This is a genomic window from Streptomyces sp. NPDC055099 (genome assembly GCF_053607685.1).
Map to the genome: position 1 here is coordinate 213290 of NZ_JBSGUA010000001.1, position 55768 is coordinate 269057.

A 55768-nucleotide genomic window follows, 5' to 3' on the forward strand; every position below is an offset into this window, starting at 1 on the left:
GGCGGGGGGGGGGGACCCCGGGGGGGCGGGGGGGGACGTGCACCCCCCCCCCCCGTTGGGGGGGGCTCTGCGGGCGGGCGCCGGCGTGGGGGCCGCCCCCGCCGCGCAGGTCCTTGATCTGCTTCCAGACCTGCGGGGTCTGCCTGCGGGCGAGCAGGACGTAGCGCGTCTTGGGGGTCTTCAGCTGTTCGGTGAGCCGGTCGACGTCCTTGTCGAGGATCGGCGCGAGGAGGGCCGCGGCCTGCTCGGGCGCGTCCTTGATGCCCATCTCCTTGGCGGTGAACATCGTGGGGTCGGCCGTGATGTCGTACGCGTCCACGCTGGCGGCCAGTTCGACGCCGCGGCGGTCGGTGATGCCACCGCGCTCGGCGGTCAGGACATGGCTGAAGTAGCGGTTCTTCTCGGCCTTGGCGGTGTAGACGCTCGCGTCGACCGCCTGCACCTGCAGGAGGCGTACGACGAAGGCCAGCATCACCAGGGTCAGTCCGAGGCTCACCATGCGAAGGCGGGGCCGCGGGCTGCCGAGGCGGATGGTGCGGGGCGGCTGCCTGGGGGCGGCGGGGCGCGGGCGGCGGGCGGCGGGGCGGGGCCCCGATCCCTGGCGGCGCTGTTCGCCGGGGCGGGCGGGGCGCGAGGGCCGCGCGGGTCCCGGGACCCTGCGTCGCGGGGGTTGGCGGTCCGTCACTTACGTCACCTGCCGGAGGTCGTGGGGCCGGGCGTCGCGGAGAGCTGGGGCGTGGGCGAGGCGTCCGGGGCCGGGGCGGAGGGCGCCGGGGACGCCGGGAGCGGTGCGGGCGACGGCGCCACCGGGACCGAGACCGAGGGCGCCGGGGACGCCACCTCCTGCGGGCGCGGATCCGGGCCCAGCGCGGAGGACTGCTCGGCGGCACCGGGAACACCGCGCACGGTGCCGTCCGGGTTCAGGAAGGCCGGGTCGCCGCCCGGCACCATGCCGAGCTCACGGGCGCGGCGCTGGAGGGCCTCAGGGGCGGCGTAGGCGTCCACGTCCCGCTGGAGCTCCTGCTCCTGGTCGGTCAGCTCCGTCGTCTCCTTCTTGAGCTCGCTCAGCTGGAACGAACCTTCGTTGAGCGAGGAGTTCAGGATCAGCAGCGTGATCAGGCCGCCGCCGAGCAGCAGCACGACGAGCAGCACGAACGGCGTGCGCGCGGCCTGGCTCGGCCCTGCCGGCAGCAGCCGCGCGAGGCGGGCGGCCCTCCCCCGCAGCTCGGGCTTCTTGCTCATGGGGCCTCCTCAGGGACGCCGTTCACGGGACCTCCCGGCGGGCGCGCTTCACGGGGCCTCCTCGCGGATGCGCTGCGCACCCCGCAGCCGTGCCGGGGCCGCCCGGCGGTTCTCGGCGACCTCTTCCTCGGTGGGGAGTTCGGCGCCGCGCGTGAGCAGCTTGAGCCGGGGCTGGTAGCGCTCGGGGACGACGGGCAGGCCGGGCGGCGCGGTGGTCGCGGCGCCGGCCGCGAACACCTGCTTGACCAGCCGGTCCTCCAGCGAGTGGTACGACAGGACGGCGATGCGGCCGCCGACGGCGAGCGCCTTCACGGCCGCCGGGATGGCCGCCTCCAGGACGCTCAGCTCGCCGTTGACCTCGATGCGCAGGGCCTGGAAGGTGCGCTTGGCGGGGTTGCCGCCGGTGCGCTTGGCGGCCTGCGGCAGGGAGTCTCGGATCAGCTCGACGAGCCGCGCGCTGTTGCTGAACGGCTCCTTCTCGCGCTCGCGGACGACCGCGCTCACGATCCGCTTGGCCTGCTTCTCCTCGCCGTACTGGCGCAGAATCCGCACTAGTTCGCCCGGTGCGTACGTGTTGAGGACCTCGGCGGCGCTCATGCCGGTCGTCTGGTCCATGCGCATGTCCAGGGGCGCGTCCTGCGCGTAGGCGAAGCCGCGGTCGGCCTCGTCGAGTTGCATCGAGGAGACGCCAAGGTCGAACAGGACGCCCTGCACCTTGGCGATGCCGAGCCGGTCGAGCACCTCGGGCAGTTCGTCGTAGACCGCGTGCACGAGTTCGGCCCGGTCACCGAAGGGGGCGAGCCGCTCCCCGGATAGCCGCAGCGCTTCCTTGTCCCGGTCGAGGCCGATGAGGCGGGCCGACGGGAAGGTGGAAAGCAGCGCCTCGCTGTGGCCGCCGAGGCCGAGGGTGCAGTCGACGACGACCGCGCCCGGCTCGGCGAGCGCGGGGGCCAACAGGTCCAGGCATCGCTGGAGCATCACCGGGACGTGTCGGGTCTGGCTCAAAGGGCCCTCTCAGGTCCGGCGCGAAGCGCGGTGCGCACGGCCGGGTCCCCGCCCGCTCCAGAAGGGGAATGGCCTGCTGGCGCCGGGGAAGTGGCGTCAGCCGACCGGGAGCGGGAGGAGGCCGAGCCGTACGTACGCGCGGCGCACGTGGGGGGATTCAGGGAATCTCCGGGTGAACAGTCCAGCTGGGAGCAGGGTCACGGCTCCCACTTCGCGTCACTTTAGTCCACCGTGTCGCCCGGTCAATCAACTGGCCTGCGCGTCGCGGACGGGTCGCCGACGAGCCGCCGACGGTCCGCGAAAACCGCCTCGTCACCTGTTCGGGTCAAGGCGCCGCACCCCTGTGGGTTAGCTCACAACAAGACTCATTGACGTTCTTTGTCCCTTCTCACAGCGCGCCCCGGCGATCAGTGACGACTACCGTCGTAGCCATGTCGACTTCCGCATCGCCCACGGGCTTCCCCACAGAGCCGACCGGCGGCATAACCGCCGGTGACACCGTCACGGACCGCCTCGTCGAGGCGAACAAGCGGTACTCATCCGACTTCACGGACCCCGGCATGGACGCACGACCCGTCCTCGGTGTGGCCGTCGTCTCCTGCATGGACGCCCGCATCGACCTGCACGCCGCGCTCGGCCTCGATCTGGGCGACTGCCACACCATCCGCAACGCGGGCGGTGTGGTCACCGACGACGTCATGCGCTCCCTGACGATCAGCCAGCGCGCGCTCGGCACGCGCAGCGTCGTGCTGATCCACCACACGAGCTGCGGCCTGGAGAGCCTCACCGAGGAGTTCCGGCACGAGCTGGAGCTCGAGGTCGGCCAGCGGCCCGCCTGGGCGGTGGAGTCCTTCCGTGACGTCGATCAGGACGTGCGCCAGTCGATGCAGCGGGTGCGGACCTCGCCGTTCCTCCTGCACACCGACGATGTGCGGGGATTCGTCTTCGATGTGACCACCGGTCTGCTGCGGGAGATCGACCCTGCGTGACCGGGTCCGGAGCGGATCTTTCCGGAACACCTCGGCAGGCAAAAGGCCGTAAGAGCTGACATATCGCCGCCAGTTATCCGCGGGCGAGTGACACAACCCGGTATGCCCAACAAGAATGCGGGGTGGGCACCACGCTGAACGATTCGTGCGTGGTGTCCGTGATTCGGGGTGGGCCGGGCCGCACACACATGCGTCGGCCCGGGAGAACGTGTCCGAGGAGGGCCGGGTGACGACCTATGACGATCGAGCGAGCCTCACAGATCTGACCGCCACAGCGGAGCGTGTCCGCGGGTCGGTCGAGGGTGTGATCGAGGGCAAGCCAGAGGTCGTACGGCTTTCGCTGACCGTGCTCCTCGCCGAGGGGCATCTGCTGATCGAGGATGTGCCGGGCGTGGGCAAGACCATGCTCGCCAAGGCGCTGGCGCGGTCCATCGACTGCTCCGTGCGGCGCATCCAGTTCACGCCCGACCTGCTGCCGTCGGACATCACCGGTGTGTCGATCTTCGACCAGCAGCGCCGGGACTTCGAGTTCAAGCCCGGCGCGATCTTCGCGCAGATCGTGATCGGCGACGAGATCAACCGCGCGTCCCCCAAGACGCAGTCGGCGCTCCTGGAGTCCATGGAGGAGCGCCAGGTCACCATCGACGGGCAGACCTACGAACTGCCGAGCCCCTTCATGGTGGTGGCGACGCAGAACCCCGTCGAGATGGAGGGGACCTATCCCCTCCCCGAGGCGCAGCGCGACCGCTTCATGGCGCGCGTCTCGATCGGCTATCCGAACGCGGAGGCCGAGCTGCAGATGCTGGACGTGCACGGCGGTGTCTCGCCGCTGGACGACCTCCAGCCGGTGGCGCACGCGCACGACATCGTGAAGCTCATCGACGCGGTCCGCACGGTCCACGTCGCCGAGGCCGTACGGCGGTACGCCGTGGATCTGGTGGCGGCCACCCGCAACCACCCGGACCTGAGACTCGGTGCGTCGCCGCGCGCGACGCTGCACCTGCTGCGGGCGGCCAAGGCCTCCGCGGCGCTCAGCGGCCGCGACTTCGCGCTGCCGGACGACGTCCAGGCACTCGCCGTGGCGGTGCTCGCGCACCGGCTACTGCCCACGGCCCAGGCCCAGTTGAACCGGCGTACGGCCGAGTCGGTCGTCCTGGAGATCCTCCAGCGCACGCCCGTACCCGCCGCCGTCCAGCCGAACAGCGGCTACTTCAACCAGCAGCCGCCCGGCGCCCGGAGGCTGTGATGGCGGCCGGGGGGCCGCAGCCGGCGCAGGACGAGGAGGGCAAGGGCGGACTGCGGACCGCGCTCGCGGGGCTGACCACGCGCGGGCGTTCGTTCCTCGCCGCCGGGGTCGCCGCGGCCATCTGCGCCTACGTCCTGGGGCAGAGCGATCTGCTCCGGGTCGGGCTGCTGCTCGCCGTGCTCCCGCTGGTGTGCGCGACGGTGCTCTACCGCACCCGCTATCGCGTCGCGGGCAGCCGCAGGCTCTCCCCCGCGCGCGTGCCCGCCAGTTCGGAGGCGCGGGTCCACCTGCGGATGGACAACGTCTCGCGGCTGCCCACGGGGCTGCTCATGCTCCAGGACCGGGTGCCCTACGTCCTGGGGCCGCGGCCCCGGTTCGTGCTCGACCGGGTGGAGGCGGGTGGCCGCCGTGAGGTGTCCTACCGCGTCCGCTCGGACCTGCGGGGGCGCTATCCGCTGGGGCCGCTGCAATTGCGTCTCACGGACCCGTTCGGGATGTGTGAACTGACCCGCTCCTTCTCCACGTACGACACCTTGACGGTCATCCCGCGGGTGGAGGCCCTGCCTCCGGTGCGGCTCACCGGCGAGGCCAAGGGGTACGGCGACGGGCGCAACCGCTCGCTGGCCCTCGCGGGCGAGGACGACGTGATCCCGCGGGGCTACCGCCACGGCGACGACCTGCGCCGCGTCCACTGGCGCTCCACGGCTCGCTATGGAGAGCTCATGGTGCGCCGCGAGGAGCAGCCGCAGCGGGCCCGCTGCACGGTGCTGCTCGATACCCGGGCCCGCGCCTTCCGGGGTGCCGGGCCCGACTCGGCCTTCGAGTGGGCGGTCTCGGGCACGGCGTCCGCCCTGGTCCACATGCTCGAACGGGGCTTCTCCGTACGGCTCCTGACGGACACCGGGAATTCCGTGCCCGGCGAGGGCTCGGACGGTTTCGCGGGCGCGAGCCAGGAGTCCGCCGACGCGGCGGGGCTGATGATGGACACCCTCGCGGTGATCGACCACTCGGACGGCACGGGGCTCTCACCGGCGTACGACGTGCTGCGCGGGGGCAACGAAGGCCTGCTGATCGCCTTCTTCGGCGACCTCGACGAGGAACAGGCGACGGTGGCCGCCAAGATGCGCCAGCGCAGCGGCGCCGCGGTCGCCTTCGTCCTGGACGCCACGGTCTGGGCGCAGGGCTCCGGCGGCGCCCCCGAAGGCCCCGGCGACGAGCGGGTCCGGATGCTGCGCGAGGCGGGCTGGACGGCCGTGGCGGTGCCTCCCGGGGCCGCCCTGGTGGACCTGTGGCGCCAGGCGGACCATCTGCGGGCGGGCGCGGGCCCGGCTCCCGCGGCGGGCACGACGACCGGGGGCTGGGGATGAGGCGGGGGCCGGGGACCGACGGCGGCCCGGCGGACGGGGCCAACGGCACGACAACAGGGGGACGTTCATGAGTGGGCGCGCGCGACTGGCGCTCTGTGCCACGGCGGCCACGCTGATGGCCTCGGGGGCGCTGCTGCCGCTCGTCGATCCGGCGACGTGGTTCGTCCAGGCGGCGATCCTGCTCGCGCTGCAGAGCGGCGCGGGGGCGCTCACCCGGCGGGTCCCGCTGGCCCGCCCCGTCACGGTCGCGGTGCAGGCCCTGGTGACGCTGCTGATGCTGACGCTGGTGTTCGCCCGCGAGCAGGCGATCGGCGGGGTGATCCCGGGCCCCGACGTGTTCCGGGAGTTCGGGCTGCTCCTGGAGGCGGGCGGCAACGACGTCGGGCAGTACGCGATCCCGGCGCCGCTCAGTGACGGCATCCGGCTGATGCTGGTCGGCGGCGTCCTGGTGATCGGCCTCGCGGTGGACGCCCTCGCGGTGACGTTCCGTACGGCGGCGCCCGCGGGTCTCCCGCTGCTCGCGCTGTACTCGGTGGCGGCGGGGCTCTCCGGGGACGGGGCCGGGTGGCCGTGGTTCCTGCTCGCGGCCGCCGGGTATCTGCTGCTGCTCCTGGCGGAGGGCCGCGACCGGCTCTCCCAGTGGGGGCGGGTCTTCGGGGGCGCGGCGCGCGCGCCCGGACGGATCTCCGGGGGCCTGGAGACCGACAGCGGCGCGATCGCTCCGGTCCGCACGGGCCGGCGCATCGGCGCGGTGGCCCTGGGCATCGCCCTGGTGGTGCCGCTCGCGCTGCCCGCCCTGGACGGCGGGCTCCTGGACGGTTCCGGCGGCGCCGGAGGTTCGGGTTCCGGTGGTGGCGGCACGATCTCCGCGGTGAATCCGCTGGTCGCGCTCCAGGACAGCCTGAACGAACCGGACGACCGCGAGGTCATCTCGTACAAGACGAACGCCAAGGAGACGGAGAACCTCTACCTGCGGATCGTCTCCCTCGACCAGTTCGACGGCACGACCTGGAAGACCACCGTCCGCAGCATCGAGGACGTGCCCCCGCGCCTGGAGGACCCGCCGGGGCTCTACCCCGACGTCCGCAGGAGCGAGATCCAGACGAACATCTCGGCCGCCGACAGCTACGCGCAGAACTGGCTGCCGATGCCCTACCCGGCGAGCGAGGTGAAGATCAACGGCCGCTGGCGGTACGAGCCGGTGGGGCGCGCCCTGGTGGGTGACCGCGGGCAGACGACGCGCGGCGCGCAGTACGAGGTCAAGAGCCTCATCGTGGAGCCCACGGCCGAGCAGCTGGCCAACGCCGCGGAGCCGCCGCGGGAGATCGCGCGGGAGTTCACCAAGGTGCCCGACACCTTGCCGTCCGTGGTGGCGTCCGAGGCCCGCAAGATCACCAAGGGCTCGTCGAACGACTACGAGAAGGCGGTCAAGCTCCAGGACTACTTCGCCTCGGAGGGCGGCTTCACTTACAACACGCAGGTGCGCGCGGGCAGTGGCCCGGCGGCGATCGCCCGCTTCCTTGAACAGAAGGAGGGCTTCTGCGTCCACTTCTCGTTCGCGATGGCCTCGATGGCGCGGACGCTGGGCATCCCCGCGCGCGTGGCGGTGGGCTTCACGCCCGGCGCCGCGCAGGGGGACGGCTCCATGTCGGTCGGTCTGCGGGACGCGCACGCCTGGCCCGAGCTGTATTTCGAGGGCGTGGGCTGGACCCGCTTCGAGCCCACCCCGAACCGCGGCACGGTGCCGGACTACACGCGCCCGGACACCCCGTCCGACAGCGCGAGCGACCCGGCGGCGCCCGAGGAGTCCTCGTCGTCGGCGCCGTCCGACGAGCCCTCCGCCTCCGCGAGCTGCCCGCCCGACCAGCAGCGGCAGGGCGGCTGCGCGAGCTCGGCCCCGGCCATCTCGGGCGGTTCGGGCGACGACGGACCGCCGATCGACACCATCGTGTGGGTGACCCTGGGGGCGCTGGTGGTCCTCGGCGTGCCCTTGCTGCCGATGCTGTGGCGCCGGCGCATCCGTGCGGTGCGCCTGGGCTCGACGGGCCGTACGGAGGCGGACGCGGCCGCGCGGACCCTGGCCGCCTGGCTGGAGGTGACCGACACGGCCTGGGACCACGGGATCACGCCGGACGAGTCGCAGACCCCGCGCAAGGCGGCGGCCCGGATCGTACGGATCGGTCAGCTCACCGCGGCACCCGCGGATTCCGTCCACCGACTGGCCGCGGCGGTCGAACAGGTGCTCTACGCGCCTCGGCCGCAGCTGACGACGGGCCTGGCCGATGACGTGCACCGCGTGTCGGACGGTCTGCGGGCCACGTCGAACCGCTCGGCACGGCTGCGGGCGACACTCGCCCCGCGTTCGGCCGCACGGGTGGTGTGGGCGGCCTCGGACCGCTGGACGTCGGTCAAGGCACGGTGGTCCGAGCGGATCGCCGGGCGGTGGACGGCACTGCGGCGGCCTTCGCGGCAGGAGAGCTAGAGAGCTGGAGAGCATGCGTAAGGGGTGACCGCCCGGGCGGTCACCCCTTACGCACTGCTGAAAAGCTAAGAACTCATTGGCCCTGTTCGTCGCGGCGGCGCTGCCAACGCTGCTCGATCCGGTCCATCATCGACCGGCGCTGCCTGGTCTGCCGACGGGCCGGGGTGCTGCCCGGGGCCGTGGGCGTGCCGGCGGCCGGCTGTTCACCTGGCTTGGGCGCCTTGCGCCATCCGGTGACGGCGAGCACCGCACAACCCAGCATGACGAGGAAACCGACCACGCTCACCCAGATCTGCTGGGCGACCATTCCCGCCATGAGAAGGGCAATACCCACAAGGAAGCCCGCGACCGCTTGGTAGACCCGTCGCCGGGTGTACGTACGCAGCCCGCTTCCCTCGAGCGCTGTCGCGAACTTGGGATCTTCGGCGTACAGCGCTCGCTCCATCTGCTCGAGCATGCGCTGCTCGTGCTCCGAGAGCGGCACGGAGTCCTCCTCATCGTGCAGTCGCCGGGGCGACCGGGGGTCCCCTTCAGGATAGGCAGGGAATCGCCCCCGTGAAACCCGCCCCTCTGCGCCAACTTCGCCAAACCGGACCACCCTGCCGCTCCGGCTCGCTGAAGCGTTCATTCCCCAGCGGCCGATCCGGCATGCCGGACGGTCTGCCTCGATCATACGGCGCCCGTAGCCCGTTCGGGGGGTGTGTGCCGTACTCCATGTGCGGCTGCGCCGCTGATCAGCGGGGCAGCCGTGCCGGACATCAGGCCTCGTCGGCATCCCGGGTCTCACCGAGCACATGCAACTGGGTGGCCACGGAGTGGAACGCGGCGAGCTCGGCGGCGGCCGCCTCCAGCTTGAGCAGGGCCTCCAGGGCGCCGGGTTCGGTGTCCACGAGGACGCCGGGAACCAGGTCGGCGAAGACCCGCACGCCGTGCACGGCATCCACCCTGACGCCCGCGCCCTCGACCAGGCCGGTGAGCTGTTCGGCGGTGAAGCGGCGCGGCACGGGGTCACCCTCGCCCCAGCGGCCCGCCGGGTCGTCCAGCGCCTGCCTGGCCTCGGTGAAGTGCCCGGCGAGCGCCCTGGCGAGCACGGCTCCGCCGAGACCGGCGGCGAGCAGGCTCAGGGTGCCGGAGGGCCGCAGCGCGCTGACCGCGTTGCGCACGCCCTCGGCGGGGTCGTCCACGTACTCCAGGACGCCGTGGCACAGGACGGCGTCGAACCCGGCCCGCTCCACGACGTCGAAGAGGCCGTGGATGTCGCCCTGGACGCCGCGCACGCGGTCGGCGACGCCCGCCTCGGCGGCCCGGCGCTCGAGCGCGAAGAGGGCGTTCGGGCTGGGGTCGACGACGGTGACGCGGTGGCCGAGGCGGGCGACGGGCACGGCGAAGTTTCCGCTGCCGCCTCCGGTGTCGAGCACGTCGAGGGAGTGTGACTCCCGGCCCGTGGTCTTGACCCGGCGGTCGAGGGCGTCCTTGAGGACCTCCCAGACCACGGCGGTACGGAGAGAAGCGCGGGGGCGCATCGGGTCCGACACGGCAGTTGACTCCTCGGCGCGTCCACCGCACGTCCGCGGCGGAGCTAGGGGGTTCCCTCCGCCTGCTCGTGCGGCAGTCGGGAGGGTGCGGGCGCTCCCACCCTATTGCCTTCGGGCGACTGCCCCGTCACCCGTCTCGGGTCGCGTCCGGCGGCTCCCGCCTGGGCTGGGGCAGCACGGGCTGCAGCCCCAGCATCCGCTCGACGAGGCGTAAGAACATCCCGACGTCGCGCAGCAGATCGTCCGCGTCCCGGACGGTGGCCGCGCCCTGTATGCCGGCCTCCGCGCGGGCCCTGCGTGGCGCGCCGGAGGCGAACAGGGCGCTCCACTCGGTCAGTTCGGGGGCTATCTCGGGGAGCACTTCCCAGGCGCTCCGGATGCGCTGCCTGCGGCGCGGGGTCGCCTCGGGCCGGCCGCGGGCGGCGAGGACGGCGGCGGCGGTGCGCAGGGCCGCGAGGTGGGCGGTGGCATAGCGCTCGTTCGGAGGCTCCAGGTGCGCGGCCTCGTCGATGCCGGCGCGGGCCTGGGCGAGGAGTTCGAGTGCGGCGGGCGGGGCCGTGGCCCGGCGCAGGACGGGGTGCACGTCGCTCGCGGGGCCGGTCAGTGAGGGAGCAGGGCCGACGGGGCGGTGCCGACGTGCGGCTGCTGCGGAAGTGCTGGCCATGACGAACCTCCTGTCGTCGCGTAACGGCTATGTGGCCGTATGTGCACATCGTGTAGTACGCCACTGACAATCGGCTCTGACCTGCGCTTTTGCCTCGATCGACGGTTCGCGTTAGTTTTTGCACTGACCAGTCAGTTCAAAAAGAGGGCGCGAGGGGGAACTGTGGACGGGCCGAACGACGGCGAGCGGGGAGCCGCCGTCACAGCGCGGGAGTTCGGGCTCAAGGGACCGCGGGGCTGGGCGTTCCGCGGGATCGGCGTCGAGGCCGAACCCGGGTCGCTGATCGCGATCGAGGGGGCCTCGGGGTCGGGCCGCACCTGTCTGCTGCTCGCGCTCACCGGGCGGATGCGCCCCACCGAGGGTGAGGCCTCGGTGGGGGGCTTCCGGCTGCCCAAGCAGCTCGCGGCGGTCCGCCGCATCAGCGCGCTCGGGCCCGTGCCCGGCGTGACGGACCTCGATCCGGCACTGACCGTCGCCGAGCATCTGCACGAAAGGGCGCTGCTGCAGCGGCGGTTCGGCGGCTCCCTGCGGGGTCTGCTGAGGCCGCGCGCCGAGCGGAAGGCGGAGGCGCGGCTGCGGGTCGAGACGGCGCTGACCGCCGCGGGGCTCGACATGGAGTCGCTGCCCAAGGGGCGGCGGACCTCCGTACGCGATCTGGAGCGCCTGGAGATCCTGCGGCTCTCCGTGGCCCTGGCGCTGATCGGGCAACCCCGGCTGCTCGGTGTCGACGACGTCGACCTCAAGCTGTCGGACGCCGAACGGCGCGAGGCCTGGGACCTGTTGAGGTCCCTCACGGAGAGCGGCACCACCGTCGTGGCCGTGTGCAACGAAGCCCCCGACGACGCGATCGCCGTGTGCACGGACCGCGCCGACGGCAACGACGGCACAGACGACCCCGACGACTCAGACGACTCAGACGGCACCGACGACGACAAGGAGACGGCGGATGCGCTCGCCGAAGCTGGCCTCGCTTGAGCTCAGGCGCTTCGGCAGGGGGAAGTTGCCGCGTGCCGCGCTCGTCGCGCTCCTGCTGCTGCCCCTGCTGTACGGCGCGCTGTACCTCTGCTCGTTCTGGGACCCGTACGGCCGCCTCGACCGCATACCCGTGGCGCTCGTGAACGACGACAAGGGCGCCACGGCCTCGGGCAAGAAGCTCGCGGTCGGCGACGGCATCGTCGACGGGCTCCGGGACAGCAAGACCTTCGAGTGGCACGAGGTGAGTTCCGCCGAGGCGCGTGAAGGTGTCGAGGACGGGACGTACTACCTGTCGCTGACGATGCCGTCCGACTTCAGCAAGCGCGTCGCATCGAGTTCGGGCGACTCCCCGGAGACGAGCGCCCTGCGGGTCCGCACGAACGACGCCAACAACTACATCGTCGGGCAGATCTCCCGGACGGTCTTCTCCGAGGTGCGCACGGCGGCCTCCACGAAGGCATCGCGCTCCTTCCTCGACAAGATCTTCATCTCGTTCTCCGACATCCACGGGGAGACCGAGAAGGCCGCCAAGGGCGCCGACAAGCTCGACAGCGGCATCGGTGAGGCCAAGAAGGGCTCCAAGAAGCTCGTGACCGGCCTCAAGGACGCCAAGAAGGGCAGCGGGGACCTGGCCGGGGGCATCAAGAAGCTCGACAAGGGCGCCGGTGAGCTGGAGACCGGGTCGAAGAAGGTCTCGGACGGCACCCAGAAGCTGGCCGACAAGGTGAACGGCACCGCGGACGAGGTGCGGCCCTTCCTGAAGGACAACGGCAAGACCATCGGCGACACGGCCAAACTCGTCGCCGACTCCTCCAAGGCCCTGCGGACCAACCTGGCCACCTGGGTCAAGCTCGCACCCGGGGCGGCCGTGGGCGCCAAGGAGGGGTCCGCCCTCATCGGCGACCTCTACACGGAGCGTTGCGAGAACCTCCCGGTGCCCGACCCCGCCTGCCCGAAGATCAAGAAGGCCAAGAAGGCCGCGGAGAACGTGTCGACCATCGCGGACGACATGAACACCGTGATCAAGGACCAGAACAGCGACGTCAAGAAGCTCGACAAGCACCTGGCCACGCTGCAGAAGAAGTCCCAGGCGCTCGCCGAGCGGGCCCCGCACCTGGACGAGGACCTGGACAAGGCCGTCACCCAGATCAACGACCTCAACACGGGCGCGGGCAAGGTCGCCAAGGGCGCCAAGAAGCTGCACACGGGCCTCGGCACCGCCAAGACCGGCGCCGACGACCTCGACACCGGCATCGGCAAGCTCAAGACGGGCGCGAGCGACCTCAAGGGCGGCCTGTTCAAGCTGGCCGACGGCTCCGAGAAGCTGGCCGGCGGGCTGCACGACGGCGTCGAGAAGATCCCCGACTACGACAAGAAGGACCGCGACCAGCGCACCGACGTCATGGCCGACCCGGTGCAGCTCGCCTCCCAGTCGATGCACAAGGCGCCCAACTACGGCACGGGCTTCGCCCCGTACTTCATCCCGCTGTCCCTGTGGGTCGGCGCGATGGTGGCGTACATGCTGATCCAGCCGCTCAACCGGCGCGCGCTCGCGGCGGGTGCCTCCGCCTGGCGCATCGCGTTCGCAGGCTGGCTGCCGGTCGCCGCGCTCGGCGTGCTCCAGACGGCGGCCCTGATGTCGGTCCTGCACTGGGGCCTCGGCCTGCAGATGGCGCGGGCGGCCGGGACGGTGGGCTTCCTCTGCCTGGTGACGTGCTGTTTCGCGGCGATCGTGCAGTGGCTGAACGCACGCTTCGGGGCGGCCGGACGCATCCTGGTCCTCGCGGTCCTGATGCTCCAGCTCACCTCGGCGGGCGGCACGTACCCCGTCCAGACGAGTCCGTCCTTCTTCGGCGCGATCCACCCCTTCCTGCCGATGAGTTACGTGGTCGACGCCCTGCGGAGGCTCATCACGGGCGGCGGCCTCGGTCCCGTCTGGCAGGCGTGCGTGGTCCTCACGGCCTTCACGGCGAGCGCCCTCGCGCTGACCGCGCTCTCCGCGCGCCAGAAGCAGGTGTGGACCCTGGACCGCCTGCACCCGGAGCTGAGCCTGTGAGACCCGCGAGTGCGCCTGCCCGGGCGCCCAGACCTGTGAGAATCGGGCCCATGGACAGCAGCGCAACCAGCACCCGGCGTGAGGCCACCCGGCAGAAGCTCTACGAGGCAGCCGTCACCCTCATCGCGGAGCAGGGCTTCTCGGCCACGACGGTCGACGAGATCGCCGAGCGGGCCGGGGTCGCGAAGGGCACGGTCTACTACAACTTCGCGAGCAAGTCGGTCCTCTTCGAAGAGCTGCTGCGCCATGGCGTCGGCCTGCTCACCGCCTCCCTGAAGGAGGCGTCCGAGAAGGCGGCGGAGCGCGGCGGCAGCCAGGTCGACGCGCTGGACGCGATGATCCGGGCGGGCCTGGTCTTCATCGACCGCTACCCCGCCTTCACCCAGCTCTACGTCGCCGAGCTGTGGCGCACCAACCGCGCCTGGCAGTCCACCCTGATGGTGGTCAGGCAGCAGGCGGTCGCCGTCGTGGAGGACGTGCTGCGCGCGGGCGTGGAGAACGGCGAGCTCAGCGAGGAGATCGACATCCCCCTGACGGCCGCCGCGCTCGTCGGGATGGTCCTGGTGGCGGCCCTGGACTGGCAGGCCTTCCAGCCGGAGCGCTCCCTCGACGACGTCCACTCGGCGCTCTCGCGACTGCTCCAGGGCCGGGTGAGCGGCGGCCGCTGAGCCGGCCTCGGGGCACGCACGACGAGAGCGCCGGTCCGGATGCCGCCTGATCTCCAGGCGGCACCGGACCGGCGCTCTCGTGTTCCCCCGCTGTCCCCCGTTCGGCCCCTCGGGTGGTCATTCCCGAGCGGCCGTCCGTCTCCCCGCGTCTCACTCCCACCTTCGGCGGGGTGGGAGGAGCGGCCAAGGGCGCTGCGCCGTTCCGCCGCCCCGTGTCGGCGGTACGGACGCCGCGCCCTTCTCCGTGTCCCTCACTCTTCCGTCTGCGCAGGTCGGGACCCATCCGCGCTGATACTCATCTCCATCACTAGGTACGGATACTCAGACCTGGGCACTCATCCCCAGGCCGGGTCGTTCCCGACTGGTTACGATCGCGTCCGTGTCCGTACTCCCCCTGGTCTTCACCAGCGGCTGGGCGAGCGGGATCAACGCGTACGCCGTTGTCCTGCTGCTCGGTCTCTTCGGCGCGAGCGGTATCACCGACGAGGTCCCGGAGTCGCTGCAGCGTCCTGACGTGCTGATCGCCGCCGGGGTCCTCTTCGCCTGCGAGGCCGTCGCCGACAAGATCCCCTATGTCGACTCGGTGTGGGACACGGCGCACACCGTGATCCGGCCGGTGTCCGGCGCCGTGGTGGGCGCGCTGCTCGCCGGGCAGAGCGGCTCGCTCCCCGACCTGGCCGCGGGCGCGGTGGGCGGTTCGACGGCGCTGGCGAGCCACTGCGTGAAGGCCGGGACGCGGATGGCGATCAACAGCTCGCCGGAGCCGTTCAGCAACGTCATCGTGAGCACGGCGGAGGATCTCGGCGTGGCCGGGATCGTCACGTTCGCGATGTTCCACCCGGAGGCGGCGGCGGTCATCGCGGCCGTCCTGCTGGTGCTCGGCCTGATCCTGCTGTACTTCCTGATCTCGCGCATCCGGCGGTTCCTGCGGCGCAGGGCGCAGCGGCGCGAGGAGAAGGAGCTGGCGGCGCGCTCGGGCCGGCCGCCGGACTGAGGGCTCCCGGCGTGACTGTCGGTGGCGGCCGATAAAGTCCCTGGCATGGCACGGATTGTGGTGATCGGCGCCGGGATGGGCGCGATGACGGCGGCCGCCCGGCTGGCCGTCGCGGGCCACCGGGTGGTGGTCCACGAGCGGTCGGGGACGTACGGCGGCGCGCTCGGCAGCTTCGAGCGGGACGGCTTCGCCTTCGACACGGGCCCGGGCCTCCTGCAGCTCCCCGCCGTCTATCGCGACCTGTTCGTCAAGACGGGCAAGGAACCGCTGGAGAAGTGCGTCGAGCTGTCCCAGGTGGAGCCCGCCGTGCGGCACGTCTTCGCGGACGGCACGACGGCCGACCTGCCGAACGCCTCGCGCGCGGGCGTCGGTGAGGCCCTCGACGCGGCCATCGGCAGCGGCGCCGGCGCCCGCTGGTCGGCATACATGAACCGCGCCCGTGAGGCGTGGGACCGCACCCGGCGCCCCCTCCTGGAAGAGCCCCTCTGGCCGAACTGGCAGGTGCTCGCCGAGCGCGAGCCCTACCCCGCGGTGGCGCACAAGCGCCTCCTGCGGCGCGAGCGGCGCGCGAAGACCCTCACCGAGGTCGGCGAGCTCGAACTGGGCGGCGACGCACGCCTCCTGGCGCTCCTCGAGCAGTACGCCCTCGGGTGCGGACTGGACCCCCGTGCGACCCCGGCGAGCGCGGCCGTCCTGCCCTACATGGAGCACACCTTCGGCGCCTGGTCCGTGCGCGGCGGGGTGCGCGCGCTCGCCCGCGCCGTGTACGAGCGGTGTCTGGCCCGGCGCGTCGAGTTCGTGTTCGACTCCGCGGTCACCCGGATCATCGAGAAGGACGGCCGCGCGGCGGGCGTCGAGCTCGCCGACGGGACGGCGCACGAGGCGGACTTCGTGGTCGCGGGGGTCGCGCCCGGCGCATTGGACGGCTTGTTGTCCGGTGTATCCGGCATGCCCGGCGGTTCCGGTGTGAACATACGGGCGGAGGGTGAGATCCAGGCACGCTCGGGTCTTCCCAGCCGCCTGATGATCTTCCTGGCGCTGACCGGAGCGCGGCCGGACGGCACGCCCCACCGCACGGTGCTGCACACCCCCGACCGCCGGGACGAGCTGGACCGGCTCTTCGGGGACCGCCCGGGGCTGCCCGCCGCCCCCACCCTCACGGTGCTGCGCCCGGCCGACCCGGCGCTCACGCCCGGCGAGGGGCACGAGGCGGTCACCCTGACGGCCACCGTGCCCGCGCACACGGAGGTCACCGAAGCGGACGTGGAGCGGTTGCTCGACCGTGCCGAAGCCGTGCTGCCCGGACTGCGGGACCGCCTGCGGTGGCACGAGGTGCGCACCCCCGCCGACATCGCGGAGGCCACCGGCGCGGACGGCGGCGCGGTCCCGCCCCCGTCCCTCGCGGCGGGAGAGGGCCGGCTGCTTCACCCGGCCAACAGCACGCGGCTGCCCGGGCTCTTCGCGGCCGGCGGCTGGTCCCATCCCGGCGGCGGCCTTCCGCACGCGGGCATGTCCGGCACGCTGGTCGCCGGACTGATCGTGGAGGGACCGGAGTTCCGGGGCTCGCAGTGAGCAGGACCCCGGTCCCGCGAACTCAGTAGCGGTACTGCTCGTTGTAGCCCGCGTCGTAGCCGTTCCCCTGGGCCTGCTCGCCCTGGTAGGGGTACGGCTGCTCGGGCGGGAGTTCGCCGCCGTACTGCCCGTAGGGGTCCTCGACGCTGCGCTGCTGGGGCACCCAGACCCCGCCGGGCGGCGTCTCGTTGTACGTCCCGTCACCGCTGCCGTAGGGATCGGCGGCGGGATAGGGCGCGTACTGCTGCTGGTCGGCGTAGGCGTCGTAGCTCTGCTGGCCGCCGTAGGACTGCGTCCCGATGTACGGGTCGGAGTACGCGGCGTACTGCTGCTGCCCCGTCTCGCCGTACGCGTAGGGCTGCTGGGGGTCATAGCCCGCGGTGGCGTACGTGTCGTAGCCGTAGCCGCTGTCCTGCTGGGCGGACTGCTGCTGGGCGGACTGCTGCTGCGCGTACGCGTCGTCGCTGTAGACGCCGTACTGGCCGGTGTCGTCGGGCATCGGCTCCGGGGCGTAGACCCCGCCGCCGGGAGGGGCCTCGGGCGGCGGTCCTGCCGGGCCCGACGCCTCGTACTCCAGGTCGGAGACCTGCAGCGTCGGCTCCTGGGAGACTTCCGCGCCCCGCGGATTCGTCTTGCGGCGCTTGCTCAGGCCGGGCTGGCCGCCGAGCGCCCAGCCGGTGGAGAAGCCCCGCCGGAAGGACAGCGTCACGTACGTCTGTCCCGTGGCGAAGGCGATCGCGCCCGCACCGATGACGATCACCGACGGCAGCAGCACGCCGATGACCACGCCGAGGAAGCCGCCGAAGGCGAGCAGCCGCCAGCGCAGCCGCGCCTTGTACTGCAGCAGCACTTCGCCCAGCAGCCACAGCGCGACGCATCCGAACGCGATGTAGAGGACCGTCCAGCCCATGTACGCCCCTCTCCCCGCGGCCGCCGCCCCCAGGGGTACGACCGGTCAGGTCTGCGGGTGATGCAGACCCAGATTCTCGTAGATTTCCAGCGTCGCCGTGGAGTTGTTCAGCGTGATGAAGTGCAGCCCCGGCACACCCTCGTCAAGGAGTCGCGCGCAGAACTCCGTCGCGAACTCGATGCCAATGGAGCGTACAGCCGCCGGATCGTCTTTGGCTGTGAGGATGCGCTCTTTGAGCGCCGGGGGGAAGGAAGCGTTGCTGAGCTGGGGCAGCCGCTCCAGCATCCGCACGTTCGTCACCGGCATGATCTCAGGAATGATCGGAGTCGAACAGCCCGCGGCCTCGACCCGGTCACGAAGGCGCAGATACTCCTCCGGGTAGAAGAACATCTGTGTGATCGCGTAGTCGGCGCCGGCGCGGCACTTGTCGACGAAGTGCCGGACGTCGGTGTCCCACTCCTCCGAGCGCGGGTGCATCGCGGGGAAGGCCGCGACGCCCACGCAGAAGTCACCGGACTCCTTGATCAGTCGGACCAGTTCGGCGGCGTACGTGAGGCCCTCGGGGTGCTTGACCCAGTCCGCGAGGGGGTCGCCGGGCGGGTCGCCGCGGACCGCGAGCATGTTCCTGATGCCGGCGTCCGCGTACTGCCCGATGATGTTGCGCAGTTCGGCCACGGAGTGGTCGACCGCGGTGAGATGGGCGACCGGCGTGAGCGTCGAGTCGGCGACGATCTGCTGCGTCTCCTTGACCGTGCCCGCGCGTGTGGACCCGCCCGCTCCGTACGTCACGGAGACGAAGCTGGGGGCCACCGCCTCGACCCGGCGCAGGGCGTTCCACAGGTTCCGCTCGCCCTTCGGGGTCTTCGGCGCCGAGAACTCGAACGAGTACGTCGTCTTGCCGGTCGCGAGCATGTCGCGCACGGTGCGTGCGCGATCAGTTCTGGTGGAAGCAGTGCCTAGGGCCATACGGGCAGGTTAGCTACGGGGCACCGCTACCGGCCAATCCCCGTCCACCCTGCGGACAGCGTCGCCGAAGGTTGGCCGAAGATCGCCGATCAGGCCGTACGCAGCCGCTTCGCGAAGTCGGCGGCCGCCGCGCCCGGATCGTCCGCCTCCGTGATCGCCCGTACGACGACGACCCGGCGGGCGCCCGCTTCGAGCACCTCGTCGAGGTTGTCCGCGTCGATGCCGCCGATGGCGAACCACGGGCGGTCGGCGCCCAGCGAGGCCGTGTACCGGACGAGGTCGAGTCCGGGGGCGTGCCGGCCGGGCTTGGTGGGGGTCGGCCAGCAGGGCCCCGTGCAGAAGTAGTCCACGCCGTCCTGCGTGGCCGCGGCGGCGGCCTCGCTCTCGGCGTGCGTGGAGCGGCCGATGAGCACGTCCTGGCCGAGGACGGCGCGGGCCGCGGGCACGGGCAGGTCGTCCTGGCCCAGGTGCAGCACGTCGGCACCGATGGCGTGCGCGACGTCCGCGCGGTCGTTCACCGCGAGGAGCTTGCCGTGCCGGCGGGCCGCGTCGGCGAAGACCTGGAGGTGGTCGAGTTCCTCGGCCGCCTCCATGCCCTTGTCGCGCAACTGCACGATGTCGACGCCGCCGGCGAGGACGGCGTCGAGGAACTCGGGGAGGTCTCCCTGGCGCTTGCGGGCGTCCACACACAGGTAGAGGCGGGCGTCGGCGAGCTGCTCGCGGGCAGGCTTGGTGGCCATGGAAAGGTCCCCCCGGTCGTCGGTGGCCTACGGGCCGCGGGCCCCCGGGGACCCGCGGTCCGTACGCAACGGTTTTCCGTTTCGGTCAGACGGCGAGCGCCTGGGCGCGGCGCTTCACCTCCGTGCCGCGATTCTCGCTCAGGGCCTGCGCGGGGGTGCCGGGCAGGGTGGGGTCGGGAGTGAAGAGCCACTCCAGCATCTCTTCGTCGGAGAAGCCGTCGTCCTTCAGGAGCGTCAGGGTGCCGGTCAGGCCCTTGACGACCTTGTCGCCGTCGATGAAGGCGGCCGGCACCTGAAGCGCGCGGTTCTCACCACGGCGTACGGCGATCAGCTGGCCCTCCTTGACCAGCTGGCGCACACGCGTCACCTCGACGTCGAGCATTTCTGCGATGTCGGGAAGGTGGAGCCACTCGGGGACGAGAGCATCGGTCTTTGCGTCAATCTCGGTCACGGGAACAAGGGTATCGCCGGGCACCGACAGCGGCCGGTCAGAGCCCCCGGTGACGGCGGCACCGCTACGCCGGCAGTGCCTTCTTCAGCGGAACCGCGGGGTCCGAGGCCAGCTCGGCGGAGAGCCGGGCGCCCGCCTCGATCAGCTTGCGGCCCTGCGCCAGGTCCCTGGGACGGCCCACCGCGAGAAGGGCCACCAGAACCCCCTGCCGCAGCCAGCACACGCTCCAGGCCGCGCCCGACGGGTCGCCGCGCCACACCAGCTCGTCGGCGGACGCGTGATGGCCCGCGTACTGGACGAAGCGGCCGAACTGCTCCGACCAGAAGTACGGGACCGGGTCGTACGCCGAAGGGGTATCGCCGATGATGTTCGCCGCCACCGTGCGCGGGCCCTGGAGCGCGTTGTCCCAGTGGTGGACGAGCAGACGCTCGCCATACCTTCCCGAAGGGAAGGAGGAGCAGTCGCCGACCGCGTACACATCGGGTTGCGACGTCCGCAGGTGGTCGTCGGCGAGGACCTCCCGGTGGGCGCCCAGGGCGATGCCGGAGTCCGCGAGCCAGCCCGTGGCGGGGCGTGCGCCGATGCCGACCACGACCGCGTCCGCGGGCAGCCGGGTGCCGTCGGCCAGGTGGACGCTGCCGGGCTCGACGCGGTCCACGCGCGCGTGGGTGCGCAGTTCGGTTCCGGAGTCGGCGTACCAGGCCGTCATCGGGGCGGCGACCTCCGCGGGCAGCGCTCCGGCGAGCGGGCGCTCGGCGGCCTCGACGACGGTGACCTGGCAGCCCGCCTCGCGCGCCGCGGTCGCGAACTCGGCGCCGATCCAGCCCGCGCCGACGACCACGATGCGGTGCTGCCCGGCGAGCACGGGTCGCAGCCGCTCGGCGTCGTCGAGCGTGCGCAGCAGATGGACGCCGGGCACTCCGGAGGCCCCGGGGAGCAGGATCGGCTCGGCGCCGGTGGCGATGACCAGGGCGTCGTAGGGGACGGGCCCCCTCGCGGTGTCCAGTTCGTGGTCCGCCGGGCGGACGCCCGTGACCTCGTGGCCCAGGCTCAGCTCGATGCCCAGCGCCTCGAAGTCGACGTCGAAGGCGGAGCCCTCCGCCTTGCCGAGCAGCACGGCCTTGGACAACGGCGGCCTGTCGTACGGCTGGTGGGGCTCCGCGCCGATCAGGGTGACCGCACCGGCGAACCCCTGCTCGCGCAGGGCCACGGCGGTCTGCACCCCGGCCATCCCCGCGCCCACGACGACGACCCGCCCGCCCGTCTCCCGCCGCCACCCCTCCAAAGAGCTTCGCGCCCCTTCTGATTCTTCCTGCCTCCGCTGCTCACTCACCCGATCACTCTAGGACGGCGGACGAGGCGCGCCTCAGGGCGCGACGGCGAGATCTCTGACACACCGTCACTGCCCTTGACCGCCCGGCCGCCCTACCTACGCCGGGGCGCCAAGGGCTAGGGTTGCCGTGCAGAGCACTCGCGGGAGCCCGGACGCACCGGGCTGAGAGGGAGGCTGGACGGCCTCCGACCGTACGAACCTGATCCGGGTCATGCCGGCGAAGGGAGGGGCTGGACACCCATGCATCCACGAACACCACCCCGTACGACGGACACGAGCGACGTCCTGGTCGTCGGGGGCGGCATCATCGGCCTGGTCACGGCCTGGCGGGCGGCGCAGCGCGGCCTGTCCGTCGCGGTCGTGGACCCCGAGCCCGGCGGCGGCGCGGCGCAGGTCGCCGCGGGCATGCTGGCCGCCGTCACCGAGCTGCACTACGGGGAGCAGACGCTGCTCGGCCTGAATCTGGCCTCCGCGCGGCGCTATCCCGAGTTCGCGGCCGAGCTGACGGAGGCGAGCGGCCGCGACCTCGGCTACCGCGCGTGCGGCACGCTCGCCGTCGCGCTGGACTCCGACGACCGCGCCCATCTGCGGGAGCTGCACGCCCTTCAGGAGCAGTCGGGGCTCGCGTCGGAATGGCTGAGCGGCCGCGAGTGCCGGCGCCTCGAACCGATGCTCGCGCCGGGCGTGCGCGGCGGCCTTCGGGTCGACGGCGATCACCAGGTCGACCCGCGCAGGCTCGCCGCGGCGCTCCTGGTGGCCTGCGAGCGGGCCGGCGTGGTCTTCCACCACGCGTGGGCGGAGCGCCTCTCGGTGACGGGCGACCGGGCCACCGGAGTCGTCGTCGCCGACGGCACCGCCCTGGAGGCCGGTCAGACCGTGCTCGCCGCGGGCAGCCTCAGCGGGCGCCTCGCCGGAGTCCCGGAGGGCGTCCTGCCGCCCGTGCGCCCGGTGAAGGGCCAGGTGCTGCGGCTGACCGTGCCGCGGCGTCTCGCGCCGTTCCTGAGCCGCACCGTGCGCGCCGTGGTGCGCGGCAGCCACGTCTACCTGGTGCCGCGCGAGAACGGCGAGCTCGTCGTCGGCGCGACCAGCGAGGAACTCGGCTGGGACACGACGGTCACGGCCGGCGGCGTGTACGAGCTGCTGCGGGACGCCCACGAGCTCGTACCCGGCATCACGGAACTGCCGCTGACGGAGACCCGCGCGGGCCTGCGCCCCGGCTCCCCCGACAACGCGCCGCTGCTCGGCCCGACCGCGCTCCCCGGCCTGCAGCTGGCCACCGGGCACTACCGCAACGGCGTCCTCCTGACGCCCGTCACCGGCGACGTGCTCGCGCATTCCCTGACCACCGGTGAACTGCCTGACGAGGCAAGGGCGTTCACTCCCCTGCGTTTCGTCCGCGATCCCCTCACGCAGCGTTTCCTGGAGCAGCCCGCATGACTCTCCCGTCCGACACAGCCGTGACCGCCGTCTCCGTGAACGGAGAAGCACGCGACGTGGCCGCGGGCACCACGCTCGAAGCCCTCGTCGCCACCCTGACCGCGGCCCCGTCCGGGGTCGCCGCCGCGCTCAACGAAACCGTCGTACCGCGCGCGCGGTGGTCCACCACCCCGCTCGCCGACGGGGACCGCGTCGAGGTCCTCACCGCCGTCCAAGGAGGCTGAACCGACATGGCAGACGATCCCTTCGTCATCGGCGGGCTCACCCTCTCGTCCCGTCTGATCATGGGTACGGGCGGCGCGCCGAGCCTGGACGTGCTCGAACGTTCCCTCGTCGCCTCCGGCACGGAGCTGACGACGGTCGCGATGCGCCGCCTTGACCCCGGGGTGCAGGGCTCGGTGCTCTCCGTCCTGGACCGGCTCGGCATCCGCGTCCTGCCGAACACGGCGGGCTGCTTCACCGCGGGAGAGGCCGTCCTGACCGCCCGGCTCGCCCGGGAGGCGCTCGGCACCGACCTGGTCAAACTGGAGGTCATCGCGGACGAGCGCACCCTGCTGCCCGACCCCATCGAGCTCATCGACGCCGCCGAGACCCTGGTCGACGACGGATTCACGGTCCTCCCGTACACGAACGACGACCCGGTGCTCGCCCGGAAACTGGAGGACGTGGGCTGTGCAGCGATCATGCCGCTCGGCTCCCCCATCGGCTCCGGGCTCGGCATCCGCAACCCGCACAACTTCCAGCTGATCGTCGAGCGCGCGGGCGTGCCGGTGATCCTGGACGCGGGCGCGGGGACGGCGTCCGACGCGGCCCTCGCCATGGAACTGGGCTGCGCGGGTGTGATGCTCGCCTCGGCCGTGACACGGGCGCAGGAGCCGGTTCTGATGGCCGAGGGCATGCGGCACGGGGTCGAGGCGGGGCGGCTCGCGTACCGGGCCGGGCGCATCCCCCGGCGGCACTTCGCCGAGGCGTCCTCGCCCGTGGAGGGCATGGCCCGGCTCGACCCGGAGCGGCCCGCCTTCTGAGCGCCGCCCGCCTGTCACAGCTCGGCTGCAGTCAAGGCCCGAGCGTGCCCGGGCGGGCAACGGTGTCGGTGGTGGCTCGTAGACTCCCTGCGTGGACACGACCCTTCAGGACCCGCTCGTCGGGCAGGTGCTCGACGGCCGCTATCGCGTGGACGGGCGGATCGCGGTCGGCGGGATGGCCACGGTCTACCGGGCCGTGGACACCCGCCTGGACCGCGTGCTCGCGCTCAAGGTGATGCACCCGACGCTGGCCGCCGACGTCTCGTTCGTCGAGCGCTTCATCCGCGAGGCCAAGTCGATCGCCCGGCTCTCGCACCCGAACGTGGTGGGGGTGTACGACCAGGGCGCCGACGGCGCGTACGTCTATCTCGCGATGGAGTACATCGCCGGCTGCACCCTGCGTGACGTGCTCCGCGACCGCGGCGCCCTGCAGCCGCGCGCGGCCCTGGACATCCTGGAGCCGGTCCTGGCCGCGCTCGGCGCCGCGCACCGCGCGGGCTTCGTGCACCGCGACATGAAGCCGGAGAACGTCCTCATAGGGGACGACGGCCGGGTCAAGGTCGCCGACTTCGGGCTCGTGCGCGCGGTGGACACCGTCACGAACACGACCGGCACGGTCCTCGGCACCGTCTCCTATCTCGCCCCCGAGCAGATAGAACACGGCACCGCCGACACCCGTGTGGATGTGTACGCGTGCGGCGTCGTGCTCTACGAGATGCTGACCGGCGCCAAGCCGCACTCCGGTGAGTCGCCCGCCCAGGTGCTCTACCAACACCTCCACGAGGACGTACCGCCCCCGTCGGCGGTCGTCCCGGGGCTCCCCGTGGAGCTCGACGAACTCGTGGCCTCCGCCACCGCTCGCACGCCCGACGTCCGCCCGTATGACGCGGTGGCGCTCCTCGGGCAGACCAGGACGGCGCGCGCCGCGCTCTCCGTCGAACAACTGGACGCGGTGCCGCCGCAGGCCCACGCGGCGGACCACGGCGACGCGGGCCGCGACAACTCCGACGACCGTACGGACGTGATTCCGCGCGCGGTGCGCCCCGTACAGCTGCCGCTCCCCACGGACGGCGACGAGAACCGGCACCACCAGGACCAGCTCAACCGCACGAGCGTCCTGGCGTCGCCGCCGCCCGCTCCGCCGGCCGCACCCGGCCGCGGGGGCGTCAGTCCGCGTCGCCGCACGCTGGCGGTGGTCGCCGCCGTGCTCCTGGCCCTCGGCCTCGGCGCCGGTGTCTGGTACATCAACTCCGGCCAGTTCACGAAGGTCCCGCCGCTCCTGGCGAAGACCGAGTCGGCGGCCAAGAAGCGCCTCGGCGAAGAGGGCCTCGAGGTCAACGACGTCAAGCGCGCCTACAGCGACACCGACAAGCGCGGCACGGTCATGGCCACCGACCCCGAGGCGGGCGAGCGCATCCGTGACAACGACGGGGTGACGCTGACCATCTCCATGGGCCCCGAGATCGTGAAGGTCCCGCGCCTTTCGGGCACCCCCTTGGCCAAGGCGAAGGACGAGCTCAAGGACGCCGGGTTCGCTCCCGGGATGACGAACAAGGCGTTCAGCGACGAGATCCGCAAGGGCTCCGTGATCGGCACGGACCCGAAGGCGGGCACCAAGCGCAAGGCGGGCTCGGCCGTCGCGATCACCGTCAGCAAGGGGCCCGAGGTCGAGGTCCCCGACGTGACGGGCGACTCGCAGGCGGACGCGACCTCCGAGCTGGAGGACCTGGGCCTGAAGGTCAAGATCTCGACGAAGCGGATCCACTCGGACGAGGACAAGGGCACGGTCGTCGAGCAGTCCCCCAGGGAGGGCCAGAAGCGGCTCGCCGAGGGCGACACGGTCACCCTGACGCTGTCCAAGGGCCCCGAGATGATCGAGGTCCCGGACGTCGAGGGGATGAGCGTCGACGAGGCCACACAGGAGCTGGAGGCCGTCGGCTTCGACGTGGAGGAGGACCGCGGACTGCTGGGCCTCTTCGGGGACAAGGTGGAGCGCCAGTCCGTGGAAGGCGGCGACGAGGCCCCCAAGGGTTCCACGATCACCATCAAGATCCGCTGACCCCTGACCCGCTGGTCCGCTGCTCCCCTGCCCCGCTGATTTCTGGGTCCGTCGACGGGAGGCTCACGCGCTCGTGCCACCCTTGAGCGCGTGAGCAGCAACGACTCCCCCAGCACCCCGCCCCACGGCCCCCTGGCCCGCAATCCCGTCGGCGGCCATGTCCCCGTCGCGGGTGGCCTCGCCTCCGTCGGGCTCTCGTACGCCCGTGACCTGGGCGCCGAGGCCGTCCAGGTCTTCGTGGCCAATCCGCGGGGCTGGGCCACGCCGCCCGGCAATCCGAAGCAGGACGAGGAGTTCCGCGCGGCCTGTGCCGCGGAGGGGATTCCCGCGTACGTCCACGCGCCCTACCTCATCAACTTCGGTTCGCACACCGAGGCGACCGTGGAGAAGTCCGTGGAGTCCCTGCGCCACTCGCTGCGCAGGGCCCGCGCGGTCGGCGCGCTCGGGGTCGTCGTGCACACCGGTTCCGCCACCGGCGGCCGGGACCGCGCCGTCGCCCTGCGGCAGGTGCGCGACCGGATGCTGCCGCTGCTCGACGAGCTGACGCACGACGACGACCCGTTCCTCCTCCTGGAGTCGACCGCGGGCCAGGGTTTCTCGCTCTGCTCGCGCACCTGGGACTTCGGCCCGTACTTCGACGCGCTGGACACCCACCCGAAGCTGGGCGTCTGCCTGGACACCTGCCACATCTTCGCGGCGGGCCATGACCTGGCCGGCCCCGGCGGCATGAAGGAGACGCTGGACCTCCTGGTCGACACCGTCGGCGAGGGCCGCCTGAAGCTGGTGCACGCCAATGACTCCAAGGACGTGGTCGGCGCCCACAAGGACCGTCACGAGAACATCGGCACCGGTCACATCGGCGAGGAACCCTTCCGCGAGCTGATGACCCACCCCGCGACCGAGAACGTGCCGCTGATCATCGAGACGCCCGGCGGCAAGGAAGGGCATGCCGCGGATGTGGCACGCCTGAAGGAGCTCAGGAGCATCTAGGAACCTCAGGAACCCCTTGAGGAATACCCCCTAGGGGTATACGGTTCTTGCCAGGCGGCAGGAACCGTTGTCCGACGTTGGGGGATTCTCATGCAGCACGACCACGACACTCACGCCGAGCACGCGCATCACGAGCACGAGCACGCGGGACACCACGAGCACCCGCACACGGGGCACCAGCACGCGGGGCAGCACGGCATCGGCAAGGTCAGCTGGCGCATGGCGGCTCAGGCCACCCTCCACTGCCTCACCGGGTGCGCCATCGGCGAGATCCTCGGCATGGTCATCGGCACCGCGCTGGGCTGGGCTGGGGGAACGTGCAGACGATGATCCTCGCGATCACCCTGGCCTTCTTCTTCGGATACGCCCTGACCCTGCGCGGCATCCTCACGGCGGGCGTCGATTTCCGGACGGCGTTCCGGGTCGCGCTCGCCGCGGACACCCTGTCCATCGCGGTGATGGAGTTCATCGACAACGGCGTGATCGCGCTCTGGCCGGGAGCCATGGACGCCCATCTGACGGACCCGATGTTCTGGTACATCCTCGCCATCGCCCTGGCCGCCGCCTTCGTGATCACCGTCCCGGTCAACAAGTGGATGATCGGCCGCGGCAAGGGCCACGCGGTGGTGCACCAGTACCACCACTGACTCAGCACCCGCGCTGACCAGGCAGAAGAGTCACACAGGGCTAGAGCTCGGGGCCGTCCCCGGGCTCTTCCTGGTACGAGTAGCGCTGCTCGGTCCAGGGGTCGCCGACGTTGTGATAGCCGCGCTCCTCCCAGAAGCCTCGGCGGTCGGCGGTCATGTACTCGACGCCACGGACCCACTTGGGGCCCTTCCAGGCGTACAGATGAGGCACCACGAGCCGCAGCGGGAATCCGTGCTCCGCGGTCAGCAGCTCGCCCCCTTTGTGGGTGGCGAAAATCGTGCGCTCGTCCATGAAGTCGGCCATCCGCAGATTGGAGCTGAAGCCGTACTCGGCCCAGACCATCACATGGGTGGCGTCCGGCGCCGGCGGTGCGATCTCCAGCAGGGCCCGCGCGGGCACCCCGCCCCATTCGGCGCCGAGCATGCTGAACTTCGTGACGCAGTGCAGATCGCCGACCACCGTGGCGTACGGAAGAGCCGAGAACTCCTCGTGCGTCCAGCAGTGTTTGCCCCCGTCGGCGGTGGCCCCGAAAACCCTGAACTCCCAGCGCTCCGGGCGGAACTTCGGCACCGGCCCGTAGTGGGTGACCGGCCAGCCCCTCTGCAGTCGCTGCCCCGGTGGGAGCTCTGGCTCCACTGCTTCCCGAGATGCGCGATCCGCCGACTGACCCATGAGTCCATCCTGACAGACCCGGGTAGGTGGACGTGACCAGGAGGCCGCCGACCGGCGCCGGTCGGCGGCTGATTGGGGCAACTCCTACTAAGCATGCACTTACTGGACGGCCTCCCGTACCGGTGCAAGGATGCGCGGAACCTGCCCAGTTACCACGTGGAAGGAGCCTCTGCGATGCAGGGCGACCCCGAGGTCATCGAATTTCTCAACGAGCAGCTGACCGCCGAGCTCACGGCGATCAACCAGTACTTTCTCCACGCCAAGATGCAGGAGAACTTCGGCTGGCCCAAGCTCGCGAAGTACACCCGGTCCGAGTCGATCGACGAGATGAAGCACGCGGAGATCCTGACCGACCGGATTCTCTTCCTCGACGGCCTGCCCAACTACCAGCGGCTCTTCCACGTTCGTGTGGGCCAGACCGTCACGGAGATGTTCCAGGCCGACCGGCAGATCGAGGCGGAGGCGATCGACCGCCTCAAGCGCGGCATCGAGGTGATGCGCGGCAAGGGAGACATCACTTCCGCGAACATCTTCGAGTCGATCCTGGAGGACGAGGAACACCACATCGACTATCTCGACACCCAGCTCGAACTGGTCGAGAAGCTCGGCGAGCCGCTCTACATCGCGCAGCTCATCGAGCAGCCGGAGAGCTGAGCGCGGGCTAGGCGGCCTCGTCCAGACCGGTGTCCAGGCCTGCGTCCACGCCGGTGAGCACAGGCTTCCCCTGGTCGGCCAGCTCCCTGCGGGGGCACGTGCCCCGGCCCAGGAGCGCCTGGATGCTTCGCACACACGAACCGCAGTCGGTGCCCGCCTTGCTGGCGGACGCTATCTGGCGGGGTGTGCAGGCACCGTCGGCCGCGTGCTGCTTCACCTGCGCCTCGGTGACTCCGAAGCAGTTGCAGACGTACACGCGGTTCACCTCCCGGGCAGGATTGATCGGCGGCGCCATCCCGTTTAATCGGTGAGGCTAACCTAACCTTACCCAGGACCCCCGGTCCACAAAAGCCCCGATACGCCGGTGGGGCACGGATCACATGGATCCGTGCCCCACCGTCGCGTCGTGCGGGAATACCTGTGATTCCTACTGGTCGCGGTACATCTCCGCCACCAGGAACGCCAGGTCCAGGGACTGGCTGCGGTTCAGGCGCGGGTCGCAGGCCGTCTCGTAGCGCTGGTGCAGGTCGTCGACGAAGATCTCGTCGCCGCCGCCCACGCACTCGGTGACGTCGTCACCGGTGAGCTCGACGTGGATGCCGCCCGGGTGCGTGCCGAGGCCCTTGTGGACCTCGAAGAAGCCCTTGACCTCGTCGAGCACGTCGTCGAAGCGGCGGGTCTTGTGGCCGGAGGCCGCCTCGAAGGTGTTGCCGTGCATCGGGTCGGTCACCCAGGCGACGGTCGCGCCGGAGGCGGTGACCTTCTCGACCAGCTCCGGGAGCTTGTCCCGGACCTTGTCGGCGCCCATGCGGACGATGAAGGTCAGACGGCCGGGCTCGCGGTCCGGGTCCAGGCGCTCGATGTACTGCAGCGCCTCCTCCGGGGTCGTCGTCGGGCCGAGCTTGATGCCGATCGGGTTGCGCACCTTGGAGGCGAACTCGATGTGCGCGCCGTCCAGTTGACGGGTGCGCTCACCGATCCAGACCATGTGGCCCGAGGTGTCGTAGAGCCGTCCGGTGCGCGAGTCCACGCGGGTGAGGGCCGACTCGTAGTCGAGGAGCAGCGCCTCGTGCGAGGCGTAGAACTCGACGGTCTTGAACTCCTCCGGGTCCGTCCCGCAGGCGCGCATGAAGTTGAGCGCGTTGTCGATCTCGCGCGCCAGCTGCTCGTACCGCTGGCCCGAGGGGGACGACTTCACGAAGTCCTGGTTCCAGGCGTGCACCTGGCGCAGGTCGGCGTAACCGCCGGTGGTGAAGGCGCGCACCAGGTTGAGCGTGGACGCGGAGGCGTTGTACATCCGCTTCAGGCGCTCGGGGTCCGGGACGCGGGCCTTCTCGTTGAAGTCGAAGCCGTTGACCGAGTCGCCGCGGTACGTCGGCAGCGTCACGCCGTCGCGGGTCTCGGTGCCCTTGGAGCGCGGCTTCGAGTACTGCCCGGCGATGCGGCCGACCTTCACGACGGGCACGGAGGCCGCGTACGTCAGGACGGCGCCCATCTGGAGCAGCGTCTTCAGTTTGTTGCGGATGTGGTCGGCCGACACGGCGTCGAAGGCCTCGGCGCAGTCGCCGCCCTGAAGCAGGAACGCCTCTCCCTTGGCGACGGAGGCCAGTCGGGCGCGCAGCTGGTCGCACTCGCCCGCGAAGACGAGCGGCGGATACGACTCGAGGTCCGCGATCACATCGCGCAGAGCCTCGGCATCGGGGTACTCAGGCTGCTGCGCCGCGGGAAGGTCTCGCCAGGTGTTGCCACCGTTAGGGGTGGTCTTAGCGTTCACGGTCACCCCCACAACATTACGGGGTGATGTCCGCCGTCCATTCACCCGCTCACCAAGTGAGACGGACCCGACACAGCCGAGCGTCGGCGCTCCAGCTCCCGCTCGCCCGCGCTCGGCGTCGCCAGGGCGAGCTCGCGGTGTGTGCGGCGCAGCATCGTGCGGGCCATGAAGGGGTGGACGTGCTTGACCACGCTCCAGTAGGCCCGGCTGCGCAGGGCGTCGGCCCGCACCGCGGTGCTGAGCGTGACGTACTGGTCGTCGACCAGGATCGAGGCGCGGGCGGTCAGACCCGCGGCCTCCACCTCCAGGAGCAGTTCGCCGCCTTCGCGCGCGATCACGGGGAAGGCGTCGCGCAGGATGCCGGTCCAGGCCCGCGGGTCGCGCGGCTGCCCCGGGAGCAGCCGCATGCGGTACGCGTCCTCGTAGCCGGGGTGGTCGACGGCGGTGCGGATCAGGTGGGCGGCCTCGGGTGTCCCGACCGTCTCGGGGCGGCTCCACATGAGGCGGTTGTAGAGCCGCACCCTGGGCGACCACCGGACGGGGCGGGCACAGCCGCCCGTCGCCGCCCGCTCGAAGTTGTCGAAGACCTCTTCGATGATCGTGTCGTGCAGGGGCCGGACGACGGCGGGCCACAGCAGGCGGTCCTTGCCGAGCGGCCGGAGCTCCAGGACGTGGCGGACACGGCAGCGGTCCTGCCCGAGGGGCTCGACGGACATCTCGTGGAAGCCGTTGTCCGGCGGGGTGAAGGCGAAGCGCACGCGCCTGCCCGGCTCGTACTCCGTGACGCTGTAGCGGACCGGGCCGTGGCCGCCGACCGCGCCCACGCCGAGTGGCCGGTCGAAGAGCATCGCCGCCCAGGCCGGCGTCGGGAAGACCGGGTCGTCCTCGGCGGAGAGCCGGTCGAGCAGGGCTCCGACCTCCCCCGCCGGGGCCTCGATCACACGCTCGTGTTCATTGCGCACCGTGCCCATCACGTACCTCCATACGCTGGCGTATGGTCGACCATACGGTACCGTATGGCCATGGCGCAACGGCAGCAGAAGAAGCCCACGGCGAAGTCCCGGCTGTCCGCTCAGGACTGGGCCGACGCCGCTCTCACCGCGATCGGCGAGGGCGGTCTCGCAGCCGTCGCCGTGGAACCCCTCGCCGTCCGCCTAGGCACCACCAAGGGCAGCTTCTACTGGCACTTCGCCAACCGTGACGCGCTCATCGAAGCCGCCCTGAACCGCTGGGCCGAGATCCACACCGAGGGGGCGATCCAGGAGGTCGAGGCCGAGCCCGACCCCCGGCAGCGCATCCGCCTGCTCTTCGCCGAGGCCATCGCGTCGGCCACCTCCGACCCCCTGGAGGTCGCCCTCCTGGCGACCGCGTCGCACCCCCAGGTCGCCGAGGTCATGCGCCGCGTCACCGAGCGCCGGGTGGCGTACGTCGCCGAGCTCTTCGCCGGGCTCGGCTTCCCCGAGCCGGAGGCGCGGCGTCGCGGGCTGCTCGCGTACACGGTCTATCTGGGGCACGCGCAGCTCGGGCACGCGGTGCCGTCGGCGCTGCCCGGCCTCGACGAGTTCGGCGCGTATCTGGACGAGGCCCTGGACGTCCTGATGATGCGCTAGGGTGCGGGACATGCACGCGCAGACGACCCGAAACTGGTGGTGGCCCGCTCATCCGGCGGCCCACTGACTCTGCGCGTTTCGAGACTCGCGAAGGCCGCCCGAGGGGCGGCCTTCAGTGTTTTCCGGACCGGGTTCCGGGGGGCGTGGCCGTTCCTCTCCGAGTGAGAAGGAACCGAACCGATGCCATCCAGCCTTTCCCACCCGCACCTGCTCGACCTCGTCGACGACGACCGCCCGTTCGCCGTGCTCCGCCGCCGCACACCCGGCCACGACCACGACACGGTCGAGGTCCTGATCGGCGAAGTCGGCACGTACGACCGGCTCGCCGACCTCCCCGACGAGGGCCTCGCCCTGATCCCCTTCCGGCAGATCAGGGAGCGCGGATTCGACGTACGCGACGACGGCACGCCGCTCGCGGTCCTGACCCCCGAGACGACCTACGAACTCCCGCTCGCCGAAGCCCTGTCGGCGCTGCCCGGCCATGACGTGCACGTCGAGGGCGGTGCCTTCGACGTCGACGACGACGCCTACGCGGAGATCGTCGGGCGGGTCCTTCGCGAGGAGATCGGGCGGGGCGAGGGCGCGAACTTCGTCATCCGGCGTACGTACGAGGGTGAGATCCCCGGCTTCTCCAGGGCGGACGCCCTGGCCCTCTTCCGCAGACTGCTCGTGGGCGAGCGGGGCGCCTACTGGACGTACGTCGTGCACACCGGCGACCGGACGCTGGTCGGGGCGAGCCCCGAGGTGCATGTGCGGATGTCCGGCGGGACGGTCGTCATGAACCCGATCAGCGGGACCTACCGCTACCCGGCCGAAGGGCCCACGGCGGACGATCTGCTCGGCTTCCTCGCCGACGGCAAGGAGACCGAGGAGCTGTCGATGGTCGTCGACGAGGAGCTCAAGATGATGTGCACCGTCGGCGACATGGGCGGTGTCGTCGTCGGGCCGCGGCTCAAGGAGATGGCGCACCTCGCGCACACCGAGTACGAGCTGCGCGGCAAGTCGTCCCTGGACGCGCGCGAGGTCCTGAAGGAGACGATGTTCGCGGCGACCGTCACCGGCTCGCCCGTGCAGAACGCCTGCCGCGTCATCGAGCGCCACGAAACGGGCGGGCGCGGCTACTACGCCGGCGCCCTCGCCCTCATCGGCCGAGACGCGGGCGGCGCGCAGACCCTGGACTCCCCCATCCTGATCCGCACCGCCGACATCTCCGCGGACGGAAAGCTGCGGGTTCCGGTCGGCGCCACGCTCGTACGGGGCTCCGACCCGGCCAGTGAGGTCGCCGAGACGCACGCCAAGGCGGCCGGCGTGCTCACCGCGCTCGGGGTGCGCCCCGGGCGCCCCCGCGACGAGCGCGTACGCCCCGCCCTGGCCGACGACCCGCGCGTGCGGGCGGCCCTCGACAGCCGACGGGCCGGGCTCGCGCCGTTCTGGCTGCGGATGCAGGAACAGATCGCCGAGCTGACCGGGCACGCCCTGGTGATCGACGGCGAGGACACGTTCACGTCGATGCTGGCGCATCTGCTCCGCTCCTCGGGCCTCACGGTCTCCGTACGCCGCTACGACGAGCCGGGTCTGCGGGAGGCGGCCCTGGCCCACGAGGGCCCGCTGATCCTCGGCCCCGGCCCGGGCAACCCCTCGGACCCCGACGACCCGAAGATGACCTTCCTGCGCTCCCTGGCCGCCGAGGTCATCCGGGAGCACCGCCACGGCGTCCTCGGTGTCTGCCTCGGCCATGAGCTCCTGGCCGCGGAACTGGGCCTGGAGATCGTCCGCAAGGAGGTCCCCTACCAGGGCGCCCAGACGCGGATCGATCTGTTCGGGCGGCCGGAGACGGTCGGCTTCTACAACAGCTTCGCGGCCCACTGCGACGAGGAGACGTCGCTTGAACTGGCCGCGCACGGCATCGAGGTCAGCAGGGACGCGGCCACCGGAGAGGTGCACGCGCTGCGGGGGCCCGGCTTCGCGGGCGTCCAGTTCCACCCGGAGTCGGTGCTCTCGCTGCGCGGGACGGCGATCGTGCGGGAGCTGCTCTCCGGGGTGCTCGTCTAGGTCTCCGGCCGCAGGAGCCTAGGACTTGGGGGCCGCCGGGACGAGCACGTTCTCGCTGCGGCGGCCCTCCTTGTAGTCCAGGACGTTCTGCACCGTGGTGTCGATGATCTGGCCGACCGCGTCCACGGTGTAGTACGCCTGATGCGAGGTGACCACGACGTTCGGGAACGTCACCAGACGGGCCAGGGTGTCGTCCTCGATGGCCTCGAGGGACTTGTCCAGGAAGAAGAGCCCCGCCTCCGCCTCGTACACATCTAGCCCGACGCCCGCGAAGCGCCCCATGCGCAGCTCCGAGACGAGCGCGTCGGTGTCGATCAGGCCGCCGCGGCTGGAGTTCACCAGGATCGCGTCGTCCTTCATCATCCGCAGCGCGTCGGCGCCGATGATGTGCTGCGTCGCGGGGAGCAGCGGGACGTGCAGGCTGATCAGGTCGGCCTGCGCGAAGAGCTCCTCCTTGGGCACGTACTTCATGCCGAGCTCGACGCACGCGGGGTTCTCGGCGACGTCCCAGCCGAGCAGCCTCATCCCGAAGCCGTGCGCGATCCGCGTGAACGCCTCGCCGATCTTCCCGGTGCCGAGCACGCCGACCGTGCGGCCCCGCAGATCCCGGCCCATCAGGCCGTCGAGCCTGAAGTCGAAGTCGCGGGTGCGGTTGCTGGCCCGGACGATGCGGCGGTTGACGGCCATCGCCAGGGTCCAGGCGAACTCGGCGACGGAGTACGGCGAGTAGTACGAGACGCGGGCGATGGTGATCCCGAGGCGCTCGGCGACCAGCAGATCGATGTTGTTGAAGCCGGTCGAGCGCTGGGCGATCATCTGCGTCCCGCCCGCCGCGAGTGTCTGCAGGACGCGGTTGCCGAGATCGGCGTTGACGCTGGTCGAGATGATCTCGTAGCCGGCGGCGATGGGGGCGGTGTCCTCGGTGAGGAAGACGTCGAGGCAGCGCACGTCGTGGTGCGCGGCGAAGGCCTTCTCGATCAGCGGCTTCTCGTCGGCCTGCACGCCGAAGGCGAGGATCTCCATGGGCCGAGTGTAGGTATGACGGGGTGGATCGGCACTGCGGGGAACGGGTGGGCGGGTGGGAGAGATCCGCCGCGAAGCGGCGGCACAGGGCACCCGCCCACCGGAGATCAGCCGAAGAAGACGCCCACCTCGGAGTAGAGCTGCGGGTCAACGGTCTTCAGCTTCGACGTGGCGTCAGCGATCGGTACGCGCACGATGTCCGTGCCCCGCAGCGCCACCATCTTCCCGAAGTCGCCGTCCCGCACGGCCTCGATCGCGTGCAGCCCGAAGCGGGTGGCCAGCCACCGGTCGAAGGCGCTCGGCGTGCCGCCGCGCTGCACGTGCCCGAGGACGGTCGTCCGCGCTTCCTTGCCCGTCCGCCCCTCGATCTCCTTGGCCAGCCACTCCCCCACGCCCGAGAGCCGCACATGCCCGAAGGAGTCCTGCGTGCCGTCCTTGAGGACCATCTCGCCGTCCTTGGGCATGGCCCCTTCCGCGACGACGACGATCGGCGCGTACGACGCCTTGAACCGCGAGGTCACCCAGGCGCACACCTGGTCGACGTCGAAGCGCTGCTCGGGGATGAGGATGACGTTCGCGCCGCCCGCGAGCCCGGAGTGCAGCGCGATCCAGCCCGCGTGCCGTCCCATGACCTCGACCACCAGGACCCGCATGTGCGACTCGGCGGTCGTGTGCAGCCGGTCGATGGCCTCGGTGGCGATGCCCACGGCGGTGTCGAAGCCGAAGGTGTAGTCCGTGGCGGAGAGGTCGTTGTCGATGGTCTTCGGCACGCCGACGACATTGATGCCGTACTCGTCGGTGAGCCGGGCGGCGACGCCGAGGGTGTCCTCGCCGCCGATCGCGATGAGGGAGTCGACCTCGTGCTTGGCGAGGTTCTCCTTGATGCGGCGGATGCCGTTCTCCGCCTTGAGCGGGTTGGTGCGCGAGGAGCCGAGGATGGTGCCGCCCCGGGGCAGGATGCCCCGCACGGCCGGGATGTCGAGCGGGACGGTGTCACCCTCCAGCGGACCCCGCCAGCCGTCCCGGAAGCCGACGAAGTCGTAGCCGTACTCCTGCACGCCCTTGCGGACGACGCCCCGGATGACGGCGTTGAGCCCGGGGCAGTCGCCGCCTCCGGTCAGTACTCCGATTTTTTTGGCCGCCATGGAAACGTCCCTTCGCCTCAGTGACCTGATGCGAGTCACGCTAATGGTGATCCAGGTCACTCGGGGACGGTCCGGATGGTCAATTCCTTTTCGTTCCAGGGGAGTTCAAAGGGAGTTGATCACGCGAGTTCACCCATATGAGGGTTCGGCCGCGGGGTCGCAAGGGGTCACGCGTCGTCGAGACCTCGCTCGATCGCGTACCGCACGAGCTCGACGCGGTTGTGCAGCTGGAGCTTGCCCAGGGTGTTCTGCACGTGGTTCTGCACGGTGCGGTGCGAGATGACCAGGCGTTCGGCGATCTGCTTGTAGCTCAGGCCCTTGGCGACGAGCCGCAGCACCTCGGTCTCGCGGTCGGTCAGCTGCGGGGCCTTCGGCTCGTCCGGGGCGCCGGGCACCGGATCGGATGCCAGGCGGCGGTACTCGCCGAGGACGAGGCCCGCGAGCCCCGGGGTGAAGACCGTGTCGCCGACGGCCGTGCGGCGCACCGCGTCGGTCAGCTCGGCGGTGGAGGCCGACTTCAGGAGATAGCCGGTGGCACCGGACTTGACCGCCTCCAGGACGTCGGCGTGCTCGCCGCTCGCCGAGAGGACCAGCACGCGCAGGGCCGGGTTGGCGGCCACGAGTTCCTTGCAGACCTGGACGCCCGGCTTCAGGGGCAGGTTCAGGTCGAGCACGAGGACATCGGGCGCCGCGGCCTGTGCGCGGCGCACGGCCTGCTCGCCGTCGCCCGCCGTGGCGACCACGTCGAACCCCGCCTCGGCGAGGTCGCGGGCGACCGCGTCCCGCCACATCGGATGGTCGTCGACCACCATCACCCTGACGGCGCCGTCCTGCTGTCGCTGCTCGCTCATCGTTCGATTCCTGCCTTCCCCCGTGGGACTCTCAGTTCTACTTCCGTGCCCTGGCCGGGCACCGAGATCAGCTCGGCCGTGCCTCCGATGTCCCGCAGGCGGCCCCTGATCGACAGGGCGACACCGAGCCGCCCCTCCCCCTCGGCCTCCGCGAGACGGCCCTCGGGAATGCCGGGGCCGTCGTCCCGCACCGTCACGATCACGGCGTCCGGCTCGTCCTCGACCAGGATCCAGGCCCCGGCGTCCGGGCCCGCGTGCCGGTGGACGTTGTCCAGGGCGGCGCCCACCGCGGCGGCGAGCTCCCGGGCGGCCTTCGGCGCGAGGGCGACCGGAGCGCCCGGCTCCGAGACGGTGACCTTGGCGCCCGCGTACGGGAAGAGCAGCGACCGCAGGTCACAGCTCTCTCCGTCGTCGGTGTCGTCGTCCGGCTCCTCCACCGCGCGGACCACGGCCCCGAGCGAGGCGTCCTCCGACTCGTGCGACGGCAGGACCAGGCCGCCCGCCACCAGCGTACGGAGCGCGACCTCCTGCTCCCCCGCCATCCTGCCGAGCTCCGCCGCCTCGCCGCCGAGCGCGCTGCCGCGCCGCTGCACCATGGCCAGGACCTGGAGCACGCTGTCGTGGATGTCGCGGGCCAGGCGCTCCCGCTCGCGGGTCGCGGCCTCGATCTCCAGGGCGCGGGCGAGGGTGCGCTCGGAGGCGCGGGCCACCTCGACCACGTAACCGATGGCGATGGAGGCGATGCAGACAAGCAGGACGTTGTGGAGCGTGTCCTGGGTGGGCCTGCCGCGCTGCGCGATGTTGGCCACGCCGACGAGCGCCGACGCGAACGCCGCCCACCGCCAGCCGCCCTTGATCGCGAACGCGAGCACCGCGCCCGCCGTCCATATGGACGGCAGCGTCGGACCGTCGTGGACGATCCGCTGGTGCGAGTCGGCGACCGGCGTGAGCAGGATGCCGACCAGCGCGATGGTCAGGTCGGTGATCAGGAACCGCTTGGTGCAGCTCGCCGCGTTCGCGACCTTGGGGAGCGTGCCGATGGTCCAGCCGGCGAGCACCGCGTAGAACGCGATGGCCACCCAGGGGCGGTCGAACTTGTCGTACGCGGCCACGAACAGGCCGATCGCGTACAGCATCGTCAGCACGCGGTAGCCGGTCAGCGCGCGCCACAGCGGCTGCTCGACCGACATCCTCATGACGCGTACGCGCTTGGTCATGTCCCCCACCCCTTGGGAAGCCGGTCGGCCCCCCGTGCACCACTCACCCCTGAAGCGACGCGATTACGCGCCGGACCGTTCCTTCTCGGCCGCCGCGGCCGCCTTCTCCGCCTTCTTCTCCGCTTCCTTCTCGGCCTTCGCCGCGTCCGAGAGGCGGCGCTTGGCCGCCGTCGCGTACTCGTCGACGTACTCCTGGCCGGAAAGCTTCATGATCTCGTACATGACCTCGTCGGTCACCGCCCGCAGGACGAACCGGTCGTGCTCCATGCCGTGGTAGCGGCTGAAGTCGAGCGGCTCGCCGATCTTGATGCCGGGCCGCATCAGCTTCGGCATCACCTTGCCCGGCGGCTGGATCTTCTCCGTGTCGATCATCGCCACGGGGAGCACGGGCGCCCCGGTGGCCAGGGCCACGCGCGCGAGGCCGCCCGGCTTGCCACGGTAGAGCCTGCCGTCGGGCGAACGGGTGCCTTCCGGGTAGATACCGAACAGCTCACCGCGCTGCAGGACCTCGATGCCGCTCTTGATGGCCGCCTCGCCCGCGCCCCGGCCGCCGGAGCGGTCCACGGGCAGCTGGCCCACGCCCTTGAAGAAGGCCGCCGTGAGCCTGCCCTTCACGCCCGGGGATGTGAAGTACTCCGCCTTCGCGATGAAGGTGACCTTGCGGTCGAGGACCGCGGGAAGGAAGAAGGAGTCCGAGAAGGAGAGATGGTTGCTCGCCAGGATGGCCGGTCCATCGGCGGGTACGTTCTCAAGGCCCTCCACCCAGGGCCTGAAGCCGAGCTTCAGCGGCCCTCCGATGGCGACCTTCATTGCGCCGTAGATCAAACCGAGTGCCTCCTGTAAGTGTGGATCAGACCTTAACCCGCAGTAAGGCCAAAGGGCCCGACGACCCTGGTCGGTGTCAGTCCGGTCGCGTACGGTGAAGTACTCCCACCCCGCAGCTACATCTGACGAAGGAGACCGAAGTGCCGGTCCTCCCCGGAGCCGAGCCGTACCGCCACGAGGGCGGCGAGGTCGGCGTCCTCCTCTGCCACGGCTTCACCGGAACCCCGCAGTCCCTGCGCCCCTGGGCGGAGTTCCTCGCGGCCCGCGGCCTGACCGTCTCGCTCCCGCTGCTGCCGGGCCACGGCACACGCTGGGAGGACCTCCAGGTCACCGGCTGGCAGGACTGGTACGCGGAGGTGGAGCGCGAGCTGCGCGTACTCCTCGAGCGGTGCACGGAGGTCTTCGTGTTCGGCCTCTCCATGGGCGGGGCGCTGGCGCTGCGGCTCGCGGCGAAGCACGGCGACGAGGTGCGCGGCGTCGTCGTGGTGAACCCGGGGAACAAGGTGCACGGCCTCGCGGCGCACGCGCTGCCGGTCGCCCGGTATCTGGTGCCGTCCACGAAGGGCATCGTGAGCGACATCGCACTGGAGGGCTCCGAGGAGGTCGGCTACCACCGGATTCCGCTGCACGCGGCGCACTCCCTGCGCCGGTTCTTCCAGCGGGTGGACGGTGAACTGCCGCAGGTGACCCAGCCGTTGCTGCTGCTGCACAGCCCGCAGGACCATGTGGTGCCGCCGGCCGACTCGGCCAGGGTCCTCGGCCGGGTCTCGTCCACGGACGTCACCGAGATCCTCCTGGAACAGAGCTACCACGTCGCGACGTTGGACCATGATGCGGACCGGATCTTCGAGGAGAGCTACGCGTTCATCGGCCGGCTCGCCCCCAGTGTCGGTAAGGAAGGGACGGCCACCGGTGGCTGAGCAGGACCGAATCGAACCCGACGGCGAGAGCCGCGAGCCCGAGAAGCGGCAGGAGCCCGCGGAAGGCCTGGGGCTGCCGCTCGACGAGGACGCGGCCTGGCAGGCGATCGTCGCGGGGTACGGCCAGGAGCCGGCGGACCCGCCGGGCGCCAAGCCGTTCAAGTCCATCGAGGACCTGGCCCTGCTTGAGCCGGAGACGAACGACACCCCGGCCGGCGGCAAGAGCGACAGCGACAAGGGCGGCAAGAGCACCAAGAACCCCACGGCTCCCGACGACCCGGACGACTCCGGGTCCAAGAAGACACTGGGCGGCTCCGTCTCCTTCGCCCCCGGCGTGGGCGGCGCCGGCCCGCGTGACTATGACGCGCCCGAGGCCTCGGACGACGACCTGGGCGCGGACGACGAGGGTCACTTCGTCCCGCCGGAGCCGCCGCCGCTGCCCGCCGCGGACGTGACGGCGAAGTTCGCCTGGCTCGCGGTGCTCGGCGGCCCGCTGCTGCTCCTGCTCACCGTGCTGCTCGGCTGGCAGATGACGTGGTGGCTGGCGACCCTCAGCATCGGCGGCTTCCTCGGCGGCTTCGCCACGCTGGTGTCGCGGATGAAGGGCGACGACGACGAGGAGGACGAGGACCCGGGCCGCGGCGCGGTGGTCTGAGGGGCCTCAAGCCTTCGCGGCCGCGGGAATCCTGAGGGCGGCGAGCACCGGCAGATGGTCGGTGGCCGCCCGCAGATCCACCTCGCTCACCCCCTCAAGATCCAACGGCACGCCGCAGCCGAGGACTTCGACGCCCGAGGTGGCGAAGATCGCGTCGATGCGCTGATGCGGGTCCCACGGCGTCGAGGTGTTCTCGCCGCCCCAGGGCGCGGTCGCCCAGCAGTCCCGCAGCTCCGAGGCGAGCCGCTGGAACGTGCGCCCCTTGGGCCGGTCGTTGAGGTCACCGCCCGCGACGGCGTGTTGCACGCCCATTCCGGCGAGCCGGTCGAGCAGCATCCCGCCCTGCTCGTACCGCTCGTCGGTCTGCAGGCTCAGATGGCAGCTCAGCACGCCGAGCCGGGCCGCGCCGAAGCGGACGACGGCGGTGGCGAAGCCACGCCGGTGCAGCCCCGGCGTCAGCGGAAGCAGTACGTCCTCGGTGCGCTCGACGGTGGCCCGCAGCGAGCAGAGCAGCGCGGGCCCCGACGCGGTGGCGCCGCCCGAGAGCACCACCAGATCGGCGGCGCGTGCGAGCCGCGCCAGCTTCTTGCGCCACCGGAAGAACCGGGGCGCCTCCTGGACGAGTACGAGGTCGGGCGCGCAGGCGGCGATCACCCGGGCCAGCGCGTCGGTGTCGTCCCGCATGGACCGGATGTTGTAGCTGAGCACCCGGATCACGGCTGAACCGTCGTCTTCGGTGCGGGAGTTGGGCAGCGTCACCATGGGGATCAAGATACGCGCCGCGCGGTGCCGCCACGACGAGGCCCGCCGCCCCCCGGAAGGGAACAGCGGGCCTCGTTCGAGATCAGCCGGAGGTCACCCCTGGCGCGCCAGGTCGGCGGCGCCGACCAGCCCCGCCTTGTTGCCCAGCTGCGCGGCGAGCACCTGCGCGTGCGGACGCCACTGCCCGCCGATGAGCCACCGGCGGAACGACTTGCGGATCGGGTCGAGCACCAGCTCGCCCTCGTCGGAGAGACCGCCGCCCACGATGAACGCGGAGGGGTCGAAGAGCGAGGCCAGGTCGGCGAGGCCCGCGCCGACCCAGCGGGCCAGCTCGCGGTAGGAGTCCACGGCGACGGGGTCGCCGTGCCGGGCCGCCTCGCTGATGTGCTTGCCCTCGATGCCTTCCACGGTGCCGTCGCCGAGACCGAGCAGGATCTCCGCGTTCTCCGGCGTCGCGTTGGCGCGCTGGCGTCCGTACCGCAGGAGGGCGCGCCCGGAGGCGTACTGCTCCCAGCAGCCCTGGCTCCCGCAGCCGCACAGCAGCCCGTCGGGAACCACCCGGATGTGTCCGAACTCGGCGGCCACGCCGAAGCGCCCGCGCCGCAGCTTGTTGCCGATGATGATGCCGCCGCCCAGGCCCGTGCCCAGGGTGATGACGATGACGTCCTCGTGGCCCTGGCCCGCGCCGAAGCGGTACTCGCCCCAGGCCGCGGCGTTCGCGTCGTTCTCCACGACGACCGGCAGGCCGACCCGCTGCTCGACCTTGTCCTTGAGCGGCTCGTGGCGCCAGTCGATGTTCGGTGCGAAGAGAACGGTGGCGCGCTTGTCGTCCACGTAACCGGCGGCGCCGATGCCGACGGCCTCCACGTCGTTCCCCTTGCCGGCTCCGGAGACGGCGGCACAGATCGCGTCCACGATGCCTTCGGCGGTCGGCGGCGTGGGCACCTTGTGGGTGTCGAGAATGGTGCCCTCTTCGTCGACCACTCCGGCCGCGATTTTGGTGCCGCCGATATCGACGCCGATGGTGAGTCCCATGTGTCCCTCAGTTTCGGTCGAGCCCCGCTATGGGCAACCGTACCCGAGGGGTGTTCAGTCCAGGTCGATGTGTTCGGCGGGACCGGGGCCCTCGTCGCGGGGGCCGGGGCCCTTCGCGGCGTCGCTGCCACGGGTCCAGCGGCCTTCCTGGCCCTCGACCGCGGAGCGGTAGGCGGCGAGCAGTTCGCTGCCGGCGGATGCCAGGTGGTCGAAGACGTCGGGGTTGCGCTCGATGACGGGCTCGACGGCGGCCTTCGCCTGCTGGACGACCTGCCGCACGGTCTGCTCGACGGCGCCCTGCGCGACCGCGCCGAACAACGGGCCCTGGAGTCCGGACAGCTTCTCCGAGACGGCGTCGACGAGCTTGCGCAGCTCCTCGCCGGCCGATCCGGGCGGCGGCCCGTACTGGGCGCGGCGCCGGGCCTTCTCCGCCGCAAGATCCTCGGCGCACGCCTTCGCCCACGCGTCGGCGTCGGCGCTGGCCGCTTCGGGTTCGGGCACTTCGCGCTCGGTGGCATCACTCATGACGGAAGACTCCTGCGGAAGGCGGAGGGCGGAGGGCGGTCCGGGTGGATTCGTACTCTCGACGTTACCCGAACGGCGGTTGTGCGTTCACCGTGTCCGCGGCCACAGATCGGGGTCCGGAGCGAACCTCACCCGCAGCTCGCCGTCACGCAGTCCGGCCCCCGCGACGGTGCAGCGGCGCAGGGCGGACGGCAGGGGCACGATGCGCCGGAAGGTGCCGACAGTGACGACGAGTTCGTCCCCGCGTCGGATCAGGCCCAGCTCTTCGCGTACGGCGCCGGGGAGCGGGATGTGCCAGACCAGGACGCCGTCGTCGGCCAGCGCGTCGACGACGCGCCACCGGACGGGCGCCGGGGCCGCGGCGGGGGCGGGCGTCCCCAGGGCGGCCAGGTCCTCGGCGCCCCGCGGGTCGCGGCCCAGGTGCGGGAGCGTGCCGAGGATGTCCCCGTACGTCTGTGCCCACTCGACCAGCGTCTTGCGCTGCTGGGCGACGAGCCCGGAGAGCCAGAGGTCGGCGGTGTCGTCCGGGAGGACCCGGTTGGCGTACAGGGCGTCGGTGCACAGGCCCTGGAGGGCGAGGCCGGTGGCGGCGGCGCGCACGGCGTCGGCGCCCGCGGGTCCGGGCTCGGCGACCAGGCGGACCGTCGTGCCGGGGTGCTCGATCACGGCCTGCGCGGCGGCGAGTTCGGTGTCCCAGCGGGCCGCGGTCTCGTACAGCCAGGAGGCGGGCATCGGGACGCCCGCGATGCGGCCGAGCATGGGCCGCAGGGCGCGGGCCGCCTGCCGCTCCGGCGGGAGCAGCCTGCGCAGATAGCGGCGCAGCTGTTCGGGGAGCGCGAGGACCGCGAGGGCGCGGGGCGCCGGGGGCAGATCCACCACGACGGTGTCGTATGCGCTCTGTCCGGCATCGCGCAGGGCGCGCAGCAGGGCCAGTTCGTCGCTGCCGGGCAGGGGGGTGAGTTCCTCGCCGTCGAGGCGTCCGGCGCCGAGCAGGTCGAGCGCGGAGCCCGCGCGGTTCTGCAGGGCCAGGAGGTCGTCCCGGAAATCGTCGCCGGGGGCCAGTCCCCGCAGGGTGAGGTTCGCGTGGTCCGCGCCGATGGCGTCGACGGGGCCGGCGGAGATCAGCAGGGTCCGGTGCCCCTCGCGTGCGGAGGACAGCGCGGTGGCCGCGGCGACAGTGGTCCGGCCCGAGCCGCCGGGGCCGGTGACGAGGAGGGTGCGCATGGGAGTGAACGGTACGTGAGGTGAGCCCCGCCGCCTCGCGGCGGATCTCCTCCGCCGCTGCTACTTCGCGCCGGACTCCACGCGCTTCTTCAGGCCCGCGAGGGCCCGGTCGGTGATGACCTTCTCCGCCTTGCGCTTGATCATCCCGAGCATGGGGATCTTGACGTCGACGGTCAGCTTGTACGTGACCTCCGTGCCGTTCGCCACGGGCTTCAGGAGGTACGAGCCGTCGAGCGAGCGCAGCATCTGCGACTTGACGAGGGTCCAGCTGACCTCGTTCTCGCCGGTCCACGTGTACCCGAGTGTCTGGTCGTCCTTGATCGCGCCCGCGTCCATGACGAGACGGACCTGCTTGGCGCGGCCCTGGTCGTCGGTGTCGAGCACCTCCGCCTCCTTCACCTCACCCGTCCAGTCCGGGTAGCGCGCGAAGTCGGCGATCACCCCCATCACCTCGGCCGGTGCCGCCTCGATCGTGATGCTCGAGCTGGTGTGTTCCGCCATCTCTGTGGCTCCTCCAGATGCGGTCCGGTACGGGGGGTGGTGTGTACGTGTGTGACGCGTGAAGGCTACCGCGCACGAAGTGGCCCACCGTCACCACTCCAGGGCCCACGGCCTGCCCGAGCTCGCGAAGTGCCCCACGTTCACACACTCCGTCGCCCCGATCCGCATCCGCCGGGTCAACGGCTGGTGAACGTGGCCGAAAAGTGCGTACCGCGGGCGGGTCTTGTGAATGGCCGCGAGAAGGGCTCGGCTGCCGCGCTCGAAGCGGCGCGCGACGGTGTCGTACACCAGCTCGGGGACGTCCGGCGGGATGTGCGTGCAGAGCACGTCGACCTCACCGACGGCCTCGATCTTGGTCGCGTACTCCTCGTCGCTGATCTCGTACGGCGTCCGCATGGGCGTGCGCAGGCCGCCGCCGACGAAGCCGAAGACCCGGCCGCCGATCTCGGCCCGGCCGCCGTCGATGACGGTGGTGCCTGGGGCCGCGTACTCCGACCAGAGGGTCGGTATGTCGACATTGCCGTAGGTGGCGTACGTCGGGGCGGGGAAGGCGGCGAACATCTCGGCGTACTGCTTGCGCACCGCTTTCTCGATGGCGGGCCCGCGGTCCATCCCCGCCCACAGCCGGGCGCCGAACTCCCTGGCCTCCTCGAACCGGCGGGCGGTGCGCAGCTCGACCAGGTGATCGGCGTTCTCCTTGCCGAAGAGGTCGGGGAAGATGCCGCGCGAGTGGTCGGCGTAGTCGAGGAAGAGGACCAGGTCACCGAGACAGATGAGCGCGTCGGCTCCCTCGCCCGCGCGGGCGAGATCCTTTGTGTTGCCGTGCACGTCACTGACCACATTGACCCGGAAACCTGGCATGCCGATCACCCTAGAACGCGCGGGCGGACGTGGGTAGAGGCCCGAAGAAGGGGGCGGACCTGCGGTTACTTCCGAGTCGGGAAGGGCGTGGCGTACTGTGCGGTTCAGACCACAACGTCGTGTGACGCACCGAACATCTGGCCCGGACCCCCTACCGAACAAGCCATACCCATGGGTAACGTCCGGGCAGTCCAGTAGTGCTCCAGCTGTCTTTCCCCCCATTTCCCCCGGAGCACCTGCCCGATCTTGGACCGCACCGTCGCATCGCACAACGTCGTGGCGCCGGCGCCCTATGTAGGAGCAGCAGTCTTGCGCGAGTTCAGCCTTCCGGCCCTGTACGAGGTCCCTGCGGACGGCAATCTGACCGACATCGTCCGCAGAAATGCCGCGCAGCACCCGGATGTCGCCGTCATCGGCCGCAAGGTGGACGGCACCTGGCAGGACGTCAACGCCAAGACCTTCCTCGCCGAGGTGCGCGCCGCGGCCAAGGGGCTCATCGCCTCCGGAGTGCGCCCCGGCGACCGCGTCGCCCTGATGTCCCGCACCCGTTACGAGTGGACCCTCCTCGACTTCGCCATCTGGAGCGCGGGCGCGGTCACCGTGCCGGTGTACGAGACGAGTTCGGCCGAGCAGATCCAGTGGATCCTCGGGGACTCCGGCGCCGTGGGCATCATCGTGGAGCTCGACGCGCACAGCGCCGCCGTCGAATCCGTGCGCGACCGTCTTCCCGATCTGGTCAACGTCTGGCAGATCGACGCCGGCGGCGTCGACGAGCTGAACCGCTCGGGCGCCGAGGTCTCGGAGGAGACCGTCGACGAGCGCAGCGCGGTCGCGGGCGCGGACGACCCGGCCACCATCGTCTACACCTCGGGCACCACCGGCCGCCCCAAGGGCTGTGTGCTCACCCACCGCAGCTTCTTCGCGGAGTGCGGCAACGTGGTGGAGCGCCTCAAACCGCTCTTCTGCACCGGCGAGTGCTCGGTGCTCCTCTTCCTGCCCGTCGCGCACGTCTTCGGCCGCCTGGTCGAGGTCGCCGCGCTGATGGCGCCGATCAAGCTGGGCCACGCGCCCGACGTCAAGAACCTCACGGACGAGCTGGCCTCGTTCCGGCCGACCATGATCCTGGGCGTCCCGCGCGTCTTCGAGAAGGTCTACAACTCGGCGCGCGCCAAGGCGCAGGCCGACGGCAAGGGCAAGATCTTCGACAAGGCCGCGGACACGGCGATCGCGTACAGCCGCGCGCTCGACACCCCGAGCGGTCCGTCGCTCGGCCTGAAGATCAAGTACAAGACGTTCGACAAGCTGGTCTACAGCAAGCTGCGGGCCGTACTCGGCGGGCGCGGCGAGTACGCGATCTCGGGCGGCGCGCCGCTCGGTGAGCGCCTGGGGCACTTCTTCCGCGGCATCGGCTTCACGGTTCTGGAGGGCTACGGCCTGACGGAGTCCTGCGCGGCCACCGCCTTCAACCCGTGGGACCGCCAGAAGATCGGTACGGTCGGCCAGCCGCTGCCCGGTTCGGTCGTCCGGATCGCCGACGACGGCGAGGTGCTGCTGCACGGCGAGCACCTGTTCACGGAGTACTGGAACAACGAGGGCGCGACCGAGGAGGCGCTGGCCGACGGCTGGTTCCACACCGGTGACATCGGCACCCTCGACGAGGACGGCTACCTCCGGATCACCGGCCGCAAGAAGGAGATCATCGTGACGGCGGGCGGCAAGAACGTCGCTCCCGCGGTGATCGAGGACCGTATCCGCGCCCACGCCCTCGTCGCGGAGTGCATGGTCGTGGGCGACGGGCGGCCCTTCGTGGGCGCGCTCGTCACGGTGGACGACGAGTTCGTGGGACGCTGGGCCCAGGACAACGGAAAGCCCGCGGGCTCCACGGCCGCGTCGCTCCGGGAGGACCCGGACCTTCTCGCCGCGATCCAGACCGCGGTGGACGACGGCAACGCGGCGGTCTCCAAGGCGGAGTCCGTACGCAAGTTCCGTGTCCTCGCCTCGCAGTTCACGGAGGAGTCGGGCCATCTGACGCCGTCGCTGAAGCTGAAGCGGAATGTTGTCGCGAAGGACTACGCGGACGAAATCGAGGCGCTTTACCGCGGGTAGCGTTAACGGTTCCGCCCACTCGCCGTGGGAGGCCTGCTTCCTTGGCGACGTGCGGTCGTAGCTGGTTGCTCGCGCAGTTCCCCGCGCCCCTTACGGGGCCCACCTGAGCGCCCCTTCAGGGGCGCGGGGAACTGCGCGGCCAGCTCAAAGCAACGCCCGCAGCCTCTCCGCCAGGAGATCCCAGCGCCACCGCTCCTCCACCCACTCCCGGCCCCGCTCCCCCATCCGCGCCCGCAGCTCCGCGTCGCCGAGCAGGGTGACGATGCGGTCCGCGGCGGCCTCCGGGGAGCCGCCCCGGACGACCCAGCCGGTCTCACCGTCCAGCACCGCGTCCGGCGCCCCGCCGGAGTCACCGGCCACGACCGGGAGGCCCGTCGCCGAAGCCTCCAGGTAGACGATCCCGAGGCCCTCCACGTCGAGCCCGCCCCGCCGGGTCCTGCACGGCATCGCGAAGACGTCGCCCGCGCCGTAGTGCGCGGGAAGCTCCTCCCAGGGCACGGCCCCCGTGAACCGGACGGAGTCAGAGACCCCGGTCTCGGCGGCGAGCTTGCGCAGGTCGGCCTCGTAAGGGCCGCCCCCCACGACCAGCAGCACCGCCTCAGGCTCCCGAGCCAGAATCCGCGGCATGGCGAGGATCAGCGTGTCCTGCCCCTTGCGCGGCACGAGCCGCGAGACGCACACCACGACGGGGCGGTCCGTCAGGCCGAGCCGGGCCCGCACCGCGTCCCCGCCCGAGCCCGGGTGGAACGTCTTCTCGTCGACGCCCGGCGGTAGTTGCACCATCCGCCCCGCCGCCGCGGGCGAGAGCGCGGCGGCGATCCGCGAGCGCGTGTACTCGCCCAGATAAGTGATCGTGTCCGTCGAATCGCCGATGCGCCGCAGCAGTTGGCGTGACGCGGGCAGCTGCGCCCACCCCGCCTCATGTCCGTGCGTCGTGGCGACGAGCCGCCTCGCGCCCGCCTTGCGCAGCGCGGGCGACATGAGCCCCAGCGGCGCCGCGGCCCCGAACCACACCGACTCGCAGCCGTGTTCCCGCAGCAGCGAGACCGCGCGCCGTGTGACGCGCGGGGTCGGGAGCAGCATCGTCGTGGGGTCGCGTACGACCTTGAAGGGCTGCTCCGCGTCGAAGGCGGCCGTCGCCTCGGCGCCCTCGCGCCCCCGCTTCCACGTGGAGGCGTAGACGACGAGCTGCTCGGGGTCCAGGCGCAGCGCCATGTTGTGCAGGAACGCCTGGATGCCACCGGGCCTGGGCGGGAAGTCGTTCGTGACGATCAGGGTCTTGTGCATCGTCGCCGAGAGTACCGAAAGCCCGGCAGAGCGTGCCTCTCGGCCCATTCGCGGCCACGCCCGGCATCATGACTCCACGAACCACAATGAAGTATCCGAAAAGGGGCGTGGTGCGCGTGGCGCGGATCCTGACCGTCTGGGTCCTGACCAGGACAGTGCTGCTGCTCTGCGTCTTCAAGGTGCTCACCGCCCCCGGCCCGGACGTGACCAGCGACGTCGCCGTCATCTACCAGGGCTGGTACGAGGTCCTGCGCACCGGCACCTTCCCCCTCGACGACGTCACCTGGCAGTACCCGCCCGCAGCCGCCCTCGCGGTCCTCTCCCCCGCGCTGCTGCCCTTCGTGGACTACACGTCGGCGTTCTTCGTGCTCGCCTTCCTCGCCGACGCGTTCGTCTGCGCCCTGCTCCTGTACGCGGGCCGGCGCCCCGGCAAGTCCCTGCGCGGGGCCTGGGTGTGGGTCCTCGGCGTGGCGCTGCTCGGGCCGACCGTCTACGCCCGTTACGACGTGATGGTGACGGCCGTCGCGGTCGCCGCGCTGCTCGCCGGGGCACGGCACCCCCGTGCGATGGGGGCGCTCGCGGGGTTCGGCGCGCTGCTCAAGGTGTGGCCCGCCCTGCTGCTCGTCGGCATGCCACGCGCGCGTGCCACCCGGAGTTCCTGGGGCGCGGCTCTCGCCACCGCTCTCGGCCTGACCCTCGCCTTCCTGGTGACGATGCCCGGCGCGCTCGCCTTCCTGACCTTCCAGCGCGACCGCGGCACCGAGGTCGAGTCGCTCGGCGCGCTCGTCTTCCACGTCGCGCGCCACCTCGGCTGGCAGGGCGAGGTGCAGCTCAACTACGGCTCGGTGGAGTTCCTCGGGCCCTACGTCACGCTGGTCAGCACGGTGGCACAGGGGCTCTCCGTGGCCGCCTTCTGCTGGCTCCTGGTGTGGCGGCTGCGGGCCCGTGTGTGGTCCGCGAGCACGGTCGCGGACGCGGCCTTCGTCGCCGTACTGCTGTTCACGACGACGAGCCGGGTGATCAGCCCGCAGTACCTGCTGTGGCTGGTCGGGGTGGCCGCCGTGTGCATGGCGTTCCGTGCGAGCCGCATGGCGCTGCCCGCGCGCCTGGTCCTCGCGGCCACGTTCGTCACGTTCCTGGAGTTCCCCGTCTGGTTCTCGCACGTGGTGGCGAGCGACCCGCTGGGCATCGCCCTGCTCCTCGTGCGCAACGGCCTGCTCGTCGCGGCGGCGCTGCTCGCCTGCCGGAACCTGTGGCGGCAGACGGTGTCCGAACCGCGGGCCCGCGCGCGGGCGTCGGCGTCCGAGGAGGTCAGCCGAGCTCGGCCCGCAGATACGTACGCCACTGCGCCGTGAACTCCTCCAGGGAGATGTCCAGCACGTCCCGCAGCGCGTCCTCCACCGCACCGGGCCTCTTCTTGCGCTCGCCGACGGCTTCGTAGAAGTCCGTCAGACTCTCCTCGCCCCACTGGTCCGCGATCATCCGGCAGGCCAGCCACGATCCCTCGTACGCCTGCGCGAGCTTGCCCGCGTCCCCGCTGAAGCCGAAGTCGTCGTCCTCGGGGAGCGCGCCGGGCAGTCGCTCCCCCTGGACGGCACGGCGCAGCTCGGGCGCGGCCTGTGCGGCGGTGCGGCCCGTGCCGCGGTAGCCCACCCAGTCGGCGAAGCCCTCGGAGAGCCACAAGGGGGTCGCCGCCGAGGTCTGTGCGCGGGTCGCGACATGGGTCGTCTCATGGGTGAGCACGACCTGCTTGCCGAAGTCGCCGAGCACGCCGTACGCCTCGGGGTTGACGATGATCCGGTCCGCGGGCGCATCGCCGGAGCCGCCCGTCTCCCCCGTGGTCACCGCCGCGATCCCCTGGTAGCCGGAAGCCGGCGCCCCGAGCAGCCCCGCCATGCCGTCGAGGGACTTGGGCACCATGACGACGACGCGCTGCGGCCACTTCCCCTGCCAGGCGTCCCGCACCAGGGGAACCGCCCGGTCGGCGAGGGCCGCGTACTCGCGCAGCGTCGTCTTCTCCCGCTCGCCGCGCCCGACGCCGAGCACGAGGCTGTGTGCGCCCCGTACGGACGTCACGGGCCCCTGGTCCCAGAGCTGCTGCGTGGCCTTCTTCGCGGGCCGCTCAGCGACGACGTACCACCGCCCGTCGCGCTCCTGGAGCGTGAGCGAGCGCGAGGCGGTGAGCGGTTCGCTGTCGTAGCCCTTGATGCGGTACCGCAGGTCGGCGGTCGCCGTGGCGCGCGTGCCGCTGCGCCGGAACGCGGTCAGGCGGTACTGCCAGGACTCCAGCGGTACCTCGCGCAGGTTGTCGTAGGCGGCGGTCCCGGCATCGCTGCCCGTCGCGCGGTACTCCTTCGCGTCCCGGTCGAGCACCGCCTCCGCCCGCCGGTCGAGCAGCCTGCGCACGTCGCCGGGCGCGGCGTCGGGCGCCGAGGGACCGCCGCACCCGACGAGCAGGGCGACACACATCCCAAGGACCCACGACCCACGCCCGCGACCAGCCACGTTTCAGATCGTAAGGGCAGCGGGCCGCGGACCGCCGGTCAGATCCGCGTCACCGACGAGACGGGCATCATGCCGACCGGGTCGTAGCGCACGGGAGCGCCGGGGTAGGGCGCGTGCACGACCTGGCCGTTGCCCATGTACATCCCGATGTGGCTGGCGTCGTCGCGGTAGGCGACCAGGTCACCGGGCTGCGCCTGGGCCAGCGGCACCTGGCGTCCCGCGTACCGCTGGGCCTGCGAGGTGCGCGGCAGGCCGACGCCCGCCTGTGCGTACGACCACTGGGTGAGGCCCGAGCAGTCGAAGCCGGAGGGGCCGTTGGCGCCCCACACGTAGGGCTTGCCGATCGCCGACCGTGCCGCCGCGATGGCGGCGGCGGCCCGCGACGACGACGGCCCGGCGCTCCCGAGGTCCGGCATCTCGTCGCGTCCCGAGCGCGACGACCTGTCGTACGCCTCCCGGTCCTGCGAGGACAGCGAGTTCAGGAGCCGGCGGGCCTTGGCGAGCTTGTGTTCGACGGCCCGCTTCTGGCGGGCGACGGCGGTGCGGCTCTTCTCCAGCTCGGCGAGCTTGTGTCCCGCCTCCGTGCGCTCCTGCGCGAGGCTGCGCTGGGCCTGCCGCAGATCGGTCAGTTCACCGGCCTGGCGGACGCTGATGCGGTCGAGCGTGGCCGCCCTGTCCAGGTAGGCGTCCGGGTCGGAGGAGAGCATCAGGGCCAGGGAGGGGTCGATGCCGCCCGAGCGGTACTGCGCCCCGGCGAGCGAACCGAGCGCCCCGCGCATCGTGTTGATGCGCTCCTGGCCGCGGGCGACGCTGTCCTTGGCCCGCTCGACCTGCTCGCGCAGGGTGTCCGCGCGCTCGTCGGCCTTGTTGTACGCCTCGGTGGCCTTCTCGGCCTGCTCGAAGAGGCGGTCCACCTTGGCCTTGGTGGTCGCCGGGGTGTCCTGCGGCGCGGCGCCCGCCGGTGCGGCGAAGGCGGCCGCGGCGGTCGCCGCGGCGGCTGACAGGACGGTGACGCGCGTGCTCCGGTCCAGACCGGACAGCGCGGGACGACGATGGGACCCCACGGGAAGCCGCTCTCCCTCCGCATGACGGACCCCCGGGCGAACCGGGGGAATGTCCCCCGATGCGTCGGGGGAATGGGCGCGAGAGTAGCCGCGGGATCACGTCACGGCCAAAGACCCTGCCGTGCACACAACGTGACGCCCCGCCGGAGACGCAGGTCACCGACGGGGCGTGGGGTCAGCGTGAGTTGCCGGAATTCGCCCGTTTGGGCGGCACTCCGGTCGTTTCAGATGCGGACGCCGAACTGGAAGGAGCCGATGGTCGACATCGACTCGTAGCGCACCACGGCGCCCGGCTTCGGGGCGTGCAGCACCTGGCCGTTGCCCGCGTACAGACCGACGTGCGCGAGGCTGTTGAAGAACACCAGGTCGCCGGGCTTCAGCTCGCCACGGCCGATCTTCGGGCCGTCGTTCTGCTGGGTGTACGTGGTCCGGGTGATCTGCACACCGGCCTGGTTGTACGCCCACTGCGTGAGGCCGGAGCAGTCGTAGGAGTTGGGGCCGCTGCCGCCGGAGACGTAGGGCTTGCCGATCTGCGTCGCGGCGGCGCTCAGGGCGGCCTGGCCGCGCTGCGAGGCCGGGGCCTCCTTGCCGAGGTCCACGCGGTCGCCGGCGTCGCGGCTCGCGCGCTGCTCCTTGGCGGCGAGCTCCTGCTTCTCCTTGGCGGTGAGGGTGTTGAGCAGCTTCTGGGCGGCGCCGAGCTTGCTCTGGACTTCCTTCTTCTTCTTGCCCAGTTCCTTGCGCGTGTCGGCGAGGTCCTTGAGCTTGTCGGAAGCCTCCTTGCGCTCCTGCGCGAGGGTCCGCTGCTTCTCCTGGACCTTCTTGAGCGCCTCGACCTGCTGACCGCTCAACTGGTCCATGGCGGACGCCTTGTCGAGGTAGTCGTCCGGGTCGGAGGAGAGGAACAGCTGGACGGAGGGGTCGATGCCACCGGAGCGGTACTGCGCGCTGGCCATCGAACCGAGGCCGCCGCGGAGGTCGTTGAGGTCCTCCTGGCCGCGGGCCACCTTGTCCTGAAGCTCGCCGATCTCCTTCTCGAGCTTCTCCTGCTTCTCCTTGGCGCCGTTGTAGCGGTCGGTGGCCCGGCCCGCGTCCTCGTAGAGCTTGTCGACCTTGGACTTGACCTCGTCCTTGCTCGGCTTCTCGCTCGGCGTCGCGTTCGCCGCCTGGGAGGTGAGTGCGACGGCAGCGGCGGCGGTGGCGGTGAGCACGGTCACGCGCGCGCGGCTCGGCTGCTTGGGTCGACGGTGGGACGCCACGAAGGCGGCTCCTTCTTCCTCCAGCCGCCTACCGAGGACCGGTCGGCGGGTACCACCGCTGCCACCCCGGATGGGTGATCAACCGAGCGGAGGTTCGAGGCGAGACCCTAGTGACCTTCTTGTGATCAGTTCAAATCCTGACCGGCAAAAAGTGGGGTGCGGGAGGCATATTTTACCGATAACACACAGCCGGTGATGACCTCTTGACGCTACGTCGCGTAGCCGACGCCCCAATTCGGGCATAGGGCACAGGAGTTACGTGCACGTCTTTAGGAGTGCGAAACCGGCGTACGCCGGGCGCGCGGAAACGGCGCGCGTCAGCCGCGCGAGAGCCGCTTCAGAAGGACGGCCGAAGCGACGGGCCGCGCCCCCGCCTTCGCGATCCCGTCGGCCACCTCGCGGTCGGTCGAGACGACGACCACGGGGCGCCCGGGAGGCTCGGCGCGCACCAGCTGGCGGATCAGTTCGTCCGCGGTGACGCCCGGCTTGGAGAACAGCACCCGCACCCCGCGCGGCGGCGCGAGCAGCACGGGCGCGGCGAGTTCGGCCCCGTCGAAGACGCAGGTCATCTCGGCGCCGGTCTGCGCGGCGAGCTGCGAGAGCGAGCCGAGCAGCCGCAGCCGCTGCTTCTCCAGGGGCATCGTCGGATAGCCGGTCTTGGTGACGTTGTAGCCGTCCACGACCATGTGCGCCTGCGGCAGCGCGAGGAGTTGGTCGATGATCGCCGGGTCGTTCTCGGAGAGGGCCCGGGCGGCGATGTCCTTCGGCGTCATCCGCCCCGGCTCGACGGCGTCCACGGTCTCGGCGGGCCGCACGGAGACCGGCGGCAGGGCCAGTTCGCGGCGCAGTCCCTGGGCGGATTCGAGCACCGTGTCGAGCAGCAGCCGTACCCGCATGTCCTCGACGCTGCGGCCCTCGCGCGCCGCCCTGCGGCTGGCCTCCAGGGCGGCCTCGGTCTCGCCCAGCCGGGCCTTGAGCCGCCGGCCCTCGCTCTCGGCGGCGGACAACTGCGCCTGGCCGTCGGCTCGTGCGGCGTCGTACTCGGCGGCGGCCTTGCGCAGGGCCGCCTCGCCGCGTTTGACGTCGCTGAGTGCGCTGCGCAGCTTGCGATGCATCGATTCGGCTTCCTTCTTCGCCGCCTCGAGCTCCGTGCGCAGCCGCTCGGTCTCCGCCTTCGTCTGGCCGCGGGCCGCCGCGAGTTCCTCGCGCAGCCGTTCGAGCTCGGCCCGGGTCTCGTCGTCGACGCGCTCGGCGTCCGCCCGCAGGGCCTCCTCGCCCGCGGCGGTCACCAGCTTCACCCAGCCGGTGGGACGCAGTACATAGGCCGCGGCCGCCACATCGAGGGGGTCCGCGGCCGGGGGCGGGGAGCCCGCGTCCAAGGCGCCGGTGAGCTCGGGCTGCGCCTCTCTGAGACGTTCGCCGATGCGCTGCCGGAAGAGCGCGTCGCCCTCCAGGGCCGCCGCCATCGCGTTGCCCGCGAACTTCGTGCGCCGGGTCGGGGTGAAGCGGGCGTACTGCCGCAGCTGTGCGGGCAGTTCGCTGACCGTGAGGCCGCCGAAGCCGTCCGAGACGATCTGGACGACCCGCCGGCGCACACCGTCGGGCAGCGGACGGTCGAGCACCTCAGCGGCGCCGTCGTCCGGCTCCCCGCTCGCGCTCTCCACCATCCGTCACCCCACTAGCTGTGCGGGGCCCGCTCCGTCAGGAGCCGGCGCCCGGCCTGTCCACGAGTTCCACCTGGTCCACCGCGTTGCACCAGCGGCAGCGCACCGACTCGATGGTCTCACTGACCACCTCGCGTTCCTCGATGTTCGACTCACCGGCCAGGTCGAGGTGCACATATTCGACGACCTTCGAACTGCGGGTCACGTCGAAGCGCGTGAGGTTGCC

At 71.6% G+C, this 55768-nt stretch carries 53 protein-coding genes, 2 pseudogenes and 1 riboswitch (1 of these 56 only partly in view); of the genes and pseudogenes, 23 read left to right on the top strand and 32 right to left on the bottom strand.

Annotated elements, in window-relative coordinates; translation table 11 throughout:
* The 3 genes and pseudogenes from ACWFRU_RS00945 to rsmH all read right to left on the bottom strand — a co-directional run.
* Positions 1-685, bottom strand: a pseudogene (locus ACWFRU_RS00945) (cell division protein); the annotation flags it as partial.
* A 5-nt stretch (positions 686-690) separates the two neighbouring features.
* Positions 691-1242 (bottom strand): cell division protein FtsL, encoded by a 552-nt coding sequence (locus tag ACWFRU_RS00950; protein WP_453683629.1) that lies wholly within the window; start codon positions 1240-1242, stop codon positions 691-693.
* A gap of 48 nt (positions 1243-1290) precedes the next feature.
* Positions 1291-2247: a 16S rRNA (cytosine(1402)-N(4))-methyltransferase RsmH gene (rsmH, locus tag ACWFRU_RS00955; protein WP_453683630.1), complete on the bottom strand. Its 957-nt coding sequence runs from the start codon at positions 2245-2247 to the stop codon at positions 1291-1293.
* Positions 2248-2615: 368 nt separating this feature from the next.
* On the opposite strand from rsmH, the gene ACWFRU_RS00960 reads away from it, so the two are divergent.
* From ACWFRU_RS00960 to ACWFRU_RS00975, 4 genes are all read left to right on the top strand, one after another.
* Complete coding sequence (locus ACWFRU_RS00960; protein WP_453683631.1) at positions 2616-3236, top strand: beta-class carbonic anhydrase; 621 nt, start codon at positions 2616-2618, stop codon at positions 3234-3236.
* A 226-nt stretch (positions 3237-3462) separates the two neighbouring features.
* Positions 3463-4482, top strand: a complete 1020-nt coding sequence (locus ACWFRU_RS00965) for an AAA family ATPase (protein ID WP_363208238.1) — start codon at positions 3463-3465, stop codon at positions 4480-4482.
* Positions 4482-5849, top strand: coding sequence for a DUF58 domain-containing protein (locus ACWFRU_RS00970; protein ID WP_453683632.1), 1368 nt, complete (start codon positions 4482-4484; stop codon positions 5847-5849). Before ACWFRU_RS00965 ends, ACWFRU_RS00970 begins: the two co-directional genes overlap by 1 nt.
* Positions 5850-5916: 67 nt before the next feature.
* Positions 5917-8331, top strand: coding sequence for a transglutaminase TgpA family protein (locus tag ACWFRU_RS00975; protein ID WP_453683633.1), 2415 nt, complete (start codon positions 5917-5919; stop codon positions 8329-8331).
* A gap of 73 nt (positions 8332-8404) precedes the next feature.
* Here ACWFRU_RS00975 and ACWFRU_RS00980 read toward each other — a convergent pair whose 3' ends face one another.
* The 3 genes from ACWFRU_RS00980 to ACWFRU_RS00990 form a co-directional block, all read right to left on the bottom strand.
* Positions 8405-8815, bottom strand: coding sequence for a DUF3040 domain-containing protein (locus ACWFRU_RS00980; RefSeq protein WP_453683634.1), 411 nt, complete (start codon positions 8813-8815; stop codon positions 8405-8407).
* Positions 8816-9089: 274 nt separating this feature from the next.
* A complete protein-coding gene (locus ACWFRU_RS00985) occupies positions 9090-9866 on the bottom strand; it encodes a methyltransferase (protein ID WP_453683635.1) in 777 nt (258 codons plus the stop codon).
* Positions 9867-9993: 127 nt separating this feature from the next.
* Positions 9994-10530: an SAV_6107 family HEPN domain-containing protein gene (locus tag ACWFRU_RS00990; RefSeq protein WP_453683636.1), complete on the bottom strand. Its 537-nt coding sequence runs from the start codon at positions 10528-10530 to the stop codon at positions 9994-9996.
* Between the two features lie 162 nt (positions 10531-10692).
* Between ACWFRU_RS00990 and ACWFRU_RS00995 the strand changes: the two genes are divergently transcribed.
* The 5 genes from ACWFRU_RS00995 to ACWFRU_RS01015 all read left to right on the top strand — a co-directional run bounded on the left by ACWFRU_RS00995 (position 10693) and on the right by ACWFRU_RS01015 (position 16795).
* Complete coding sequence (locus ACWFRU_RS00995; RefSeq protein ID WP_453683637.1) at positions 10693-11505, top strand: ATP-binding cassette domain-containing protein; 813 nt, start codon at positions 10693-10695, stop codon at positions 11503-11505.
* On the top strand, positions 11477-13561 hold the full coding sequence (locus tag ACWFRU_RS01000; RefSeq protein WP_453683638.1) for a YhgE/Pip family protein: 2085 nt from the start codon (positions 11477-11479) through the stop codon (positions 13559-13561). The genes ACWFRU_RS00995 and ACWFRU_RS01000 overlap by 29 nt, the downstream gene beginning before the upstream one ends.
* Before the next feature lie 50 nt (positions 13562-13611).
* Entirely contained in the window at positions 13612-14229 is a 618-nt protein-coding gene (locus tag ACWFRU_RS01005) for a TetR/AcrR family transcriptional regulator (protein WP_363208246.1), read from the top strand.
* Positions 14230-14608: 379 nt separating this feature from the next.
* Positions 14609-15223 (top strand): DUF4126 domain-containing protein, encoded by a 615-nt coding sequence (locus ACWFRU_RS01010; protein WP_453683639.1) that lies wholly within the window; start codon positions 14609-14611, stop codon positions 15221-15223.
* 45 nt (positions 15224-15268) lie between these two features.
* Positions 15269-16795 (top strand): phytoene desaturase family protein, encoded by a 1527-nt coding sequence (locus tag ACWFRU_RS01015; RefSeq protein ID WP_453683640.1) that lies wholly within the window; start codon positions 15269-15271, stop codon positions 16793-16795.
* Positions 16796-16817: 22 nt separating this feature from the next.
* On the opposite strand, the gene ACWFRU_RS01020 is transcribed toward ACWFRU_RS01015, so the two are convergent.
* From ACWFRU_RS01020 to ACWFRU_RS01040, 5 genes are all read right to left on the bottom strand, one after another.
* Positions 16818-17705 (bottom strand): hypothetical protein, encoded by an 888-nt coding sequence (locus tag ACWFRU_RS01020; RefSeq protein WP_453683641.1) that lies wholly within the window; start codon positions 17703-17705, stop codon positions 16818-16820.
* Between the two features lie 45 nt (positions 17706-17750).
* Positions 17751-18671 (bottom strand): methylenetetrahydrofolate reductase [NAD(P)H], encoded by a 921-nt coding sequence (gene metF / locus ACWFRU_RS01025; protein WP_453683642.1) that lies wholly within the window; start codon positions 18669-18671, stop codon positions 17751-17753.
* Positions 18672-18760: 89 nt separating this feature from the next.
* Positions 18761-19411 carry a thiamine phosphate synthase gene (thiE, locus tag ACWFRU_RS01030; protein WP_453683643.1) on the bottom strand — a complete coding sequence of 217 codons (651 nt, stop codon included), beginning with the start codon at positions 19409-19411 and terminating at the stop codon, positions 18761-18763.
* An 85-nt stretch (positions 19412-19496) separates the two neighbouring features.
* Entirely contained in the window at positions 19497-19862 is a 366-nt protein-coding gene (locus ACWFRU_RS01035) for an Rv2175c family DNA-binding protein (protein ID WP_363208251.1), read from the bottom strand.
* Between the two features lie 64 nt (positions 19863-19926).
* The gene (locus tag ACWFRU_RS01040; protein WP_453683644.1) at positions 19927-21195 is read right to left on the bottom strand and encodes an NAD(P)/FAD-dependent oxidoreductase; all 1269 of its coding nucleotides are present in this window, start codon (positions 21193-21195) and stop codon (positions 19927-19929) included.
* A 130-nt stretch (positions 21196-21325) separates the two neighbouring features.
* Positions 21326-21438: riboswitch (TPP riboswitch) on the top strand.
* Here ACWFRU_RS01040 and thiO point away from each other — a divergent pair.
* From thiO to ACWFRU_RS01070, 6 genes and pseudogenes are all read left to right on the top strand, one after another.
* Positions 21436-22632: a glycine oxidase ThiO gene (gene thiO / locus ACWFRU_RS01045; protein WP_453683645.1), complete on the top strand. Its 1197-nt coding sequence runs from the start codon at positions 21436-21438 to the stop codon at positions 22630-22632. It overlaps the preceding riboswitch by 3 nt.
* Positions 22629-22856, top strand: coding sequence for a sulfur carrier protein ThiS (thiS, locus tag ACWFRU_RS01050; RefSeq protein ID WP_365822760.1), 228 nt, complete (start codon positions 22629-22631; stop codon positions 22854-22856). Before thiO ends, thiS begins: the two co-directional genes overlap by 4 nt.
* Positions 22857-22862: 6 nt before the next feature.
* Positions 22863-23657 (top strand): thiazole synthase, encoded by a 795-nt coding sequence (locus ACWFRU_RS01055; RefSeq protein ID WP_453683646.1) that lies wholly within the window; start codon positions 22863-22865, stop codon positions 23655-23657.
* 91 nt (positions 23658-23748) lie between these two features.
* Positions 23749-25716 carry a Stk1 family PASTA domain-containing Ser/Thr kinase gene (gene pknB, locus ACWFRU_RS01060; protein ID WP_453683647.1) on the top strand — a complete coding sequence of 656 codons (1968 nt, stop codon included), beginning with the start codon at positions 23749-23751 and terminating at the stop codon, positions 25714-25716.
* A 90-nt stretch (positions 25717-25806) separates the two neighbouring features.
* Positions 25807-26706, top strand: a complete 900-nt coding sequence (locus tag ACWFRU_RS01065; protein WP_453683648.1) for a deoxyribonuclease IV — start codon at positions 25807-25809, stop codon at positions 26704-26706.
* Between the two features lie 90 nt (positions 26707-26796).
* A pseudogene (locus ACWFRU_RS01070) lies at positions 26797-27353 on the top strand (DUF4396 domain-containing protein).
* 40 nt (positions 27354-27393) lie between these two features.
* On the opposite strand, the gene ACWFRU_RS01075 reads toward ACWFRU_RS01070, so the two are convergent.
* A complete protein-coding gene (locus ACWFRU_RS01075) occupies positions 27394-28026 on the bottom strand; it encodes a sulfite oxidase-like oxidoreductase (RefSeq protein ID WP_453683649.1) in 633 nt (210 codons plus the stop codon).
* A 174-nt stretch (positions 28027-28200) separates the two neighbouring features.
* Between ACWFRU_RS01075 and bfr the strand changes: the two genes are divergently transcribed.
* Positions 28201-28680: a bacterioferritin gene (gene bfr, locus ACWFRU_RS01080; protein ID WP_363208257.1), complete on the top strand. Its 480-nt coding sequence runs from the start codon at positions 28201-28203 to the stop codon at positions 28678-28680.
* Between the two features lie 7 nt (positions 28681-28687).
* On the opposite strand, the gene ACWFRU_RS01085 is transcribed toward bfr, so the two are convergent.
* The 3 genes from ACWFRU_RS01085 to ACWFRU_RS01095 form a co-directional block, all read right to left on the bottom strand.
* Positions 28688-28945, bottom strand: a complete 258-nt coding sequence (locus ACWFRU_RS01085; protein WP_453683650.1) for a (2Fe-2S)-binding protein — start codon at positions 28943-28945, stop codon at positions 28688-28690.
* 162 nt (positions 28946-29107) lie between these two features.
* Positions 29108-30460 (bottom strand): class II 3-deoxy-7-phosphoheptulonate synthase, encoded by a 1353-nt coding sequence (locus ACWFRU_RS01090; protein ID WP_453683651.1) that lies wholly within the window; start codon positions 30458-30460, stop codon positions 29108-29110.
* A 35-nt stretch (positions 30461-30495) separates the two neighbouring features.
* Complete coding sequence (locus ACWFRU_RS01095; protein ID WP_453683652.1) at positions 30496-31425, bottom strand: DUF2867 domain-containing protein; 930 nt, start codon at positions 31423-31425, stop codon at positions 30496-30498.
* 45 nt (positions 31426-31470) lie between these two features.
* Between ACWFRU_RS01095 and ACWFRU_RS01100 the strand changes: the two genes are divergently transcribed.
* The 3 genes from ACWFRU_RS01100 (at position 31471) to ACWFRU_RS01110 (ending at position 34116) form a co-directional block, all read left to right on the top strand.
* Positions 31471-32064 (top strand): TetR/AcrR family transcriptional regulator, encoded by a 594-nt coding sequence (locus tag ACWFRU_RS01100; RefSeq protein WP_453683653.1) that lies wholly within the window; start codon positions 31471-31473, stop codon positions 32062-32064.
* Between the two features lie 10 nt (positions 32065-32074).
* Positions 32075-32131, top strand: coding sequence for a trp operon leader peptide (locus ACWFRU_RS01105; RefSeq protein WP_351162541.1), 57 nt, complete (start codon positions 32075-32077; stop codon positions 32129-32131).
* A 113-nt stretch (positions 32132-32244) separates the two neighbouring features.
* Entirely contained in the window at positions 32245-34116 is a 1872-nt protein-coding gene (locus ACWFRU_RS01110; RefSeq protein ID WP_453683654.1) for an anthranilate synthase family protein, read from the top strand.
* Between the two features lie 18 nt (positions 34117-34134).
* Here the strand turns inward: ACWFRU_RS01110 and ACWFRU_RS01115 are convergent, their stop codons facing one another.
* The 5 genes from ACWFRU_RS01115 to ACWFRU_RS01135 all read right to left on the bottom strand — a co-directional run bounded on the left by ACWFRU_RS01115 (position 34135) and on the right by ACWFRU_RS01135 (position 39162).
* Complete coding sequence (locus ACWFRU_RS01115; protein ID WP_453683655.1) at positions 34135-35139, bottom strand: 2-hydroxyacid dehydrogenase; 1005 nt, start codon at positions 35137-35139, stop codon at positions 34135-34137.
* Positions 35140-35246: 107 nt separating this feature from the next.
* The gene (locus ACWFRU_RS01120) at positions 35247-36284 is read right to left on the bottom strand and encodes a 6-phosphofructokinase (RefSeq protein ID WP_453683656.1); all 1038 of its coding nucleotides are present in this window, start codon (positions 36282-36284) and stop codon (positions 35247-35249) included.
* Between the two features lie 167 nt (positions 36285-36451).
* Positions 36452-37135, bottom strand: a complete 684-nt coding sequence (locus ACWFRU_RS01125; protein WP_453683657.1) for a response regulator — start codon at positions 37133-37135, stop codon at positions 36452-36454.
* Positions 37132-38352, bottom strand: coding sequence for a MacS family sensor histidine kinase (macS, locus tag ACWFRU_RS01130; RefSeq protein WP_453683658.1), 1221 nt, complete (start codon positions 38350-38352; stop codon positions 37132-37134). The genes ACWFRU_RS01125 and macS overlap by 4 nt, the downstream gene beginning before the upstream one ends.
* A 63-nt stretch (positions 38353-38415) precedes the next feature.
* Positions 38416-39162: a lysophospholipid acyltransferase family protein gene (locus ACWFRU_RS01135; protein WP_453684473.1), complete on the bottom strand. Its 747-nt coding sequence runs from the start codon at positions 39160-39162 to the stop codon at positions 38416-38418.
* A 155-nt stretch (positions 39163-39317) separates the two neighbouring features.
* Between ACWFRU_RS01135 and ACWFRU_RS01140 the strand changes: the two genes are divergently transcribed.
* Together ACWFRU_RS01140 and ACWFRU_RS01145 are read left to right on the top strand one after the other, a co-directional pair.
* Positions 39318-40097 carry an alpha/beta hydrolase gene (locus ACWFRU_RS01140; protein WP_453683659.1) on the top strand — a complete coding sequence of 260 codons (780 nt, stop codon included), beginning with the start codon at positions 39318-39320 and terminating at the stop codon, positions 40095-40097.
* Positions 40090-40752: a hypothetical protein gene (locus ACWFRU_RS01145; RefSeq protein ID WP_453683660.1), complete on the top strand. Its 663-nt coding sequence runs from the start codon at positions 40090-40092 to the stop codon at positions 40750-40752. The genes ACWFRU_RS01140 and ACWFRU_RS01145 overlap by 8 nt, the downstream gene beginning before the upstream one ends.
* 6 nt (positions 40753-40758) lie before the next feature.
* On the opposite strand, the gene ACWFRU_RS01150 is transcribed toward ACWFRU_RS01145, so the two are convergent.
* From ACWFRU_RS01150 to ACWFRU_RS01175, 6 genes are all read right to left on the bottom strand, one after another.
* Complete coding sequence (locus ACWFRU_RS01150; protein WP_453683661.1) at positions 40759-41514, bottom strand: endonuclease/exonuclease/phosphatase family protein; 756 nt, start codon at positions 41512-41514, stop codon at positions 40759-40761.
* A gap of 93 nt (positions 41515-41607) precedes the next feature.
* Positions 41608-42549 (bottom strand): ROK family glucokinase, encoded by a 942-nt coding sequence (locus ACWFRU_RS01155; protein WP_363208268.1) that lies wholly within the window; start codon positions 42547-42549, stop codon positions 41608-41610.
* A 54-nt stretch (positions 42550-42603) separates the two neighbouring features.
* A complete protein-coding gene (locus ACWFRU_RS01160; protein WP_453683662.1) occupies positions 42604-43074 on the bottom strand; it encodes a DUF5304 domain-containing protein in 471 nt (156 codons plus the stop codon).
* Positions 43075-43161: 87 nt separating this feature from the next.
* On the bottom strand, positions 43162-44298 hold the full coding sequence (locus ACWFRU_RS01165) for an ArsA family ATPase (protein WP_453683663.1): 1137 nt from the start codon (positions 44296-44298) through the stop codon (positions 43162-43164).
* A 60-nt stretch (positions 44299-44358) separates the two neighbouring features.
* Positions 44359-44799 (bottom strand): SRPBCC family protein, encoded by a 441-nt coding sequence (locus ACWFRU_RS01170; RefSeq protein WP_453683664.1) that lies wholly within the window; start codon positions 44797-44799, stop codon positions 44359-44361.
* 90 nt (positions 44800-44889) lie between these two features.
* A complete protein-coding gene (locus ACWFRU_RS01175; RefSeq protein ID WP_453683665.1) occupies positions 44890-45660 on the bottom strand; it encodes a metallophosphoesterase family protein in 771 nt (256 codons plus the stop codon).
* A 309-nt stretch (positions 45661-45969) separates the two neighbouring features.
* Between ACWFRU_RS01175 and ACWFRU_RS01180 the strand changes: the two genes are divergently transcribed.
* Positions 45970-47766 carry an AMP-dependent synthetase/ligase gene (locus ACWFRU_RS01180; protein WP_453683666.1) on the top strand — a complete coding sequence of 599 codons (1797 nt, stop codon included), beginning with the start codon at positions 45970-45972 and terminating at the stop codon, positions 47764-47766.
* 144 nt (positions 47767-47910) lie between these two features.
* On the opposite strand, the gene ACWFRU_RS01185 is transcribed toward ACWFRU_RS01180, so the two are convergent.
* Entirely contained in the window at positions 47911-49053 is a 1143-nt protein-coding gene (locus ACWFRU_RS01185; protein WP_453683667.1) for a glycosyltransferase family 4 protein, read from the bottom strand.
* A gap of 86 nt (positions 49054-49139) precedes the next feature.
* On the opposite strand from ACWFRU_RS01185, the gene ACWFRU_RS01190 reads away from it, so the two are divergent.
* The gene (locus ACWFRU_RS01190) at positions 49140-50408 is read left to right on the top strand and encodes a glycosyltransferase 87 family protein (protein ID WP_453683668.1); all 1269 of its coding nucleotides are present in this window, start codon (positions 49140-49142) and stop codon (positions 50406-50408) included.
* Here ACWFRU_RS01190 and ACWFRU_RS01195 read toward each other — a convergent pair.
* From ACWFRU_RS01195 to ACWFRU_RS01215, 5 genes are all read right to left on the bottom strand, one after another.
* The gene (locus ACWFRU_RS01195) at positions 50365-51558 is read right to left on the bottom strand and encodes a hypothetical protein (RefSeq protein WP_453683669.1); all 1194 of its coding nucleotides are present in this window, start codon (positions 51556-51558) and stop codon (positions 50365-50367) included. The genes ACWFRU_RS01190 and ACWFRU_RS01195 overlap by 44 nt on opposite strands.
* Positions 51559-51596: 38 nt before the next feature.
* Positions 51597-52622, bottom strand: coding sequence for an NlpC/P60 family protein (locus tag ACWFRU_RS01200; protein ID WP_453683670.1), 1026 nt, complete (start codon positions 52620-52622; stop codon positions 51597-51599).
* 224 nt (positions 52623-52846) lie between these two features.
* Complete coding sequence (locus ACWFRU_RS01205; protein WP_365822810.1) at positions 52847-53878, bottom strand: C40 family peptidase; 1032 nt, start codon at positions 53876-53878, stop codon at positions 52847-52849.
* Positions 53879-54195: 317 nt separating this feature from the next.
* Positions 54196-55545 carry an NYN domain-containing protein gene (locus tag ACWFRU_RS01210; RefSeq protein WP_453683671.1) on the bottom strand — a complete coding sequence of 450 codons (1350 nt, stop codon included), beginning with the start codon at positions 55543-55545 and terminating at the stop codon, positions 54196-54198.
* Between the two features lie 34 nt (positions 55546-55579).
* Positions 55580-55768 carry the 3' portion of a hypothetical protein gene (locus ACWFRU_RS01215; protein ID WP_363208279.1) on the bottom strand. Its footprint extends 51 nt past the window's final position, so 189 of the gene's 240 nt are visible here — the last part of the coding sequence; the start codon falls outside the window, past its right edge; the stop codon is at positions 55580-55582.

Bases quoted from the DNA above. Each gene is read 5' to 3' on its own strand.
- ACWFRU_RS00975 (WP_453683633.1), top strand. From the start codon at position 5,917: ATGAGTGGGCGCGCGCGACTGGCGCTCTGTGCCACGGCGGCCACGCTG.
- ACWFRU_RS01170 (WP_453683664.1), bottom strand. From the start codon at position 44,799: ATGGCGGAACACACCAGCTCGAGCATCACGATCGAGGCGGCACCGGCC.
- ACWFRU_RS00970 (WP_453683632.1), top strand. From the start codon at position 4,482: ATGGCGGCCGGGGGGCCGCAGCCGGCGCAGGACGAGGAGGGCAAGGGC.
- thiS (WP_365822760.1), top strand. From the start codon at position 22,629: ATGACTCTCCCGTCCGACACAGCCGTGACCGCCGTCTCCGTGAACGGA.
- ACWFRU_RS01075 (WP_453683649.1), bottom strand. From the start codon at position 28,026: ATGGGTCAGTCGGCGGATCGCGCATCTCGGGAAGCAGTGGAGCCAGAG.
- ACWFRU_RS01000 (WP_453683638.1), top strand. From the start codon at position 11,477: ATGCGCTCGCCGAAGCTGGCCTCGCTTGAGCTCAGGCGCTTCGGCAGG.
- ACWFRU_RS01185 (WP_453683667.1), bottom strand. From the start codon at position 49,053: ATGCACAAGACCCTGATCGTCACGAACGACTTCCCGCCCAGGCCCGGT.
- macS (WP_453683658.1), bottom strand. From the start codon at position 38,352: ATGACCAAGCGCGTACGCGTCATGAGGATGTCGGTCGAGCAGCCGCTG.
- ACWFRU_RS01160 (WP_453683662.1), bottom strand. From the start codon at position 43,074: ATGAGTGATGCCACCGAGCGCGAAGTGCCCGAACCCGAAGCGGCCAGC.
- thiE (WP_453683643.1), bottom strand. From the start codon at position 19,411: ATGGCCACCAAGCCTGCCCGCGAGCAGCTCGCCGACGCCCGCCTCTAC.
- metF (WP_453683642.1), bottom strand. From the start codon at position 18,671: ATGGCCCTAGGCACTGCTTCCACCAGAACTGATCGCGCACGCACCGTG.
- ACWFRU_RS01015 (WP_453683640.1), top strand. From the start codon at position 15,269: ATGGCACGGATTGTGGTGATCGGCGCCGGGATGGGCGCGATGACGGCG.
- ACWFRU_RS01150 (WP_453683661.1), bottom strand. From the start codon at position 41,514: ATGGTGACGCTGCCCAACTCCCGCACCGAAGACGACGGTTCAGCCGTG.
- ACWFRU_RS01125 (WP_453683657.1), bottom strand. From the start codon at position 37,135: ATGAGCGAGCAGCGACAGCAGGACGGCGCCGTCAGGGTGATGGTGGTC.
- ACWFRU_RS01175 (WP_453683665.1), bottom strand. From the start codon at position 45,660: ATGCCAGGTTTCCGGGTCAATGTGGTCAGTGACGTGCACGGCAACACA.
- ACWFRU_RS00950 (WP_453683629.1), bottom strand. From the start codon at position 1,242: ATGAGCAAGAAGCCCGAGCTGCGGGGGAGGGCCGCCCGCCTCGCGCGG.
- ACWFRU_RS01120 (WP_453683656.1), bottom strand. From the start codon at position 36,284: ATGGCGGCCAAAAAAATCGGAGTACTGACCGGAGGCGGCGACTGCCCC.
- ACWFRU_RS01095 (WP_453683652.1), bottom strand. From the start codon at position 31,425: ATGGGCACGGTGCGCAATGAACACGAGCGTGTGATCGAGGCCCCGGCG.
- ACWFRU_RS01110 (WP_453683654.1), top strand. From the start codon at position 32,245: ATGCCATCCAGCCTTTCCCACCCGCACCTGCTCGACCTCGTCGACGAC.
- ACWFRU_RS01100 (WP_453683653.1), top strand. From the start codon at position 31,471: ATGGCCATGGCGCAACGGCAGCAGAAGAAGCCCACGGCGAAGTCCCGG.
- thiO (WP_453683645.1), top strand. From the start codon at position 21,436: ATGCATCCACGAACACCACCCCGTACGACGGACACGAGCGACGTCCTG.
- bfr (WP_363208257.1), top strand. From the start codon at position 28,201: ATGCAGGGCGACCCCGAGGTCATCGAATTTCTCAACGAGCAGCTGACC.
- ACWFRU_RS00990 (WP_453683636.1), bottom strand. From the start codon at position 10,530: ATGGCCAGCACTTCCGCAGCAGCCGCACGTCGGCACCGCCCCGTCGGC.
- ACWFRU_RS01210 (WP_453683671.1), bottom strand. From the start codon at position 55,545: ATGGTGGAGAGCGCGAGCGGGGAGCCGGACGACGGCGCCGCTGAGGTG.
- ACWFRU_RS01005 (WP_363208246.1), top strand. From the start codon at position 13,612: ATGGACAGCAGCGCAACCAGCACCCGGCGTGAGGCCACCCGGCAGAAG.
- ACWFRU_RS01055 (WP_453683646.1), top strand. From the start codon at position 22,863: ATGGCAGACGATCCCTTCGTCATCGGCGGGCTCACCCTCTCGTCCCGT.
- ACWFRU_RS01190 (WP_453683668.1), top strand. From the start codon at position 49,140: ATGAAGTATCCGAAAAGGGGCGTGGTGCGCGTGGCGCGGATCCTGACC.
- ACWFRU_RS01115 (WP_453683655.1), bottom strand. From the start codon at position 35,139: ATGGAGATCCTCGCCTTCGGCGTGCAGGCCGACGAGAAGCCGCTGATC.
- ACWFRU_RS01165 (WP_453683663.1), bottom strand. From the start codon at position 44,298: ATGCGCACCCTCCTCGTCACCGGCCCCGGCGGCTCGGGCCGGACCACT.
- ACWFRU_RS01155 (WP_363208268.1), bottom strand. From the start codon at position 42,549: ATGGGACTCACCATCGGCGTCGATATCGGCGGCACCAAAATCGCGGCC.
- ACWFRU_RS01020 (WP_453683641.1), bottom strand. From the start codon at position 17,705: ATGGGCTGGACGGTCCTCTACATCGCGTTCGGATGCGTCGCGCTGTGG.
- ACWFRU_RS01135 (WP_453684473.1), bottom strand. From the start codon at position 39,162: ATGAAGGTCGCCATCGGAGGGCCGCTGAAGCTCGGCTTCAGGCCCTGG.